The sequence below is a fragment of the Pseudoalteromonas gelatinilytica genome (genome assembly GCF_001641615.1).
Taxonomy (GTDB): Bacteria; Pseudomonadota; Gammaproteobacteria; order Enterobacterales; family Alteromonadaceae; genus Pseudoalteromonas; species Pseudoalteromonas gelatinilytica.
Genome location: NZ_LRRU01000020.1, coordinates 721,237 through 778,907, shown reverse-complemented (window position 1 = coordinate 778,907; position 57,671 = coordinate 721,237). Strand labels below are relative to the sequence as shown.

The window sequence follows — 57,671 nt, the reverse complement described above, 5'->3', positions numbered from 1 at the left end:
AGTTTTCAAGCTGGCGTGCTTTCATTAGGCTAAATGGTAAAAATAGTTGCTCGGTCTTATTAAATGCACCGTTGTTCAGATCATAATATTTGGTGGTGATATCCCAATCATCAATGACGCCAATAACTTCGTAGCTGGCATCATCGAGGTACACCATTTTGCCGACAGGGTTTTCACCTGCGAATAGCTTGTCGTTTAATTCTTTATTGATCACCACAACAGGGGCTGCATCGGCTTCTTGTTGCGCGCTCCAAACCCCACCATAAATAAATGATAGGTTAAACATATCGAAAAAATCAGGCGTGGTTAGGCGTGCTTGTCCAATAAATGGTTTAACTTTATCTGAGTCTAAATAAACCGAAAAACCCGTTCTAACCATAGTGACACGTTTGCCACCCGCATTCGCTTGATCAAGGTTAACGGCATCCTGATAAGTTAATTGCAGTGGCATGTTATCGACTGTCCACCACGTACGGCCTTCATCCATGGTTTGTAGCTGTACAGTATAAAGGTCGCTACTTTTTTCAGGAATAGGGTCTGCTGACATCATGTGATACACAGATAAGCTTGTCATGGTTACGCCAATACCAATGGCAATGGCCAGTACCATTAAAAAGCTCACAAGTGGCGTGCGCTTAAAGCTGCGCCAGCTTAAATCTAAATAATGAAGGAACATGGTTACACTCCAGCCGCTTTAAGATTTTGAGTGCCTTGGTACAAGGTGAAGTCAGCTAATTGGCCGTCAACAACTTGGATATTACGTGGTGCTCTGCGAGCAAGCTCTGGATCATGAGTAACCATGATGATGGTTGCGCCATCACGGTTGATTTGCTCAAGTAGCTCCATTACTTGACGCGCCATTAAGCTATCTAAATTACCGGTTGGCTCATCGGCAAGTAAAAAGCGCGGTTCACCTGCAAGAGCTCTGGCAATAGCCACACGTTGTTGTTGACCACCAGAAAGTTGTTGCGGTAAGTGTTTAGCGCGTGACGCTAAACCAACTTGCTCCAGGCATTGCTCGATTCGGCGTTTACGCTCGGCGGCTTTGATACCGCGATAACGCAGTGGTACTTCAATATTTTCATAGAGATTCAAATCTGGAATAAGGTTGAAGCCTTGGAAAATAAAACCAATTTTTTGATTACGTAAGTCAGCACGCTGGTTGTCGTTGAGCTTACCCACATCAATACCGTCTAGCATGTATTGGCCTTCGCTAAATGGTTCTAACATACCGGCGATGTTTAAAAATGTGGTTTTACCTGAGCCACTTGGGCCCGTTACGGCAATAAATTCACCTTCTTCTACTTGTAGATTAAAGTCACGAAGGGCATGTGTTTGTACCATATCTGTTTGATACACTTTGCTGATGTTGTTCATTGTAAGCATGTTGATTATTCCTTTTATTTGTTAGCGTAAAACCAGTGTGGTTGCTTTTTTAAAGCGATCGTAGTTCGAGATAATTAGCTTATCGCCAGGCTCTACGCCTTCAATTATCTCGACAGCATTAATACTGCTTGCACCGGTTTTTATATCGATTAAATAAGCCATGTCACCGTCAACCTTATAGGCATGGGTGCCACCTTGTTGTAAGAATGCGCCGCGTTTTACTTGTAATACATCGTCGCGATTCTCTAATAAAATACGTGCGGTTAAGCGTTGGTTTTGGCGGATGCCAGAAATCTCATTGTCAAAACGTACGCGGGTTGTCACCTCGCGGTTATTCACTTCAGGTGAAATGGCTGAAAGAGTGCCTGTGACATGACGAGCACCTAACGTAAGCTCAACTTGCATACCAAGACCTAGCTCATTGGCGTAGCTTTCTGGTACTTGCAGTTCTGCTTCAAAGTTACTTAAATCGACCAATGTCATTAATGGTTGGCTTTGTGTGACAGCTTCTTTTTGTTGCACTAATAAGTTACCTACAATGCCGCTTACACTGGCAGTGATAGTAAGTTCATTTACTTGTCTGAGTAAGTCGTCAACAATCAGTTGTTGACGAGCCAGATCACGCTCTGCGGCTTTTAGCTCAAATGCGAGGGTATCTTTGGCTAGATTAACTTCTTGCTCGGCGTGCTTATAAGAAAGCTTGGCACGGGCTAAGTCATCAACCGCTTTTTCTAGATCTATTTGGCTAATTAAATGTTTCTCGATAGAGATTTTAGCTCGGCGGTTTTCTCTATCTGCGGCATTGAGTTCAACTTGCGCTAAATCGAGCGCTTTAGTCAGGCTCAGTTTTTGTCTGCGCGCTTCAAGTTGCTTGCGTTGTAATTCACCTTCTAAACGTGCTAATACCGATTGCTGTTGCTTTAGCTCGTTGGTTAGCTCAGGACTGGTTACGGTTGCGATCACTTCATTTACCTCAACGCTGTCACCGGCTTTTACTTTTAAATCGACAAAACCACGTTCAGGGCTATAAACCTTCGGTGCATTAGCTGCAACGATTTTACCGCTCGCGGCCACATCTCTTATGAGCGTCTTTTGAGTCACTTCACTAATTTGTAAGCTCGCTGCATCAACCGAAATGCTGCCATCACTACTTGCGAATAATGCTTGAAAGCCAAGCGCACCAACAAGTATTACACCCGCTACTACTATAAGTGGTTTTTTTATGGTGTTTTTCTTCGCCACGGTAATATCTTGGGCACTGGTATCCTTAATCATTTTAACTCCTTACGATTCTCAAAACACACAATCATGAAGCCAACGGCAAGCATGGTAAGTGGAGAAGCCATAAACAAACTGATAGTGAACATTTTGAAATCCTTAATTTCGCTGATGTCTTATCAATACCAGTAGCGTGCCAACTTTTAAATTATTGATTTTTATTGGTATTTATTTTTGTTGCAGGTTTATTATCTGTCCGCGGACAGAAAAAGTGTCCGCAGCGGACACTTTTAAATTGCTGATTGTTGACGCAAGGGTAAACAGACTAAGACATTGCGACTAAGGTCGGCTGCTCAGATACATAGTTTGTAACTATGCTAAAGCCAAGAGTAAATAATGATGCAGCTGTACTGCACTAGAGCCCATTAAAAACTGCATTGATATTCATAGCGTGAATAATTATTCAATATTGCGCGCAGTTTACGTTAACGTAAAGGTGCGGGTTTTTAGATTGTTTTTTTACAAGTTGTTAAATTTGACACCAGTGTCATAAAAAAATAACGGGTAAAATACGACTAAATGTAAAAATTTAGCTTAGAATTTAAAAAGTGCTTTAAGTGAGAAATATTCATGAATATGAATATGTATTCAAAACTCTATTGACTCATGGGATATTTGGCGATAGTTTTGTTCGTCTGCTAGCACTGTCACAAAAGACTGAACCGCTAGTCGTTGTAGCAAGGGGAGGGGTCTATGTTATACGACTCAAAATTAGAAAAAGATAATTGTGGCTTTGGCTTAATAGCCCAGGTCAATGGTCAGGCGAGCCATCGCTTGATTCGAACAGCAATCACTGGCTTAGATCGCATGGAGCACCGTGGGGGTATTTCTGCCGATGGTAAAACCGGTGATGGTTGTGGTTTATTAATGCAAAAACCCGATAGTTTCTTTCGTGCTATTGCCAGCGAACATGATTGGCATCTAGGAAAGAACTACGCCGTAGGCATGGTATTTTTAAATGCCGATCCTGTACTTGCGCAAACAGCTAAAGATGTGTTGAGTGAAGAACTCGAAAAAGAAACCTTGAGCATTCAAGGCTGGCGCGTAGTACCGACTGATGCGTCATGTTTAGGGCCAATTGCAAAAAAACAACTACCAGGCTTTGAACAAATTTTTGTTAGCGCACCAGAAGGCTGGCGTCCAAAAGATTTAGAACGTCGCTTATATGTAGCGCGTCGTCGTGCTGAAAAGCGCCTCGAAAACGATGAACATTTTTATATTGCCAGCTTATCTGGTTTGGTCACTGTCTATAAAGGCTTAATGATGCCTGTAGACTTGCCTAACTTTTATTTAGATTTAGCTGACATTCGCATGACCAGTGCGATTTGTGTATTTCACCAACGTTTCTCTACTAATACACAACCTCGTTGGCCGCTTGCACAACCATTCCGCTATTTAGCGCATAATGGTGAAATCAATACGATTCAAGGTAACCGCCAGTGGGCCCGTGCCCGTGCGTACAAGTTTGCCTCACCACTTATTCCTGATTTGCAATCAGCTGCACCATTCGTTAACGAAAGCGGCTCAGACTCTTCAAGCTTAGATAATATGCTTGAGTTGTTCTTAGCCGGTGGCATGGATTTATTCCGTGCAATGCGTATGCTTGTGCCGCCAGCATGGCAAAAGAACCGTGCTATGGATGAAGACCTACGTGCATTCTATGACTTTAACTCAATGCATATGGAACCATGGGATGGCCCGGCTGGTATTGTTATGTCTGATGGCCGTTTTGCAGCCTGTAACCTTGACCGTAACGGTTTACGCCCAGCGCGTTATGTAATCACTCAAGATGGTTTTATTACCCTTGCCTCAGAAGTCGGTATTTGGGACTACGCACCTGATGAAGTGGTTGAGAAAGGCCGTGTGGGCCCGGGTGAACTGTTAGTTATTGATACTCACCAAGGTAAAATTTGGCATTCAGATGAAATTGACCAAGACCTTAAGTCACGTCATCCATATAAAGCATGGCTTGAAGCAAACGTTAAGCGTTTAACGCCATTTGAACAGCTTGCAGAAAAAGACGCAGGTAATCGTTCATTTGATGATGAAACATTGCTTAAGTATCAAAAAATGTTTGGCTACACCAACGAAGAACTTGATAGCGTTATTCGTGTAATGGGTGAAAATGGCCAAGAAGCAACAGGTTCAATGGGGGATGACACGCCATTTGCGGTACTGTCAGAAGGTCATCGTTCATTGTTTGATTACTTCAGACAAAAATTTGCGCAAGTAACCAATCCACCGATTGATCCGCTTCGTGAAAACCATGTTATGTCACTGGCAACCTGTATTGGTAGTGAGCAAAACGTATTCAACGAAACAACTGGTCACGCTAAGCGTTTACAGTTTGATACACCTATTTTGATGTATGCAGACATGAAACAGCTTTTAAGTGCTGATCAAGCGCATTATAGCTATTGTAAAATCGATATTACTTACACTGCAGAAGAAGGCCTTGAAAACGCCATCACGCGTATTTGTGATGAAGCGCAAGAAAAAGCGGCAGCGGGTTGCGTAATGCTCGTGTTAAGTGACCGTAACTTCAGTGAAACACAGTTACCTATTCCGGCAGCAATGGCGGTTGGTTCTATTCAAAAGCGTTTAGTTGATAATAACTTACGTTGTGAATCAAATATTATCATCGAATCGGGTAGTGTCCGTGATGCGCATCAGTTTGCGGTATTACTTGGTTTTGGCGCGACGGCTATTTATCCGTACCTTGCTTATGAATCTTTAGTTGCGATGAGTGACAAAAAGATTCTTAACAAGAGCTATTGTGAGGTCACACTTGCCTATCGTAACGCGATAAATAAAGGCTTGTATAAAATCATGTCGAAAATGGGTATCAGTACCGTTGCATCTTATCGCTGCTCAATGTTGTTTGAAGCAGTCGGTTTGTCTGACGCGATTGTAGAAACCTGTTTTAATGGCGTAGCAAGTCGTATTAAAGGAGCCTGTTTCACTGATTTTGATGATGACCAACGCAAGCTTCATAAATTGGCATTTAGTAAACGTAAATTATTAAGCCATGGCGGCTTATTAAAATATGTTCATGGCGGTGAATACCATGCTTATAACCCAGACGTTATTCAAACACTGCAAAAAGCTGTGCGTTCTGGAGAATATAGTGACTATGTAGCGTACGCTGATCTAGTTAATAATCGTCCGATCACTAACTTACGTGACATGCTTGCACTGAAAGTGCCTGATGCAGGCATCAGTATTGATGACGTAGAACCTGCAACTGAGCTATACAAACGTTTTGACTCAGCAGCAATGAGTATTGGTGCGTTATCGCCAGAAGCGCATGAAGCGTTAGCAATAGCGATGAACCGTTTAGGTGGTTGTTCAAACTCTGGCGAGGGTGGTGAAGACAAGCTTCGCTACGGCACAGAGAAAAACTCACGTATTAAACAGGTTGCTTCTGGCCGCTTTGGTGTAACACCGCATTACTTACGTAGCGCTGATGTGATTCAGATTAAAGTGGCGCAAGGTGCAAAACCAGGCGAGGGTGGTCAATTACCAGGTGAAAAAGTGACGCCGTATATTGCAAAATTGCGTTACTCAGTGCCAGGTGTGACTTTGATTTCTCCACCGCCGCATCACGATATTTATTCGATTGAAGATTTAGCCCAGCTAATTTTCGATTTAAAACAAGTAAACCCAGAAGCACTAATTTCGGTGAAACTAGTGTCTGAGCCGGGTGTCGGTACTATCGCAACGGGTGTTGCCAAAGCGTATGCCGATTTAATTACCATTGCAGGTTATGACGGTGGTACCGGTGCAAGCCCGCTTACTTCGGTGAAATATGCGGGTAGCCCATGGGAGCTTGGCCTTGCTGAAACTCAACAAGCGCTAGTAGAAAATGGCTTACGTCACCGTATTCGTTTACAAACCGATGGTGGTCTTAAAACGGGTCTAGACATCATTAAAGCTGCTATTTTAGGTGCTGAAAGCTTTGGCTTTGGTACTGGTCCTATGGTGGCACTTGGTTGTAAGTATCTGCGTATTTGTCACTTAAATAACTGTGCGACCGGTGTTGCAACGCAAGACGATACACTGCGTCAAAAGCATTATCATGGTTTGCCTGAAATGGCGATGAACTACTTCAAGTTTATTGCCCAAGAAGCACGCCAAATTATGGCAAGTTTAGGGGTGACTCGTTTAACTGATTTAATTGGTCGTTTGGACTTACTTGAAGCAATTGAAGGTAATACAGAGAAACAAAAGAAAGTGGATCTGTCGTCTGTGATTGCTGTGCCGAACAACCCAACAGGTGAAACACTGTATTGTAGTGCGCCAAATAGCTCACACTACTTAGGTCAGCTAAATGAAACCTTGCTTGAAAAAGCAAAACAAGCAATTGACGAAAAATCGGGCACCTCATTGGTAAGCCGTATTTGTAATACCGACCGCTCTGTGGGCGCGATGTTATCGGGTTATATTGCCTCTAAACATGGCAACCAAGGTATGGCTGCTGATCCTGTCTCTATTGAGCTTCATGGTACAGCGGGTCAATCATTTGGGGTATGGAATGCGGGTGGTCTTGAAATGACCCTCGTTGGTGATGCCAATGACTATGTTGGTAAAGGCATGGCTGGCGGTAAGCTGGTAATTCGCCCGCCGCTTGGTTCATCGTTCGAAAGCCACAAAGCAACGATTGCTGGCAATACCTGTCTATACGGGGCAACGGGTGGTAAGTTATTTGCTGCTGGCTCTGCAGGTGAACGTTTTGCTGTTCGTAACTCAGGCGTACAAGCAGTTGTAGAAGGTGTCGGTGATAACGGCTGTGAGTATATGACTGGCGGTGTAGTGTGCGTACTTGGCAAAGTGGGTATTAACTTTGGTGCGGGTATGACAGGTGGCTTTGCCTATATTCTTGATGAAGGCAAAGACTTTGAAAAACGCATTAACCCAGAGCTTGTTGAAATTGTTACGCTTGAGGGCTTAGCTTCTCATCAAGAGCATTTACGCGGTCTTATTGCTGAGCATTTAGAGCTGACTGGCTCAAACCGCGCTGAGCAGATTTTAGCTAACTTTGATTTATACATGCCGATGTTTAAATTGGTTAAGCCAAAATCTAGTGATGTAAAAAGTTTACTCGGACACCGAGCGCGCAGCAGCGCAGAGCTTCGTGTTCAGGCTCAGTAAGGGGGTAGTATGAGCGAAAATGTATACCAGTTTATCGATGTACAACGTGTTGATCCGCGTAAAAAACCAATTTCAGCACGTAAGCAATCTTTCGTAGAAATATATGAGCCGTTCTCTGAGACTCAAGTTAACTCACAGGCGGACCGTTGTTTAGATTGTGGTAACCCTTACTGTGAATGGAAATGCCCAGTACATAACTATATTCCACAATGGTTAAAGTTAATTCGTACTGGCCGTATTTTAGAAGCGGCAGAGCTTTCTCACCGTACCAACAGCTTACCCGAGGTGTGTGGCCGAGTTTGTCCACAAGATCGCTTATGTGAAGGCTCATGTACGCTAGAAGAAGAGTTTGGTGCTGTCACTATCGGTAATATCGAAAAGTACATCACAGATACGGCCTTTAAGATGGGCTGGAAACCAGATATGTCGTATGTGGTTTGGTCTGACAAAAAAGTGGCTATTATTGGTGCAGGCCCAGCTGGCTTGGGCTGTGCGGATATTTTAGTTCGTAATGGGGTAAAACCTGTGGTGTTTGACCGTCACCCAGAAATCGGCGGCCTTCTTACGTTTGGTATTCCATCATTCAAACTTGAAAAAGAAGTGATGCAAAAGCGTCGCGAAATCTTCACGGAAATGGGTGTCGAGTTTAAGCTAAACACTGAAGTTGGCGTTGACATTACCCTTGATGAAATTTTGGCTGAATATGATGCCGTATTCTTAGGGGTGGGTACCTATCAAAGTATGCGTGCAGGGCTTGAAAATGAAGATGCAGACGGTGTGTTTGATGCACTGCCATTCTTAATAGGTAACACCAACCGTGTTATGGGCTATGCAGAAGACAAGCAAGCTTATATCGATATGGCGAACGAAAAAGTCGTTGTATTAGGCGGTGGTGATACAGCAATGGACTGTGTAAGAACCTCTATTCGACAAGGTGCTACACAGGTTACCTGTGCGTATCGTCGTGACGAAGAAAACATGCCAGGCTCAAAACGGGAAGTTAAAAATGCCCGTGAAGAGGGCGTTGAGTTTACCTTCAACGTTCAGCCAAAAGGTATTGTGGTTGATGAGCAAGGTAAAGTTGCTGGCGTTAAAATGGTGAAAACACAACTCGGTGAGCCGGATGAAAATGGTCGTCGCCGTGCTGAAGAAGTAGCAGGCTCTGAGCATATTATTGAAGCAACCAAGGTGCTCATGGCATTTGGTTTTAAACCTCATAAAATGGATTGGTTAGAACCGTATGGTGTTGAAATCAATCATTGGGGCGGTATCAATGCACCAGAAAAAGGCGAGTTTACTCACCAAACAACTAATCCTAAAATCTTTGCTGGTGGCGATATTGTCCGCGGCTCAGACTTAGTGGTAACGGCTATTTTCGAAGGCCGAAATGCCGCTGAAGGGATTATGGACTATTTAGGCGTTTAATTACGAAGTTGCCGATTCATTTGTTTAAAAGCAAGCTGCCTAGCTTGCTTTTTTTTGCCTACTTTTTAGCTGTTTTGAAAATTTAATCAAGATTCAGAAAAATAATGAAAAAATAGCGCTTATTACCTACAATCTACGAATGAATTTTACTGCAGAATCGATAAAATTCATTATTTCGTATTAACTCCATATTTGCTCCACATTGTTGCGTTTTAATGTTCATTAGAGGCAGAAGCCCATCTGAATATTTGATGCTAACAACATGGATAAAAAGAAAATGTTTTGCGAACACACAAATACCGAGCAGTTAAATTTTTTTCAGCCAAGTTCAAAATCTGAAAATGATTTACTCGATGAGGTCATGAACAGTGAAGACCTGCACGATATTCTGACCATGGTTTTATTAGATGAAACCTTATCAGATGCGCTTAAAGCGATGGTGAAGCAACAATTAAAAACAATAAAAAAAATATAAAACGGAAATAAAAATGCCCCAGATATTAGTCGTCGAAGACGACTTAGATATTGCAGAGCAAGTACTGTTGTTCTTCAATGCATCTGGCTTTACCACTCACCACATCACTGATGGCAGTGCTGTGGTTTCGTGGGTTAAAGCAAATAAACCAGATGCGATAATTTTAGATGTAATGTTACCTAATTTAGATGGCGTGGAGTGCATGAAGCAGATCCGCGCTTTTTCTATGGTGCCAATTATCATGGTAACCGCAAAAGTTGAAGAGGCAGATAGATTAAAAGGGCTAGAACATGGCGCTGATGACTATGTCTGTAAACCTTTTAGCGGTGCAGAGCTGGTGATGCGCGTAAAAGCTATTTTAAGACGCTGTGCACCAGCGCCGGTTGTAAGCGATGCGATGAATTCACCTGCTGCGATTTGCTTAAACGAAGACGCTTTAGAAGTTGAAATAAAAGGTGTGTCTTTGGGTTTAACTAAAGTGGAATTTGACGTATTTAAGCTTTTGTACAAAGCCCCTAAGCGTGTTTTTTCTAGGCAGCAGATACTTGATCATATCCAACCTAATAATTTTGATATTACCGACCGCGTAATCGACAGCCATATCAAAAATATTCGCAAAAAACTGAAGAATTTACAGTTCTCTCCTAAGATAGTCGCTTCCGTTTATGGAGCAGGCTATCGCTATGATGAACGTCAAATCAATTGATTTGGCGTTCATCGCTTTTCTATTAGTTACACACTGTACGTTCACCTTTTCGAATCGAATGGGTGAACACATACACAGATAACTCTCTTGCTTGAATATCTTGCCAAATGCTTTTGCTTGGAACTGGGCATAGAGCGTAATGTAAATATTGGCTTAGTGCTTCACCTTCAAGGGCAATCGCAGAGGGTGTTTGTACGTATACTTGAATAGCATCAGTTGAGTACTTAATTTGATTTAAACGCCATTGACCTAATAAAAATTGCTTTGCAAAGAACTGAGAAATACGTTGCTTAGCAGCTTCAGAGAGGGGTGGGTACTCTATTGGTTTTTCGTAGCTTGCATAATAAAGCCCTGCACTTATCAATAAGATGGCAAACGCCACGTAAATAGGAAGTGGGGACTTCTTGGTTGTTTTAATTTGGCTTTGGCGGTGTTTACGCTCAACAGATTTAGCCCATTGAGCATGCTTTAATGACTCTGACATGGTTTCATTCCACAGTAGTTTATAGTGCTATTTAAGCAATAAAATGTGGTGGAAAAATGGAGAGGTTTATTTTCTGCTTAAAGGGAGTAAGATTCTGATACATAACCCCCCTGACTTTCCTGGTAATGCGTTGATATTCCCAGACATCAATTCAACAAAGCTCTGACAAATTGACAGCCCTAAACCTGAGCCTCCTGATGCGCGGCTTCGAGATTCTTCGACACGATATAAACGGTCAAAGAGTTTGCCAATATGTGCTTTGCCGACACCAGGAGAGGTATCATCGACTTGAATAAACAGCTCTTGCTTGTTTGCTCTTACTTTAAGGCGAACATGGCCTGGGCTGTCTGTATAAAGGCATGCATTAGTAAAAATATTGTTGAGAATTTGGTCGAGTTTTTGTTTATCTACCGTGATTGCAACATCATCTGCAATAACAATGTCAGCAAAAAATGTGAGCTGATGACTGCAAACATAACGACGCATGTCTTGCTCGTATTCAGCAAAAATCTGCGCGGCATTATATTGTTGAAGATTCAATGTCAGGGTTTTATTTTCAGCTTGAGACAACTGGTACACATCTGAAATTAAGTTATTTAGTTGCGCTATTTTGCCATTAATCTTGCTGTAGGCGAGATCGCGGTTTTCTTGAATATCAAGCTCAAGCGCTTCTATATGCAGCTTTAAAACGCTCAGTGGGGTGCGTAATTCATGGGAAATATCAGCAAGCATCTTGTCTTTTTCAATCAAGTTGTATTGATAAAGCTTTGCTTTAAATAATGCTTTTCGATGTTTAAAGTAATAGAGCACTAAGGCAAGGGTGCTAAACAACAAAACAATACCGGCAGTTAGCAACCAAATTTGTTTTTCTAGTCGTTGGTTATTCATTTGTGCCGTAGCGAGTTTATTTTTTTGAATCTCATCATCAATGCGTTGCTGTTGCTCAATAGCTGTTAGTTGCTTTTTGTTTTTTTCGACAGCTTGATTTAAATGCTCTTCAAACAAAGATTCGGCCAGTTTATTTTCAAGCTTTAGCTGCTCTGCTGCTAGTTTGTAATCACCGATAAGTTCGGCATAAATTGCGGTATAGCCATGCTGTTTTTGATTCAATAAGCGATTATCAATACCCACTAACAACTCTTTTGTGCGGCTTAAATAAAGACCAATGAGCTCAGGGTTTTTAAGTGCTAAATGCAGTTCAATTAAATTAAAGTAAGAATAGAGTTGGCTTAACGTTGATCCTGATTTAAGTGCCGCATTGAGACCAGACTCAGCACTGCTGAGCGCCATATGCTGGTTGTCTATCTTCAAATACAATTGCATCAATGTATGTTTAGCTGTAGCCATATTTTCATAAGCCTTTACGTCGGCTAAACGAGTATAGGCATTATTTAATAAAGGGAGCGCTTGCTCCAAATCACCACGCTTATACACCAGCTTGGCAAGTTGTAAGCTGGTATCGGCAATATTCATTTGGTTTTTGGTTTTAATATCAAACTCGAGTGCTTTTTTATAGAAGTACTCAGATTGAGAGAGGTCATCAAGTCTTTGAGCAAGATTTGCTAGGTTATAAAAATTAGTGGCAACCAGTTCATAATTATCGCTGTTTTCTAATAAACCTTGTGCTTTTACCTGATGATGCATTGATTGTTCAAGATCATTGAGTGTGTCATATAGCGAACCTAAATTGCTATGGCTTTGTGCTTGTAGGTTCTTGTCTTCAAGCTCGTTGGCAAGCGCTAAGGCTGCCATATAATGATTTTTTGCTTCTATTGTTTTTACTTGGCGACGATAATTGATCCCCAACTCTTTTTGAATATGGTATTGGTCCTTTTTACTCAGACTAGCTAGCTTCTGAAATGGCAGTAACAGTTCTATCGCCTCGTTATAATGACCTTGTTTACGCAAAAGAGGCGCTTGTGCCATGGCAACATCAGGGCCTGATGTCGTGTTATTTTTATCCTTGTATTGCTCAAGAATAGTGAGAGCTTCACTGAGCTTGCCTTGATTCTCAAGATCAGTGACTTGATTTAATAGAGAGCTTGGCAGTGAGGTTGCTACACACGAAAAAGACAGAAAATACGCAGCGATAAGTAAAGAGTATTTCATTTGCAGTTAGAATAAGCTTAATGTGCGCTTATACTAACCAGCAAATGTGTGCAAATTATGGAGCTATTACCAGCAACCAGTCAGGGTACTTTTCACTCTATTCGTGTGTTGCTTAACGAGTAAATAACTTATACCAACAAGCAATGTATGGCTGACCGCTAAAGCAATCAACCAAGACGATATATTCTGTGTTAATTGATTGACTGTTACTAGGCTAATAAGCATGAAAACTAACGATGAATTTAACACCGTTTGTAGTAACTGCTTAAAACGTAAATGCTTCCAACGACTCCAAACAATCAAAAATAATGCGCTAGTAGGGAGGGCAATTAAAAAGCATTCAAATAAAGTAACGATTATTTGCGCACCTTGATAAGGTGAATCTGTTGTTGCGCCCTGTGAATGGTTTGAGAAAAGCAAAATCAAGCCAAATACTAAAGCGGTAAACATATTTTTAATATTCATTAGTAAACTCTAACCCACTTAAACTCTCAAAGTATTAATTATCAATTTATGCATGTGCGCTAATAAGCTCTTTGGCATTCGCTCGTGCCATTTTACTGATGTTGTCACCAGCAAGTAGTCGAGCAATTTCATCAATACGGCCATCTTTAGACAGTTTACTCATTTGCGTGAATGTTTCGCCGTTTGCAATTTCTTTGGCTACAAAAAATTGTTGATGCCCAGAGCTTGCAACCTGTGGTAAGTGAGTCACACAAATAACTTGGGTCGATTTACCTAATTGGCGTAATAGCTTGCCGACTGCAGAAGCAGTAGGGCCTGATATACCTACGTCAACTTCATCGAAAATAAGAGTTGGGGTTGTAACCCGCTGAGCAATAATTACCTGAATAGCTAAACTAATACGCGATAATTCACCACCAGACGCCACTTTAGACAGTGCTTGCATTGGTTGCCCCGGGTTGGTTGAAACTAAAAATGAGACAGTATCAAAACCCATCGCACTTGGTGCTTTATCGCTAGTTTGTTGGATATCAATCGCAAACTTGCCGTTTTCCATTGATAAGTTCGCCATGCTATCGCTAATTAACTGATTGAGTGTATCTGCGTAACTATGGCGGCTTTCACTTAACTGTTTTGCTGCTTGTTTGTAGTGTTCAAGCGCATTGCTAATTTCGCTTTCAAGTGCCACAAGGCGGTCGCTGTTATAACTAATTGATGCTAATTCTTCGGCAATAGACTGATGAAATTCGACCAGTTCTTCGGGTTTTATGTGATGTTTACGGGCAAGGTCCATAGCACCTGTTAAACGAGTCTCAACTTCGTCTAATCGTGCCGGATCTAAGTCGGTCACATCAACGTAGCTGCGAATTTCACGGCTTGCTTCTTCAACTTGAACGGCCGCTTCACTTAATAACGATGCAATGCTTGAAAGGCTTTCATCATAGCTTGCCAATTCAGCAAATTGCTGAGCACTGTGTTGTAATAACGAACACGCGCTTTGCTCATCACTTTCGTATAAATGCTGTAGCTCTCGCTGACATGATTCTAAAATAGTCTGGCTGTGGCTTAATTTGTGGTGCTCAGCTTCAATCTCTTCAAATTCACCCGGTTGTAGCGCAAATTCATCAAGCTCGGCGACTTGATACTCAAGTAATTGCTTTTGAGCTGCTTGTTGCTGCTGTTGTTGTTCAAGCTGGTTAAACTCTTTAAGTAATGCTTGGTAGGCTTTATAGCGCTCTTTAACATCCGCTAATAGCTGATTGTGGCCTGCATAGGCATCGAGCAGGTGTAACTGATGTTCAGCTTTTAATAGATGCTGGTGAGCATGTTGGCCGTGAATTGAAATTAAATACTGACCTAACTCTTTCAACTGTGCAGCGGTGACGGAGCTGCCATTAATATAACTTTTGCTACGACCATTCTTGCAAATAACACGGCGCAGTAAACATTCACCTTCAGTGCTTGAAAGTAAATGTTGCTCTAAAAAGTGTTGGGCAAGAGGGAGCTGGCTAATATCGAATTGTGCACAAATTTCTGCGCGTTCAGTACCAGGGCGAACAGCACCTGCATCAGCACGTTCGCCTAAACATAATGACAGGGCATCAATAGCAATTGATTTACCCGCACCTGTTTCACCTGTAATGGCTGTCATACCATTGTGCCACTCAGTACTTAAATTACTCACAATGGCAAAGTTTTTAATTTCTAACCCGATTAACATACTGTTTATCCATCCAGTCAATTAACTGTTAATTTATACAGTGTTTTCGGGTTTTGCAAATTAAATTTTTATGCTTTGCTTAATTCTGACAGCTGATTTTCTTGGTATGAATCATTTGGCGCCGGTGTGCTCTGGGCTGGCGGCTGATCATCCTGTAAATCTGTGGGGGGCTGATATTTAATTACTTCGATCAGAGAAGGGAGGGCTTCTTGGTAAAACGCTTTATTGTATTCGATACCATTGTAAGGTAATTCAGCCATAAAATACTGAAGTCGGTCAGCAAGTTGGTCTATTTGTTCTGGGCCTTGTGCTTTACTCGCCTCCATCATGATTGTATTAATCAGTAGGTCACTAATGTATTCAAGGTATGTGAGGTTTTCTTCGTTATGGGCTTGTACAACAAAGTAATTACTGGTGATCATGCTTAGGCGCGAAATATTTTTCGGGCGAATAAGCTTCCCTTCACTAAAGTCGATTAGTTTGTCTTTGAAATCGTTATTAATTTCTTTTACTCGCTGATTAAAACGCTTTTTTTCAGCTTCAATCGCTTTGCGACGGTTGCTCTCAACCATCCAGTAACAACCTAGCAAGGTAATAAGTAATAATAGAGCAAGAAAAACGATATAGCTCATTTCGGCTTAGAATCCTTAAAATAATACAGCATTAAGTTTGAATATTTTGCGCTAATCAAGGTGCCTTGGCAATCAATTGAGATAAAAAAGCCGCTTAAAATAAGCGGCTGCCCCAGTTTAATTTTTTTCTTAATACATTGTAGTAAGAGTATTCTTTAGGGTGGATCAAGCGCAGACGCTTATCTGCCTTTTTTATCACCACTTCATCGCCAGGTAACACAGCTAAAACCACATGACTGTCACAACTCACTTGCAGGCTATCGGTATTTTCAAGGCTGAGCTTTAAACGTACTTCGTTGTCGGCATCAACCACAAGAGGGCGGCTTGATAATGTATGTGGGAACATAGGAACTAATGAAATCGCATTGAGCTCAGGTGTCAAAATCGGCCCGCCACCAGATAATGAATAAGCAGTTGAACCTGTTGGGGTTGAGACAATTAAACCGTCTGAACGCTGTGAAAATACAAAGTCGTTGTTAATAAAGGCCTCAAACTCAATCATGTGGGCAACTTTATCAGCATGAAGTACTGCTTCATTCACTGCCAAGTTTGCACTTTTCAGTTCGGCGTGACGATATACTTCAACTTCAAGCAAGAAGCGTTTTTCTTCGAGGAATTGACCACTTAAGACTTGTTCCAAGCTGGCTTCAAAACCTTCTGGGTTTAAATCGGTTAAAAACCCTAAATTACCACGGTTTACACCAATAACTGCCACATCAAAACGTGCCAAAACTCGTGCAGCACCAAGCATGTTACCATCACCGCCCACGACAATCGCTAAATCTGCTCGTTCACCTAAATCAACGAGTTTGACTAAGTTTTCTGCAGGAACCTCATCAAGCTGGCGGCCAGTTCGTTGTTCTACTAGCACTTCAAAACCTAATGCGCGCAAAAATGTGTGTAGACGACCAAGTGTAGCAGCCGCAGCACTGTGATTAGGTTTGCCAATTAAACCTATGGTTTTAAACGGTGAATCCATGTTATTTGCACTTAAACTTTCATATCGCTAGATTACATTAAAAATTAATGCTTTGAAAATAACTTGAAATAAACTTGCTGTGCCCAAATATCCACTGGCAAGAAGCAAGATGTATAAATTATGAAATTAAATCCGCGTGACCAACAAATTTTTTCAGCTGTAATGAGCCTTTACTGTAACGGTGAAGGACAGCCTGTTGCCTCTACCCGCATTGCCAAACAAAAAGGCATGGCGGTATGTTCGGCAACAGTACGTAACGCAATGGCACGGCTTGAAAAAGAAGGCTTACTTTATTCGCCGCATACTTCTGCTGGTCGCGTGCCTACCAATGCAGGGTTTGATTATTGGCTCAGCGAATTCTTTGCATTGTCAGAAATCGCAACATATTGGCAGCCACAGCAAGCACAATTGGTCGAGCTTGCCCACGGTTTGAGCCAGCGCTATAAAGTGTGCTGTTGTGTGGGATTACCGCAAGTTAGCTCTCAACTGGTTTTTCGTGTAGAGGTACTTGATTTCGATGGCAGTAATTGGCTTATATTGTTAATCGATAGAGCAGGGCAAAGCCATAATATTTGCATCAGTAAACCGGAAGATTCATCGGATGCAGTGCGTTACCAGTTTGCGACTTGGCTTAATACTGTCTTTAGCCAACAAACCTTGATGGAAGGTTTATACCGCATGCAGGCGATGGCAAACACAGCTCCGCATAACTGCCATGATTCACTAACGCAATGGACACGGCAATTAAGTCAAAAGCTTGGTTCCGATAACAGCATCGTGGTAGGTGAAAATTACCTATATCGTCAAGTTGATTGCCAAACCAGTTTGAATATAGGTGTATCGTTTTTAAATTTTGTAGAAGATAAACTCGCTTTCAAAAATGGTTTATCGGTTTTAAATACCGAGCAGTTACCATTTACTGATTGCAATGAGTTAATGGTGATCAGCGTTCCTTACTTTAATAACCATGAATATCAAAGTCGATTTTGTATAATTTGTCCAAAATCAGCGCAAATCGAAGCAATCATCCAAGAATTTGAGTTAATCGGGTCATCCGCCTCTTGAATCTTTTAATTCAATCCCCATAATTACCGCAGTTGTAAAGAATTGGAGCATGTAAGCTATGTCTGAGCAGACAAAATCACCAGAGCAAGAAGTTGAACTAAACGAAGAATTTGAACAAATGCAAGCTGAAGTAGAAGCAGCAGAAAAAGCAGCTGAGCAAGTGGAAGGCGAAGAAATAAGCCCAGAAGCTGAAATCGCATTACTATACAGCGAACTAGAAGCAGCTAAACAAACGATTAACGATCAAAAAGACAGTGTTGTTCGTGCTGCTGCAGATGTTGAGAACATGCGTCGTCGTGCCGCTCAAGATGTAGAAAAAGCACATAAGTTTGCACTTGAAAAGTTTGCTAACGAATTACTTCCAGTTATTGATAACCTAGAGCGTGCAATTGAGTTTTCTGATAAAGAAAATGAGCAGCTTAAGCCTGTGCTTGAAGGTATCGAAATGACTGTGAAAAGCTTTAATGATGCAGTAGCGAAGTTTGGTGTTGAAATTGTTAACCCACAAGGTGAGCAATTTAACCCTGAATTCCATCAAGCAATGTCAATTCAACCAAGCAATGATGTAGCGCCGAATACTGTTCTTGCAGTAATGCAGAAAGGTTATACATTAAACGGTCGTTTATTACGTCCTGCAATGGTTATGGTATCAAAAGAAGCTGAATAAGCTTTAAAGTGATATAAAAAAATGCCTGTTATTCACAGGCATTTTTTTTGTCTAGTTTTCGATGCCAAAGCTGCACCAGTAAGATAAGTATCAGTGCGCTGAACATCATCGCAGAAAATGGAATGGCACTTTGCGGGTGAACAAAAGCAAGGATAGGCCCAACCAAAGCACCGCTGCCGAATCTCAAGGTACCAATCACGGCTGTAGCAGTACCTGACTTTTCCTCAAATTGCATCAGTATCAACGAGTCTGCATTACTCGCTACAATACCTAAACTCATCATCAGCGGGGCGATAGCGGCTACGATAAAATACAGCGATAAATGTATCACACTGAACAACAGTAAGGCAGCGCCAGAAACAAAACCAATAGCAAGGCCAATAAACAAAAGTTTACGAGAGCCCAAACGTGGCACCAAGCGCGTATTCATAAAGTTACCAAACATCAGCGCTAATACATTAAAAGCGAATAACACACCGAACAATTGCTCATCTACTTTAAAAAAATCGAGATATACATAAGGTACCGATGTTAAAAAACAGAAGAATGCAAACGAGGCAAACATCGAGCTGGCAATATCAGCAAGGGCGCTGCGACGTGAAAATACGGTTTTATAACTATTAAAAAACAGTGCTAAACCACGTTGCTGGCTTTTGAAAATAGGGATATCGATTAAATGAATTTGCACTAACGCCAATATTGCAAAGCTATAGGCAGCTAATGCAATAAAAATAACCTGCCATGTTGAAATACCCATGATCAATGAGCCAAGGGTCGGTGCAATTAGCGGGGCAACCATCATAATCATCGAGACATAAGACATGCCTTTGGCGGTGTTTTCTCGATAAATGTGGCGAATAATACCCGGCACTACGACGGTTGCAGCAGCGCCAGTGAATGCTTGCACGGCCCTTAAAGACCAAAATAATTCGATGTTAGTACAGAACGCCAGTGCTAACGAACTAATCCCAAACAATGCTAAGCCCACTTTAGCGAGTAATCGCCTACCAAGCTCATCAGCAATGGGGCCAAAAAACAGCATACCAAGGGCATAACCTGCTAAATAAATGCTAAGCGAGATTTGCACATTTGGCATGGTTGTTTGCAAGTCGTTGGCAATCACCAACATCGCGGGTAAATATAAATCAATTGCCAAAGGCGTAATCGCGACAATACTTGCCAGCAAAGGCAATAAAATGCGTTTATTTAAAGTCTCAGGGGAAGGCATTGTTTACTCATTCATCAAATAGTAGGTCACTATTGTAGCAGTGTGAATCACTGTGGTGAACTTAGTTTGCCTGCTAAGTAAAAGAATTAACTAAATGATAACAACTGAGTGGGTGATTGTTCATTTTCATATAAAATTAAGCAATGCTTTGCTATATTAGCCTCAATTGCACTAAGTATTTGAAGGACTAGTATGAAAAAGTTAATGATGGCTGTGTTAGCAACCGCAGTTTTAGCGGGTTGTAAAACCTCTCCAACAGGGCGCACACAAATCGCACTCTATTCAGACTCGCAAATGAGCCAAATGGGTCAAGCAAGTTTTGCTGAAATGAAAAAAACTCAACCTGTTAATACTGATCCAGGTGTCAATGCTTATGTGAAGTGTATTGCTGATGATGTTATTGCCGTTTTACCTAACGAGTATGCAAAGCAATCGTGGGAAGTAGTCGTGTTTGAAGAAGATTCAGCAAACGCATTTGCATTACCAGGTGGCTATATTGGCGTTCATACAGGTTTATTAAAAGTTGCTGTAAATCAAGACCAATTGGCAACAGTACTAGGTCATGAAGTAGCACACGTTATTGCAGAGCATTCTAATGAGCGTGTATCGCAAAACGCACTTTTACAAACAGGCCTGCAAGTTGGTGGTGCAGCACTAGATATGGGGAATGTGCAATACCGCGGTGAGATCATGCAAGCTTTAGGTTTGGGGGCACAGTATGGTGTTGTCTTACCGTTTAGTCGCTCACATGAATCAGAAGCAGATATTGTTGGCTTAGATTTAATGGCAAAAGCAGGGTTTAACCCAGAGCAATCTGTATCGCTTTGGCAAAATATGAGTGCTGCGGGCAGTAGCGGTACTCCAGAATTTATGTCGACTCACCCTGCACCGGGTAACCGCATTAAAGAGCTTCAAAAGCACATGGCGGATGCATTAAAAGCCCAACAAGCCGCTAAAGCAAAAGGCAAAACCCCACAGTGTAAACTGTAATTAAATCTTCCCAGAGCTGCTTATGCAGCTCTTTTTGTTTCATTTTTCGTCGATTCCTATTATCATCAAATAACTATCTGATTTAATAATAAAAACAATTAAATGGAATTAATATGAAGTATTCTATCCCTACTTTTTTGCTATGTACTTTAGTGTCTTTAACCGCCTGTAAAAGCACCAAACAGCAGCAAACTCAAGCAACTGCCTTAAAGCCTACACCTCCTATAGCGTTAAATGCAGTGCATTTTGCCCTTGGAGTTGAAGCAGATAAAGTTCAACGTGATTGTGTCATGCTTGATAAGTTAGCTAATTCGATTACTGATTCAGCAAAAAATTATTTAGTAACATTAGTTGAACAACAAGAAAAATCCAAAGCAGAGTATGTCGTTGAAGCGAAATATATTGAAATTAACTCGCATAGATGGGTTTTTCCATCGGTGAGACCAAGCTCATCAGCAACTTTACATGTGCAACTTAAAAAAGGTGATGAGATTATAGCTAAAACAACGAAGGAAATTGGTTCAGGAGTTGCTTTTGGTGCCTGCGACCGTTTAGAGAAAATAGCTGTTGCAGGTGGTCGCTATGTGTCTAAATGGACTTCTAATCAATTTAATTAAAACTAAGCCTGTATTCTAGCTGACTATACAGGCTTTAATTTTTATAACTCGTAACTCGTAACTCGTAACTCGTTAGAACGTCCACTCAACGTGAAGCTGTGGTACTGACTCAGTTGTGTCTGTACCTAGTTTGTTGTGCCAATATTGCCACTCAATGCCAAGTAGCAGGGTATTTTCTTTCATGCTCATTGCATGACCTAAGTCCCAAGTAACGATTGGCTGCGCTAAAATCCATGCGTTAACATCTTCGCCAAACTCATTTTCACGTTCAGCAATGTATTCAACATGGCCTGTTACGTTGAACTTTTGAGAACCAATAGTGAATGGGTAGCCCCAAGCAACATCAATCATCCAGCTGTTTGTTTCAGTAGGTGCACCACCACGTGCTACGCCTTCACTGTCATCGATGTAAGCGGTAAATAAAGTAGATAAAAAGCTGAAGCCCGGTGCTTGCCAGCTAAGTTTTACACCTGGTAAATACTTAAGAACTTTTGAATCACCCGCAGCATTAAAACCTGCCGTTAAACCTACATCAGCAATTGCCCCGTATGAGAAATCACTGCCAGAAATTTTTGATAAGCTAAATGTTGAATACCACTCACCGTAAAAGTCTTTATCTTGATAGCCATCTTGACGGTCGTCATTGCTGTAATCAATAAAAAAGAAGTTGTCGCCATAGTCATAACCAGACGCATGCTGTAGTGATACAACTGTGGTATTTGACTTAGTTAATGAAAACGGATTTTTGTGTTCACCGTTATTAACGTGTAATTGCGTAGAGCTCCAATTAGCGGCATAGCTCGAAGTACTTACTGCACAAAGCGCAGCAACAGAAAGGATCTTTTTCAAGTTCATATCTCAATATTGATGGTGTAATGGGGGATATAAAGACAGGATTATAGCAGATACGCCCATATTTGGGCGTATCGAGAGAAAAAATTATTTAACTTATGCTTTATTTCGGCGTAAGCAAATTACTGCAACGGCAGTAAAGGCAAGAATAAAGCAGTAGTAAGAAGAGGTAGAAACTTCCCACGGACTAATTTTGAACGTTGCGCCGAGTAGAAGTGCTTGTGCGCCATACGGCAATGAGCCTTGCGTAACACAAGCAAAAATATCAAGTAAGCTTGCTGAACGCTTTCCTGTAATTTCACCATCATCCGCTAGTTTTTTAGCAATCGGGCCTGCAACTATAATAGACACAGTATTATTAGCGATACATAAGTTACTGGTCATAACCAGTGCTGCAATCCCTAATTGATCCGCAACTTTACGGTGCCATTTTGCAATGATTTTTGTAATTGCTTGAATTTTGTTAGCAATATAATCAAGACCACCATTAATACGGATAAACTCTGAAAGACCGCCAATAAACATCGATAGCAAGAAGATTTCCTGCATATCCGTAAAGCCTTTATAAACATCTTTTACAAAGCTTGCACCTTCATAGCTGCCAGTAAAGCCCATGAGTGCAGCAAAGATAATACCGCTAAACAGTACTACGAATACATTAAAGCCCATAACCGCGAGTATTAAGATAAATGCATAAGGTAATACTAATAAAATATCAAAGTCTTGCGTTTCAACAGCTTCTGCAGCAGGCGTTAAGAAGAATAACAAGCCGATAGTTAATGCCGCAGCGGGTAAGGCAATTTTTAAGTTCTCACGGAATTTATCTTTCATTTCACAGCCTTGCGTGCGAGTTGCCGCAATTGTTGTGTCAGAGATGATTGATAAATTATCACCAAACATGGCACCGGATACAATTGTGCCTGCCATTAGAGATGGATCAATGCCTGTTTTTTGGGCGACGGCATAAGCAATCGGGCCAATCGCACCTATAGTACCCATTGAAGTGCCCATCGCAGTCGACACAACAGCAGCAATTAAAAATAATCCAGGTAGTAACAGAGCAGGTGGAATAAGTGATAAACCGGCATTAACAACGGCATCAACACCACCGGTTGCACCAGCAACCGCAGAAAATGCACCGGCAAGCAGATAAATCAAACACATAGTGATGATGTTGCTATGGCCAGCACCTTTAATAAAGGTTTCAACACTGTGGTTGATGGTATTTTTATTTAAGATAAATGCCAACATAATGGCTGGCAAAATTGCCACAGGAGCAGGCAATTGATAGAAGGCGTAATCGACACCTTGAGACTGTAAGTATAAGCCAGCGCCTAAAAATAAGCCGACAAACACCAAAAGCGGCAGCAAAGAAAGTTTTGCTTTTGTTTTATTAAATGATGGCTGCATCATATTCCTCGTTAGATAACCAATAACACAGCCAAACACTTCTTTTAGCTGTATTTAGTCGCTGTCTTAAACAATGAAAGACAACAACAGCGCCCGCAAGCCAAAGACCAAATCGGCGCAAAGGAAGAAGTTTAAATGTATAGATGGCTAAATGCAAAGACTATCTGTTATTATTGTTGTTCTATTAATAAATCTAAAATTAGCTCTGTATTTTTTATAAGCTAACCTGACTATTACATGAGTTTTCGATAAAATCCAGCCAGCTAAGAAGAATAGATAAGGTAACTATATGAACCGCATAGGTGTATTTGGCGCAAACGGCCGCATGGGACTTGCACTTTTAGAAGCAGTCTCAAAAAAAGATGACGCAACATTAACGGGCGCGTACGTACGCGAAAACTCACCACTTTTAGATATAGCGGTTAATCAATTAAACAGCGCTGCTTCAGCAGATGTATCATTTAGCAAAGAAACAGACGTAAAAGATGCAGATGTATTGATAGATTTCACCTTACCTCAAGGCATGCGCAACCACTTAAAAACAGCGGTCGAAAAAAATATCGCGATGGTAATTGGTACTACGGGCCTTAACCAAGATGATCTTGATACCCTTAATGAAGCTGCGAAACACATTCCGATTGTTTTTGCCCGCAACTATAGCGTAGGTGTGAATTTACTGCTTAACTTAGTGCAGACTGCGGCTGTGAAGTTTGGCGATGACATGGATATCGAAATATTTGAAGCTCATCATCGTCATAAAATCGATGCGCCATCGGGAACTGCATTGGCAATTGGTGAAGCAATTGCTGAGGCAAAAGGCTGGCAGCATGATGAAGTCGCGCGTTTTGATAGAAGCAAAGACGAACACGCAAAATCGCAAAATGAAATCGGTTATTCGGTCATGAGAGGCGGAGATATTGTAGGTGAACACACCGCATATTTCGCAACTTCTGGCGAAAGGCTAGAATTAACTCATAAAGCAAGTTCAAGAATGACCTTCGCGTTAGGAGCTGTAAGAGCTGCAGGCTGGTTGAAAAACAAACCAGCTGGACTTTATGACATGCAAGATGTGCTTGACTTGAAGTAGTTTAGTCTCTTTTTTGGCAGTTTCAGTGAATTTTTCGTTAATAACGCTTATTTTTACTATTTTATTAATTAAGATTAGATCTGAAAGCTAAATTACTGTAGAATAGCGCCAATTTGCCAAAAATTCATAAATGCGTGTTTCCAATCGCTTTAAACGGGCAGTAGAGCAAATGACTTTACTCCCGTTTTTTACTGTTAGGAGGTTAACTTGACTAAATCCGCTCTGTTAGTCCTAGAAGACGGCACAGTGTTTCGCGGTACTGCAATCGGCGCTGACGGCATGTCAGTCGGTGAAGTAGTATTCAATACGTCTATGACTGGTTATCAAGAAATTTTGACTGACCCTTCATACGCGGAACAAATCGTAACTTTGACGTACCCACATATCGGTAATACGGGTACTAACAGCGAAGACGAAGAAGCGGGTCAAATCTGGGCTAAAGGCCTAGTGATCCGTGATTTGCCACTGCTAGCAAGTAATTTCCGTAACGAGCAATCGTTAAGTGATTACTTAAAAGAACGCAATATCTTAGGTATTGCAGACATCGACACTCGTAAATTAACACGTATCTTACGTGATAAAGGCGCTCAAAATGGTTGTATCATTGCAGGCGACGAGTTAGATGAGAATAAAGCGCTTGAAGCTGCGCAAGCCTTCCCAGGCTTAAAAGGCATGGATTTAGCAAAAGTTGTCTCAACCAAGGAAAATTTTGAGTGGCGTGATTCAAGCTGGACATTAGGTTCAGGTTTTAAAACGCTAGAAGCAGCAGACGAGAAGTTCCACGTTGTTGCTTATGACTTCGGTGTTAAACGTAATATCTTACGTATGTTAGTTGACCGCGGTTGTAAATTAACCGTTGTTCCTGCACAAACATCTGCAGAAGACGTATTGGCATTAAACCCAGACGGTATCTTCTTATCAAATGGCCCTGGCGACCCTGAGCCGTGTACCTACGCGATTGAAGCAATTAAAACTTTCCTAGAAACAGACACACCAATCTTTGGTATTTGTTTAGGTCACCAATTACTAGCGCTTGCCTCAGGTGCTAAAACGGTGAAAATGAAGTTTGGTCACCACGGTGGTAACCACCCAGTTAAAGATCTTGACCGCAATGTTGTAATGATCACAGCGCAAAACCACGGTTTCGCAGCTGACGAAGCAACATTACCAGCGAATTTACGTGCAACTCACGTATCATTATTCGATGGCACGCTACAAGGTATTCACCGCACAGATAAGCCTGCATTTAGCTTCCAAGGTCACCCAGAAGCAAGCCCAGGTCCACATGATGCGGCGCCATTATTTGACCACTTCATCGATTTGATGCAAGCACGTTCTAACTAATTTAACCGGAGTAACAATGCCAAAACGTACCGACATAAAAAGCATTCTTATCTTAGGCGCAGGCCCGATCGTTATCGGTCAAGCTTGTGAATTTGACTACTCTGGTGCACAAGCGTGTAAAGCACTACGAGAAGAAGGCTTTCGAGTAATTCTTGTAAACTCGAACCCTGCAACTATCATGACTGACCCTGAAATGGCGGATGCGACGTACATCGAGCCAATTCACTGGGAAGTGGTAGAGAAAATCATTGAAAAAGAAAAGCCTGATGCAGTACTGCCTACTATGGGTGGTCAAACAGCATTAAACTGTGCACTTGATTTAGATAAGCACGGCGTACTGGCTAAACATGGTGTTGAACTTATCGGTGCAACTGCTGATGCAATCGATAAAGCTGAAAACCGTGAGCGTTTTGACTTAGCAATGAAAAACATTGGCCTTGAGTGTCCGCGTGCAGAAATCGCTCACTCAATGGAAGAAGCGCACGATGTACTTAGCCGCATCGGTTTCCCATGTATCATTCGTCCATCATTCACGATGGGTGGTACCGGTGGTGGTGTTGCATACAACCAAGAAGAATTTGATGAAATTTGTGAGCGTGGTCTAGATTTATCACCAACAAATGAACTTCTAATCGACGAATCATTAATCGGTTGGAAAGAATACGAAATGGAAGTTGTGCGTGACAAAAACGACAACTGTATCATCGTATGTTCTATCGAAAACTTTGACCCTATGGGTGTTCATACTGGTGACTCAATCACGGTTGCTCCAGCGCAAACATTGACGGATAAAGAATACCAAATCATGCGTAATGCATCGATGGCGGTACTTCGTGAAATCGGTGTTGAAACAGGTGGTTCAAACGTACAATTTGGTGTGAACCCAGTAGATGGCCGTATGGTTATCATCGAGATGAATCCTCGTGTATCGCGTTCATCTGCTCTAGCATCAAAAGCAACGGGTTTCCCAATTGCGAAAATCGCTGCAAAACTAGCTGTAGGTTACACCCTTGATGAGCTACAAAACGACATCACTGGCGGTAAAACACCTGCGTCTTTCGAGCCGTCAATTGACTACGTTGTTACTAAGATCCCACGTTTTAACTTCGAAAAATTCGCAGGTTCAAACGACCGTCTTACAACACAGATGAAGTCTGTGGGTGAGGTTATGGCGATTGGTCGTAACCAACAAGAGTCACTACATAAAGCATTACGTGGTCTTGAAGTAGGCGCAACGGGCTTTAACCCAATTGTTGCTCTTGATGATCCGAAAGCAAAAGAAAAAATCATCCGTGAATTACGTGAGCCAGGTGCAGAGCGTATTTGGTACGTTGCTGATGCAATGCGTCACGGTATGAGCGTAGAGGACGTTTTCGAACTCACTAAGATTGACCCTTGGTACCTAGTGCAAATCGAAGACATCTTAAAAGACGAAGCAACAATCAGCGAAGTAGGTATGGCTGGTTTAAATGCTGAGTTCTTACGCAAGCTTAAGCGTAAAGGTTTCGCTGACGCGCGTATCGCTGAAATTGCCGGTGTTTCTGAAGCAGAAATTCGTAAAAAGCGTCACCAGTTAGATATCGTGCCTGTATACAAGCGCGTTGATACGTGTGCTGCAGAGTTTAGTTCAGATACAGCTTACATGTACTCAACTTATGATGAAGAGTGTGAAGCGAATCCATCTGACAAAGATAAAATCATGGTAATCGGTGGTGGCCCTAACCGTATCGGTCAAGGTATCGAATTCGATTACTGCTGTGTTCACGCAGCATTAGCTTTACGTGAAGACGGCTACGAAACAATCATGGTTAACTGTAACCCTGAAACTGTTTCGACTGACTACGACACATCAGATCGCTTATTCTTCGAGCCAATCACGCTAGAAGACGTATTAGAAATCGTACGTGTTGAAAAGCCTAAAGGTGTTATCGTTCAGTACGGTGGTCAAACGCCACTTAAACTTGCGCGTGCACTAGAAGCGAATGGCGTGCCAGTTATTGGTACTTCTCCAGATGCAATCGACCGTGCTGAAGACCGTGAGCGTTTCCAACAACTTGTTGAGCGTCTGAACCTTCTGCAACCAGAAAATGCAACAGTGACTTCTTTAGAAGAAGCGGTTGTTAAGTCTGCTGAAATTGGTTTCCCGCTGGTTGTACGTCCTTCGTACGTACTAGGTGGTCGTGCGATGGAAATCGTATACGATGAAGACGACTTACGTCGTTACATGACTGAAGCGGTATCTGCATCAAATGAAGCGCCAGTACTACTTGATCACTTCTTAGATAACGCAATCGAAGTTGACGTTGACGCTATCTGTGACGGTGAACAAGTAATCATCGGTGGTATTATGGAGCACATCGAGCAAGCAGGTGTTCACTCAGGTGACTCAGCATGTTCTTTACCAGCTCATTCATTAACAGCTGAAGTACAAGACGTAATGCGTAAGCAAGTGACAGATATGGCACTAGAGCTTGGCGTAATTGGTCTGATGAATACACAGTTTGCTGTGAAAGACGGTCAAGTTTACTTAATCGAAGTAAACCCACGTGCTGCACGTACAGTACCGTTTGTTTCTAAAGCAACAGGTATCGCACTTGCTAAAGTAGCGGCACGTTGTATGGCGGGTCAATCACTGGCAAGCCAAGGTATTACAAAAGAAGTAATTCCTCCTTACTACAGCGTTAAAGAAGTCGTACTTCCTTTTGCTAAGTTCCAAGGTGTTGACCCAATCCGTGGCCCAGAAATGCGCTCAACGGGTGAGGTAATGGGTGTTGGTGAAACTTTCGCCGAAGCATTCGCCAAAGCACAATTAGGTGCAAGCAACACTTTACCACGCGGTGGTCGCGCGTTACTATCGGTACGCAACAGTGACAAACCACGTATTGTTGAACTGGCTAAAACCATGACTGAATTAGGTTTTGAGCTAGATGCAACAGGTGGCACTGCAAAAGCACTTGAAGAAGCTGGCATTGCAGTACGTCGCGTAAACAAAGTATTCGAAGGTCGTCCTCATATTCTTGATAGAATTAAAAATGGTGAATACAGCTACATTGTAAACACTACTGAAGGTCGCCAAGCGATTGAAGATTCGAAGGTGTTACGTCGTGGTGCATTACAGCACAAGACTAACTATACAACGACGCTGAACGCGGCATTTGCTAACTGTACTGCTAACCAAGCAGACGACCGTAGCAAAGTGACGTCAGTTCAGGAACTACATCAGCGAATTAACTAAGGAAATGTGCCAGGGGCGAGCAATTCGCCCTTTGGATTAAGTGAGAATAATATGCAATCAATTCCGATGACGGTTCGTGGTGCAGCATTACTGCGCGAGGAACTTAACGAATTAAAAACAGTTACACGTCCAAAAATTATCGCTGATATCGCTGAAGCGCGTGAACACGGTGATTTGAAAGAAAACGCTGAATACCATGCTGCTCGTGAGCAACAAGGTTTCTGTGAAGGTCGTATTCAAGAAATTGAAGCGAAACTTTCAAATGTACAAATCATCGATGTGACGAAAATGCCAAAAACTGGCAAAGTTATTTTTGGTACAACAGTGACTATCGTTAACGTTGAAACCGACGCTGAGGTAACTTACCAAATCGTGGGTGATGATGAAGCAGATATCAAAAACAACCTGATCTCTGTTAACTCGCCAATCGCACGTGGCTTAATTGGTAAAGAGGTAGATGATGCCGTTACCATTAAAACACCAAACGGTGAAGTCGAGTACGAAATCATTGAAGTTGAGTATATTTAATAGCTTAACCAAGCATTGATAAAAACCGCAGTTTTATACTGCGGTTTTTTTATGCCTGTTTACAGAGGGAAGTTTATTCGCTAGGTTGGTCGCTTAGCAATCATAATGAAGGAGTAATAATGGCTAAAATTCAATATCCTAAGCCGCTTGCCAAAGGCGATAGTATAGCTATTTGTGCTTTTTCATCGGGTGTTGATAAAGCGTTTCATAGACGCTTAGACACAGTGCTTAGTGGCTTAACTGCTAAAGGTTTTACCGTTATTGAAGGTGCCTGCTTACGACAAGAGCATAATAGCGCTAAGCAACGAGCAGAAGAACTAATGCAGTATTTAACTGATGATTCAATTGCGGCAATTATGCCTCCTTGGGGAGGGGATCTCACCATGGAGATTTTACCTCTTCTTGATTTTAATGCGATAAGTAAAGCAAGACCTAAATGGTTAGTTGGTTTTTCAGATATCAGCACGTTTGCATGTGCATTAACCACTCGTTGTGGCTGGGCAACCTTGCATGCTGCTAATTTAATGCAAATTCACCCAAATGATCCTGATGCTTATTTAGCGGATATTTTCAACGCCATGGCACTTGAAGAAAAGCAGCAGCTGCATCAAGTCGCTGCGCCTTTTTATCAGCAAAAGCCTATTGATTATAAAGCCGAGCCTGATGCTCAATTTGATTTTACCGCACAGAGTCAGTGGCGCTGTATCAATTATAAAGATACACGCCAAATTGAAGTCTCTGGACGATTAATTGGTGGCTGTTTAGATACGCTAGGCTTGTTGTTACCCTCAAATTACTATGCGTTGCATGAGTTTAAAAAGCAGTATGCACCAGAGGGGTTAATTTTATACCTCGAAAATGCAGAGCTCAGTCCAATGGCCCTTGCACGTTGTTTGTTATCATTAAAGTTGAATGATGTTTTTACTGATGTGAATGCGGTGGTGTTTGGTCGCAGCCCTGCAATAAACAACAATTGCTACTTTGATGAATATCAAGCAATCGAACTTGCATTTAAAGGCAATTTGTTCCCGGTTATCGTTGATGCTGACATTGGTCATGTTGCCCCTAATTTAGCACTAATAAATGGAGCTGTTGCCACAATAACGGCGGATTTGTCTGATGGATTGGCGAGTAATGTGGTTGTGAAAACCGATTTAAAATAACAATTATGCAGGCAAAGCCTGCATAATTTCTAAGCGCTTAAACCACAGTAATTACCGCGTCTTTGTCTAAACGCGATTTTGGTAATGCAGCATTATAATCTTGCTCAGGCTCGTGATAACCAATAGCAAGCGCTACTTCACAAACATAACCATCTAACTCATCAGCGAATAGCTCACCGAGTAAGTCTTTATCGACACCTTCCATCGGTGTTGAATCTAAACCTAAACGAGCTACCGTGTGCATAGTATTGCCTAAGGCAATGTAGGTTTGAGCTTTAGTCCAAGCGGCGTTAACACCTTGCTCGTCAGTATTTAAATCAACGAAGGCGAATGCGCCAAATGCTTGCTCTTTGTTTTCTGCCTTAGCGCGGCCATTCTTAATATCCGCATCAATTACTTTTTCATAATCAGCACGTTGATAGCTTGGGTTATAAGCAAATAAAATAGTGTGCGAAGCCGCTTTTGCATGTACTTGGTTAAATTGAAATTTATTTGCAAAACTATCATGTAAACGTTGCTTCGCTTGCTCTGACTCAATGACCACAAACTTCCATGGTTGAGAATTAATAGACGATGGCGACAAGCGTAATGCTTCTAAAATTACAGCTAAGTCTGCTTGGCTAATGTGCTTTGAAGCGTCGTAACGTTTACTTGTGTAACGGCGTTGTAAGTCAGAAATGATTGGGTGTGTCATGGTTTGCTCCCGCATGTATAACAATTAGGTGCAGTTTACGCCTTGCATACTTTACGATAAAGCGCATAATCGAATAAACATTATCAAAAAATTTTAGTTAATATGCTGGTTGAAGATCTCAAATTAATCCTCAAGGTGGCTGAATTTCGCAGTATTACAACCGCGGCAGCAAAATTAGACATGCGAGCCGCTACCGCCAGTGCGGCAATTAAACGTGTTGAAGCAGCGCTGGGTGCAGAGTTATTTGTTCGAACTACTCGTCATTTACGTTTATCTGCGGCAGGGGAACGCTTTTTACCTCAGTGTCAGCAAGCGGTGCTCATGCTTGAGCAAGCGACACTCGCCTTAAAAGGTGAGCATGATGAAATTGAAGGAGAACTAAGAGTCGCATTATCTTCAGACTTAGGCCGCAATATTATTATTCCTTGGTTAGATGAGTTACTTGATGAGTATCCAAAACTGAGTATGCGCCCGCATATTAGCGATAGTAATGTCGACTTTTACCGAGACTCCGTTGATTTTGCGCTTAGGTATGGCTCGCCATCCGACTCAAATTTATATGGCTTTAAAATTTGTAATGTTCCGCGGCTGTTATGTGCAACTCCAGAGTATATTGCCGAACATGGCGCGCCGACACATCCCGATGAATTAAATCAGCATCAAGGCCTATTTTATCAACTGCAAGATATCATCAATAATGTCTGGGAATTTACCGATGGAGCCCAGCGCTTTAAGGTGAAAATGCAAGGCCGTCGAGCATCGAATGATGGTGATTTGGTCAGGCGTTGGTGTGTGGCTGGAAAAGGCCTAGCAGTTAAATCTTGCATTGATATCAGTGATGATTTGCTAAGTGGGCGGGTAGTGCCAGTAATGCAAAATTACCCTCACTTATGTGCAGAGCTTTGGTTAATTTGCCCAAGTCGACAATCCATTACACCTGCGGTTCGTTTAGTGCGTGATATATGCCGAGCAAAAACCAAGGTAATTCTCAATCAATTGATTGAAAAAGGCATTTTAGATAAGCGGGTACTCGATAACTAATTATTTTAGGTATAGAATAGCGAGGCTTATTCATATTTATGGCTAAGCAACATTCTCAGGGCGGGGTGAAATTCCCCACCGGCGGTATACTTTAAATTTAAGTGAGCCCGCGAGCGCTTTAACGTTGGTTAAAGGTCAGCAGATCTGGTGAGAGGCCAGAGCCGACGGTGATAGTCCGGATGAAAGAGAATATAGTTAATCTATAAAACAGTAATTGGCTGCCTGCGGGTGGTCTTTTTTGCTGTGCCTTTCAATGTCCTGAATCTTTTCATATTTAATTTAATAGGTATTAAAAATGATGATTCAGTCTTCTTTACTTAGCCAATTTGGCGAACCACTTGAACGCGTTGAACGTGCTATTGCTGCCTTGCAGCAAGGTGAAGGCGTACTTGTAGTAGATGACGAAAACCGTGAAAACGAAGGTGATTTTGTGTATTCAGCACAGCACCTGACAACAGAGCAAATGGCCATGATGATCCGTGAAGGCAGCGGTATTGTGTGTCTTTGCATGGGCGATGAGCGTGTTAAACAGCTTGATTTACCACAAATGGTTGAGCATAACACCAGTCAGAACAAAACAGCGTATACAGTGACCATTGAAGCTAAAACGGGCGTGACAACCGGCGTTTCAGCAGCTGATCGTGTAACCACCATTAAAGCGGCAACAGCTGACAATGCAAAGCCTGAAGATTTATCTCGCCCAGGACATGTGTTTGGACTGCGAGCACAAACGGGTGGGGTATTAGTGCGCCGTGGCCATACTGAGGCATCGGTTGATTTAATGCAGTTAGCGGGTTTAACACCGTTTGGTGTTATTTGCGAATTAACGAATCCAGACGGTTCAATGGCTCGCTTGCCTCAAGTAAGCAAGTTTGCCAATGAGCACAACATGCCTGTTGTATCGATTGAAGATTTAGTTGCCTACCTCCAAGCAACGCAAAAACAGGCTTGTTAAAAGCGTTAAGCTGTAAGTAAAAAATAAGGCCACTCTTGTGGCCTTTATTTATTGTAATTTCTCAATAGCTTGTTTAGCACTTTCACTGTCAGGATTAAGTTTTAGCGCATTTTTGTAACTTGCTAATGCTTTTTGTTTATCACCAGCTGCTAAATATGCTTCACCTAAACTGTCAAACGTATTTGCGGAATCTGGGTAAGATTGATTGTTGAGTTCAAACACTGTGATTGCGGCATTTAGCTCATCCATCTGCATTAATTCATAGCCAAAGTAGTTTAGCGACCTTTCTCTCGGCGTATTCCCCTCACTCACCATTTGCTGATAGGTATTCTTTAACCCTGCAATACCTTCACGTTTAAATGCGTTGTAAAGTTTACTATCTGCATGCTCTGTCGCTTTTTCGTAGGGTTTACCATAGTAAATTGCAAGTAAGCCATTAGTCATTGGAGTGAGTGGCGCACCACCGGTATTATTTAAAATAATAACCAGTAATTTGTCTTCGATGATTCTACTTATAAATGCATTAAAACCATTAATACCACCGCCATGTTGGATACGTGTCAGGGGTTTTCCGTAGGTACTTTCATCAAGGCTTGTTACTTCCCAACCAAGTGCATAATTTCTTTGTTCAGAAACGTGATACATCTGCTTTTTATATTCGTTGTTCAATAACTTATCCGTGTAGAGAGCGTGATCCCATTTTAATAAATCTCGTGCTGTTGAATACATAGACCCAGCAGCATACGGGATAGACATATCTAAATAATCAGTATTGCTATAGCCTGCTAGGCCATTGTCGTAACCTGATACGCGAAATTTAATGATTTTATTGTGAGAGTCATAGCCTGTATCCTTCATATCGAGTGGATCTAAAATATTCTTCTGTAATACGTCTTGATATTTTTGACCTGTTACCTTTTCGATTACCGCACCCAAAATAAAGTAGCCAGAATTGCTATAACGAAAGTCAGTGCCGGGTTCGAACATTAGATCATCACTACATAGTAAGCGAATAAATTCATCAACACTGTAGGGGTTTCGACTGTACTCATCACGAAACGATTTTGCTTGAGTATAATTACCAAGACCAGAGGTGTGATTAAGTATTTGGCGAAGGGTGATTTTAGTGGCTATATCTTGTCTGTAATCAGGGAGGTATGTTGCAAGGTGATCATCGAGTTTAAGTTTTCCATCTTGTGCCAATTGCAAAATTAACATGGCAGTAAATTGTTTGGTAATTGAACCAATTCTAAATTTACTTTTATTACTATGTTTTATATCCCATTCAAAGTTGGCATAGCCAACGCTTTGTTCAAACAGTACTTTTCCATCCTTTGCAACTAACACATTGCCATTAAACTGCTTAAAGTTATGAAAGCCATTAATAAAGTCAGCCATTTCTGCTTGCATGTTTTGGCTGTGTGCGAGGCTTGAAATTGCGAGTAGATAAAAAACTACAAGTAGTCTTAATTTCTTAAAGAATATGTTCATTGCTGTCCTTGTTATTTGTTAGTTACATTAGTCTATGTAAAACCTCATTGCGCATGGCTTGATTGATAAGGCTGACCATTCTGGTGTGGTTCAAATTACTGTAATGCACAACAGATACACTCTTATTTTGAAGTGCTTGCCAATAACCAGCGGGGCTTATTGGGTCAGCGTTACTGACATAGAGTGTGGTCCTATTAGCTGATTGTTTGTCTTTCAGTAGGGCGATTAAATCAAGCTGTGTTTCATCAATACCACTGTCTTTAATCACGTCTTTTACTACGATTTTCCCCTACACACAATAACTTAGCAATCAAGCAGTAATAATGCAATCGGATAATATTTGAACAAGGGTTGTAAGAGGATTGTACTACCACCTAGCGGTAAATCCTCGGTTATCTATGTGAACAAAACCACCGTGGTGGGAGGCGGGTTTATAGCGGCCAATACCGCCATTATAGCGGCTCTGTTTTTGGAATTTTTCAAACACTTTATAAAGCACGTCAACATCAGCAATCGTTAGTTTGCCATCACCGTTTAAATCGTCCATTCGGCCATCACCATCTTCGTCTATATATAAGTCAAAGGCATCGCCATATTGATGTCGGCTGTGTTTGCCATTACCAATTGATCGATTGTAGTGGGGTGTTCTATAGCCGCTAATAAAAGCAAACTTGCTAACTTTAATCCCTTCATTTTGTACAAACGTGAGCAGATCTTCGAGCATCAACAAGCCATCGTTGTTGACATAAAGATACTTTGGAAAGCCACTTACTTGTTTACATATCACGTTTTTAATTTGCACATGAGGAGTCAGTTGGCGAGTTAAGTCTTCCTGTGTTACTTCAATAAATCCATTTGGCGCACTGTACTGTGGGTAGTTTTTATAAGGTGCAGGGTAGAGGCCGATTTGGTAATTATTCAATTGCTTATTGTTGGCATTGAATGGTGTTTTCACTATAACGAGTAAGTGTTTGCGGGTAATATTGTTACTCAGTACTAGGTTATAAAACCCTGCATTTTCTGGGGCATAAACGGCAAGACTATTTGGCCCTAATCGCTCTGTCTCAACATCTGATACTGCAGCAGCTGTAAAATCAGCCGTGTTATCAAGTGTTAGCACTTGTTTCGCATCAAGTACAAGGCTGTGCAGCGAGTCAGTTAATTCAATGGCAGCAACAGAGTATGTAGTTAACACTAAGCACACACTTAAAATAATACGGCTGAAATACATAGTGACCTCTAAATTGTATTGTTTGCTAATGGCGTGGTGAGTGCTTTTAATAACGCGCCATCGCGATTATAAACGTCGGTATAAAATTGTAGGCCCTCGTCGTTACCCGCAACGGTCCAATACATTAAAAGTACGTCTAGCGGTTTTGATAAGCTGACTTTTTTAGTCTCTTTTGCTGCAATGGCGTCATCAATTTCACTACGGCTCCAATTATCTGACGTTTCTAAGATTTTCTCAGCCAAGGTGAATGGGTCATCAACTCTTACACAGCCGTGGCTAAATGCACGTTGGTCTTGCTGAAATAAACTTTTTGCAGGGGTATCGTGCAAATAGATTGAGTATTTATTAGGGAACATGAATTTTATTTGTCCCAGTGAATTATTCTCTGAAGGTTGTTGTACAAACCAATACGGAAAATTTTTACGGCTGGCATTCGCCCAATCAATACTCTCGCTATCCACGGGATTACGGCGGCTATCAACCACAACAAAGTCTTTCTCGTTTAAGTAGTTTGGATTTTCTTTCATTTTTTTGATGATGCCACCTGAAATGCTCCGAGGTACTGTCCAGGTTGGGTTCATCACGATATAGCTCATTTGCCCTTTAAATATTGGCGTTTTGGTGTAGTTTCTGCCTACAACTACATTGGTTTGCCATTTTAATTTATTGTCTTCAAATAAATACAGCAGGTAACCTGCGATATTAACCACTAAGAAGCGCTCTGTTAGGGTATTATCAACCCAACGAATGCGCTCTAGGTTCACTAAAATATCATTGACGTATTCGCTGTAATCTTTGTTGAGTAGTTTTAACGTTGCATTACCAATCACACCATCATCAGCAACTTGATGCGCATTTTGAAAGCGTTTAACTGCTGCCACCAGCTCATCATCATAATCCGTGACGTCACTTTCACTGCCTTCAAAATAGTTTAATCGCTTTAACTTTTGCCTTAAGAGCGGCACAGCTGGGTCTGATTGACCCGGTTTTAAAACATTGTTTTGCAATACGATGGCTGGTAATTCACCTGTGGCATCAAGCTCTCGGTAAAACACGAGGGCGTCTTTTAGGCGTTGATAATGTGGTAAAACAGGCTTGAGGTTTTCAAGTCCCTTATCAAGGCTTTTTGATTTTACATGTTTAAGTAATGAGGCGGCCGCGGCATCAGGGCTGACATCAAATTGTTCATAGTTCCATGTGGCTGCAAGTTGTTTTGGGTTAACTTTTCCGCGTATAAGGTGTTTTGCATAGGTCATGACAGCATCTGTCATCAGTACATCAAACTGGGCTTCGACGGCATCGGCTCCACGTTTATCTATCTCGCTGGCTAGTGCCATTAAAGTATCAAAGTGATAGTCATTAGGGGAGAGGCCTTCAAGTTCAGCTTGGGCAATTAAGTTGAGCGCTTGTTTAGCATATTTGCTGTCATCCCATACCCGTTCAAAGCCGTTTGCTTTGTAAGTGGCAATGGTCATTTCGGGGGAGTGGATTTGTTGTTTTTCAATACTGTGAGATTCACCAATCAGAATAGGCTCAAGCTGTTGTTGTAAGTACTGATTTTCGGCCAGCACAGGCATGCAAATGGATAAACAACTTACCAAAGCTGTGTAGCGAAGAATTTTCATAGCTATGTCCTTATAACGTATTTTTTTAATTTGCTTACATTGTTTCTTTTTTGCTCATTTAAGCTTAGCAAAGCAATGCAATTTATAGGAACATATTTTTTAAATAAAAACGCTTGGCAAATGAGTTTGCCAAGCGCTTGGTTGGGATTTTAAAGGGAGTTTAATGACTGGTTGTTTGTAATTTTGCTTCTGGCTCTGCTTTTTTACCTCTTAGCTTGCCAATTAAGCGTTTAAAATCTTCTAACGCGACGTACTGACAAGGGATTAAAATAAGCGTAATGACCGTTGCAAATAACACCCCGAATGCCAGTGATACAGCCATAGGGATAACAATTTTTGCTTGTAAGCTTGTTTCCATAATGATTGGTAATACACCAATAAAGGTTGTGACAGAGGTCAGTAAGATAGCTCTAAAACGACGACCACCGGCTTGCATTACCGCGTCTTTAATTGCAACACCTTCTGCGCGGGCCTTATTAACAAAGTCGACCATTACTAGCGAGTCATTTACCACAACACCTGCAACCGCGATAATACCAAATACTGACAGGCTGCTCATTGTCATACCTAAAATCATATGACCGAACATTGCACCAATTACACCAAATGGAATAACCGACATAATAATAAACGGCTGTGAGTATGAACGAAGTGGAATCGCTAACAGTGCAAAGATGATCAGCATTGATAGAGCAAAGTCACGCACTTGTTCTGCCACACTGTCCATTTCTTCTTGAATACGACCCGCTACATTACTTTCTACGCCTGGGTAGCTTTTCAGTAGGCTAGGTAAATACTCATCACGGATTTCTTTTGCAATGGCAAATGGTTCAGCTTGGTCTGTGTTAACGGCTGCCCACACATTTACCGTACGTTTAGCATTTTCACGACGAATACGGTTTACACCATCAACAATATTTACTTTAGCTACTTCAGCCAGCGGCACTTCAACTCCTGTTGGCGTAATGATACGTGCATCTGTGATGTCACTTACCGCGTTACGTGATTCACGAGGGTAGCGGATCATTACTTTAATTTCTTCACCGTCACGTAAAATACGTTGTGCTTCTAGGCCGTAGTAACTAAAGCTAACTTGTGATGCTACATCCGAGAGGGTTAAACCTAAGCTGTAAGCAAGCGGTTTAAGTTCAAGTTGTACTTCATCGGTTGCTGATTGGAGTGAGTCATTAACATCACCCACACCTTCCATGCTATTTAATTTCTCTTTTAATAGCGCAGCCACTTCTTTAAGTTTGTTGATGTCTTTACCTTCAAGGCGGAAGCTTACATCACCGTCATCGCGACCCCCATTCATGATACTGTCTTCAATATTCAGCGTTTTCACACCTGGTAATGGTGGCATTTGCTCGCGCCACATTGCACTTAACTGGAATGTATCAATAGGGCGTAAATCGGGTTCAACTAAAATTGCCATGATACGTGCGCTGGTTCTGCCGCGCAGACTAACCGATAAATCGCGGATCATCGGTTGACCATATTGCTCTTCAACTTGTTTATCGACATCTAGAATCAGTTTCTCAATTGTTTGCGCTGTTTCAAGAGTCGCTTGCTCTGATGACGATAAATTCATTTCAATTGAGATACGTGGGAAATCATGTGGAATTTTAGGGTTCGCAACAAACTTCACTAAACCACCCGCGAACATACCGCCACTGACAATCAGTACACAAATAAAACCAACAATAACGGTGTAGCGATAGTGAATACAGTGACCAATGAATGGAGTGTAATAATTATCGACAAAGTTTTTAAGTCCTTTATCCATTCCTAAGCGTAAGCGATGTAAAGGGTTTTTAGGATTCGCTGGTTTATTTTTCATTGCCGCCAAGTGAGCAGGCAAGATTAGTTTTGATTCAATCAATGAGAACACTAAACATAAGATGATCACACCGCCTATGGCTTTCGAAAACGCAGAGCCTGGGCCTGATGCCAGTGTTTGCGGTAAGAATGCGGCAATCGTGGTTAACACACCAAAGGTTGCAGGAATAGCAACACGTTTTACGCCGCGTACTACGTTATCAAGGCTGTGACCATGTTTTTCAATTTCAGAACTAGCTGACTCACCCACTACGATAGCGTCATCAACGACTATCCCGAGTACCAGAATAAATGCGAATAACGAGGCTAAGTTGATAGTGACATCTAAAAAGCCCATTGGCATCATTAAAAATGCACCTAAGAATGACACAGGTAAACCCATCATCACCCAAAATGCTAAACGAAGTGGTAAGAATAGCGCCAGTACCACCATGACTAAAATACCACCCCATACCATGTTGTCGATCATCATGTTAAGACGACCTTCAAGGTAGTAAGTTAAATCAACAATCGGAGACAGTTTTACGCCAGCCGGAAGCTGTGGTGCTTTTTCTGCTAGGTAGTTTTTTAATACCCCTGCAACTTTCGTGATGTCTTGATCTTTTGATGCATTAACTTCAAATGTTAGTGAGTTTTTACCATTGTACTTAGAATATTGCAGGCCTTCTTCAAAGCCATCATGCACAGTGGCCACATCGCCTAAGAACACTTGTGCGCCATCAGGTAAGTGTAATAATGGTAGATTTTCGAACTCTTTACCACGATACGCTTGGTTTTCAACACGCATCGAAATATAGCCATTTTCTGAGCGAATTTGACCAGCTGACATATTTGCAGAGAAGCTGCGAACGGCTGTAGCAATATCACGGAAGGTTAAACCATACTCACGTAGTTTATCTGGGCTAATTTCGATGCCAATTTCATAATTTAAACCACTATGAAATTCAACCAAGTTGATTTGAGGTAAGGCTTGTAATTCATCTTTTATGTCGTTACCAAGCTCTTTTAGTTGGTAATTTGTCATATCGCCATACAGGGCTAAGATCATTACCTCTTGCTCGTACTTATCACGACGTACAATAGGGCGTTCCATCTCAGCTGGGAAGGTATTGATTGAATCAACCTGCATCTTGATTTCATCGAGTACTTCTTGAGGGTCGTACTTTTCTTCGATTTCGATCCAAGCTTGTGAAAAACCACGGTTTGAATAGGTAATTAAGCGTTTAATGCCTTCGAGCCCTTCTAAAGACTCTTCGACCTTGATGGTGATCCCTTCTTCAACCTCTTGCGGCGCTGCACCCGGATAAACAGCTTGAATGCTGATCCAGTTGCTTTCAAATTGCGGGAACATTTGTTTACGGATAGACATTGCCGTTAACAAACCGCCCACTAAGATAAAAATCATAAGCAAATTTGCAGCAACCGGGTTGCGTGCAAACCAGGCAATAAGCCCTTTTTCTCTGTGCGTGGTCATGGCTTATTCCTCTTTTAACGCTAACTGCGTTGTTGGCGCATTAAGCTTTGCATTATCAAGCTTGACTGCCATGCCTTCAGTTGGGTATTCAAGTGCCGAGGTAATCAGTTGCTCACCATTAGCAAGGCCATTGTCGGCGATCACCATGCCATTTTGTTCTCGCACTATATTAAGTGTTTTAAACGAGAGTGTTTCACCGTCTTGTAACACGGCGACTTTGCTGTCTTTTACTAAGTGATGCGGTACCACAATCGCGTTGTCCAGCGCACGACCTTGAATGGTTGCATTTATGTATGAACCGAAACGTAGTGGTTGTTTTTGCTCATAAGGTGTTGCTACTTGCGCTACCAAATAATTCATGCGGCTGCGTTGGTCAACAACCCCTTCGCTACGTACAATAGTCGCTTGCCATGTAGTTTGTTTACCCGCAAATTCAGCGTTAATTGATACGCTGGCGCCAATACCTTGATTATTTAGGTATTGCAGATCTTTATCTGCTACAGGTAAACGAATTTCAGCCAGTGACGTCGAGCTTAGGCTACCAAAACTGTTACCTGGGTTTACCACACTGCCTAAACTAATTAAGCGCTCGTCGATAATCGCATCATAAGGCGCTTTAATGTAAGTGCGCTCAAGATTACGTTTAGCGCGTTTTACACTGGCTTGTGCAGCGCGGTAACTTGCAAGTTTTTCAGCAAGTTGTGGTTTACGTAGATATAGCTCAGATGGAATAACTTGGTTTGAGTCACCTTTGATGCGATCCCATTCGGCTTGTGCAACTGACACCTGAGCACGTTCAATCTCAAGTGCTGAGCTTGCTTGCGCTAGTCCCGCTTCTGCTTCAATGAGTGCAGCTTCGTAATCATTTGGATCAATTCGTGCTAGAATGTCGCCTTGCTTAACAAATCCACCTTGTACAAATTGTTCTGATAACGACACAACCTGACCGCTCACTTGCGCAACAAGCTCAGTTTGGTTTTTAGGTTTAACGATACCGTATGATTTTACATCGAGGGTAATGGCGTCAAAGCTTAACGGTTTAATTGATACAAGCGGTCGCAGATCTTGTTCTGGTTTTTCGACTGGCGGTTGCTTCATTGAGGCAAATGCGAATGCCATTCCAAGTCCGCCGACTAATACGGCGATAGGGAGAATGATTTGTTTTTTACTAGCCACGGGATAGTCCCTCACGGTTGACGGTAATTAAAAATAAATTTGTTAGGCTAAGCATACGCAATAAAGTGTTTACAAGGCGTTTGAAGATGTAACAAACCATTACACATATTACAAAGACGCTACAAAGGTTCTATAAGAGGTACTCAATGACAGATAAAATGGCATGTAGATTAGGCTGTGGCGCCTGTTGTATTGCACCCAGTATTAGCTCACCGATACCAGGAATGCCAAACGGGAAAGCGGCGGGAGAGCGCTGTATTCAACTCGACGATAATAACCTATGTAAATTATTTGGTGATGAATCAAGGCCTAAGGTGTGTAGTGACTTTTCTGCTACCATCGATGTATGTGGCACCACTAACGAACAAGCACTGTATTTAATTACTGAACTTGAACAGATGACTTAAAAAAGATTAAACCTTTAACACTTTTTAACGGTTGCTGGGATCAGTTGTGTTTTATGGCTAAAGTTTTCTTCATGTTATTTAAAAATAATAAAGAACGACTTGTCTGTTTTAGAATACAAGAAACAATACTTGCGAAATTAACTATGAAAATACATGTAATCATCTATCTGATGTTAGCAAGCTCATTTACTTATGCAATACCACTGCAAGTCAAACTTGATCACAGCTCAGAAACGCAATTGCATACTAATCAACAACTCGTTGATGCATTAAAATCAAATAATAAAGACCAGTTTTTAAAAGCGCTAGCTGCTGGGGCTGATCCAAATTATCAAATTAATCAATCGAGTAGTGTTTTAAGCTTAGCCACGATTAATCTCGACTCTAACTTTTTAAGTGAGCTACTTCAAATGGGTGGAAATCCCAATAGTTACAGAGTGTCTGCAAAACGAAATTTAATATTTGAAGTATTAGGGCCAGATAGAATAGAGCACCTAAGAACTTTACTTAGGTTTTCTCCAAAACTAGATGTTAAGGATGGTACAGGCTCAACACCAATAATATATGCTGCGATATTGAGTAACTACACTGCGATGAAATTACTAATTGAAAAAGGCGCTGACACGTCACTCAAAAATAATTTTGGCTATGATGCTTTAAAGATCTTAGAAGATAACTCCACTCGAGAATGTCATCAGTCTGAGTGCTCGCAACTAAATGAAGTGAAACAGATTATTATGAAATAATTAATCGTTCTCAACGAAAAATGCCAGTCAATTGACTGGCATTATTGTTTTTGCTTACCACGTGTAGGTAGCGCTAAGAGTATATTGCTCGCCGCGACCAGGGGTACCCGGGACTTCTTCGAATGATTCATCCCAAATGTTGTCAGCTGCAAAGGTTACAAACACATTATCAAGCTGGGCTGGGGTAAATTTTAGCGTTAACTGCGTGAAGAAGGCTTCATCATCAGAGCTACGTAGGCGGTTATTGTGTTGCTTACGCCATTCGTTATCGATACGCAGCTCAAGCACATCCATTGGTTGCCATACTGCACCCAGTGTTACACGGTGATCAGGGTAGTTAAGCGCATAAAAGCTCGCATCAATATCTGCCGTGCCATAGTCTTCTGACTTTTCTAAATAGGTGTAGCTGGCAATCAACTCAGTGCTTTCAAACGATTTATTCGCTAAAAACTCAACGCCCAAGGTGTCTATATCAACCGGGTTTGCAAAACGTGCTGAGGTTGCATCAAAGCGATATGTCCAATCCGTAAGGTTTTTATCTTTACGGTAGAAAATAGCTGAATCTAAACGCCATGAAGACTGTTCAATCAGTAAACCTAATTCAAGGTTATCGGTGGTTTCGCGCTCAAGGCTGTAGTTACTTCTGAATAATCCGCCCGTTTCGCTGCCGCCAATAGCGGTATAACCGGGAACTTGTGTTGCCTCGGCGTATGACGCATACCAAGTATGTTCACTGCCATTTTGATTAGCTACTTTAAGGCTGGCATCGGCAATAAATGAGGTATCTGAGCTATCACGGTTGGTATCATCAAATGCAGCACCAACACGTAAAGTAAGCTCTTTGTTTGCTGTAAGGGCTGATTTGTACTCAGGCAAGATACTTAGCTTAGTGTAATTACGTGATGTAAAATTGTTTTCAAGAGATGTTGATTCAATTTCATCAGCAATAAATTGCCCAGCATAATTAATTGCATAGCGGTCATTTAAACGGTGACGTCCAGAGAGTGCTAATGACTTAACTGTGGTTTCGTGAAACGCTTCAAAAATAGCTGGGTTTTCACGAGACAAAACATAATGGTCGTTATGTTTACGATAATAGCCAGTCACTTCAAAGGTATTGCTCTCACCATACATTTGTTTGTGATTGAGCATGAAAAGCTTGGTTTCAAGGTCTTCGGTTTCATTAAAATTAAATGGCGTGTATAGATTTGGCCAACCAAAAAACTTCTCTTGGCGCCCGAACATTAAATCGGTTTGCGAGGTAGAGCTTGCAATTTGAACGCGTGCTGAGGCACGTTCAAAGTCGTGGTCGCCATTATCAATTGAGCCATCGCTTTTTGAGTGCGAGTATTCACCCTCAAAACCTAATCGCCAATCAGGTTTACTATCCAGCTTTTGGCTATGGGCAGCATGAATGCTTTGTAAATTAAAGCCATTCGTACCTGTGCCAAGTGAAACGCTGCCAGTGCTTGTGATAGGGCGCCAGCCAAATGAAACCGTGCCAACCGAGCTATTCATACCATAAAGGGCATTATCAGCCCCTGTAAGCACTGAAGGGCCTGTTAGCATCTGTGGGGCAATAGGAATTTCAGCAAAGTAGTGACCAGATTGAGGGTCAAATAATGTACTGCTACCGACACGAAAGCCAGTATTTTCGAAGATACCACCACGAATAGTGACATCAGCTTGAGCTTCAGCCATATTGCGTGATTGCAAATCGACACGTGGGTCATATTCTAAGTTTGATACCGGCGCATCAAAAGTACCAACCGGTTCTTTATTTGCGGTTGCTGAAACTTCAACGGTGATTTGTTCAATATTGTTGGTGTCTTCTGCTAGTACTGAGCAAGTGACGAATAATGCGGGAAGTGTAAGCTGTACTGCGCGTACCATCTAAAACTCTCTTGATTTTGTTTAATCTGGGTAGTGGGCTAGTTAGGCGCACTGAAAATTGCGGGTATTGTATCTGAATCACTGAGTTATACCACTCCAACCAGATTTCAGCAGGCAATAAAAAACCGCGCTAAGGCGCGGTCTTTTAACTAAAACGGTGTTTAGTTTTGATTAATAGATTGCGGTGGGAAGTTACTTAGAATGTTAGCAACCGTTTCTTTGATAACTTCAGTGCGCTTTTCAGGTGATTGATTTTTTTGCAAACGACCTTCTTTAGCACCACGCCAAACTAATTGGTTAGAAGCACGGTCAACTACGTCTAGAATTAACGTACCCACTTCATATTCGCGAGTGGTGGTTTGCGTGTTATAACCCATACCCCAGTAATTCCAGCGTGCACCGTAACCTACGTTAAAGGTATCAACATCAATTTTTGTATCAACTGAGGCATGATAGTTAATCAGTACATCTGCTTGTGCTAAATCAACTAGCTTCATACCGCTTTTTTCAAGTTCAGCATTAACAGCTTCACGAACGCGTTTTTCCATTAAAGGACTAATTTGGTAGTTCGCTACGTTTTTAGTCAAGCTGGCATTAGGTACCCAAGAGAAGGTTTTATAATTACTAAAATCTGCTGATTTGTCGTAATCCCAATCAGGCGTTTTAGCGCAAGCCGCTAAAAATAATACAGCCGTCGCGATTAATAAGTTCTTCATATTGTTTGCTCCTTGGCAAAATTTCCACTACTTGATTGATAACATAACACAAATAATACTCAACTGAATGATTATTTAAAAAACTATGGCACATTTACAAAAAAGTACTGTAATAGTTTGTAATTAAGCAGTGTGTTCCACTTCTATCCAATCTCTTTCATCGACCCAGTTTTGTGCACCATCTTTAACAGTACGAATAGGGACGATGTAATCACAGCTAACTTGTGGTTTAACTGAGGCAAAAATCGGCACAAAGCCAAAGCTTAGCGCTGTTTCGATAATTGCTTTTTGGTTTTGTGGGTCGATATCGGCTGCTTCATCGATATAAATCGGAATACGATACAAGTTTTGTTCTTGGTCGCTTAATAAGTAACGAATAAACAGCATGCCACACAGTAGCTTAATGGTAATACGAGTACCGTTAGAGCCGGCTGAATCGATTTTTTCGAAGTGTTCAGTTTCGCCAGCACGGTTTACTACCTCAAAACGAATATCAAATAAATCGGTCAGAGTTAAACCGGCTTTTTCTGAGGCAAGCTTAATTAAATGATCTTTCGCTTCATTTACCGCAGACTCGCTATAAGGCTCTTGGCTTAATAGGTCTAGGGTATCGCCTTGCTCAAACTGATTTGAGGTACTGATAATTGTATCAATGCTATCAACCAGCATCTTGCGCGGAATAACATTAATTTTGAATGCTTGAAGGTTAGAGATACGGTGCTGACTAATTCCTTTATTAAAGCTATTCATTTCTCGGCGCAGGCGGTCTAAGTCTTCGCGCAAGCCTTTAATAGTAGCGGCTACTTCGGTTAACGCAACGCGGCCTTGACGCTCAACGGCATCGCGCTCGTTGTCGATGTTATGAAACGCGCTAATAAGCTTTTCGTATTTAGTAAACTCATCGTTTTCGTTATCAAATTTAGTAATACCCGCATTGTAAATATGTAGGTAGGTATTACGTACGTTGATATCAAAGTTACGTAACTCTTGGCAGTCTTTATTGAAGTGGTGAATAAGATCGCTCAAGTTATCAAAATCAATAGTGATTTCAATCATGTATGGAGTCACTTTACCTGAGTAAACATCAAGGGTGTGATCGATACGTTCAGATTTAACTTGGCGTAAACGATCAGCTTGGCGGGCAAGCAGATCTTTTTTCGACTTGATAATTGAACGACGGTCGCTGATTGAGCCACTGTTCTTTTGAATGTCTTGCAGGTAGTCGTCAACTTGTTCGCGCTCTGCATTTAATTGCTCTTTTAGCATGGTTTGTGCATCGACAGATTGCTGCATGATTTCAAATTGTTCAAAGCGTTTTAATGCTTCTTCTGAGGCCATTAGCTCATCATATAAGGCATCTTTTTCTTTTTGCTTTTCGGCGACATTAGCAGCAACTTCGCGTTGTTGTTTAAACTCTTTTAGTGAGTTTTCTAGGGCAGCGAGTTGCGCGGTTAATTGCTCTTTATTTTCGCCCGTTTGCATTTGCACTGGGCTTAGCTTTTTAAGTTTAATCGTCGCGCCAGGAAGAGTTAGTACACCGCCTTTCACATTTGCCGATAACTGCTCTAAGAACTCACCAAAGGCATCTTCGTCTGTGATCTCAACATCACCATTGCTGGTGGTGGCAAACGATAATATATCTGGGTTTAGAATACGCGAAATCTCTTCAACTTCTTTTAAAGATAAATCTTCACGCATACGGGTGAATAAATTGAACTCAAGGTTCTTCAGCTGTAATTTTAAGCTCTTAATTTGCTTTTGTGTTTCGCTAATACGGTAATCAAGCGTGTGCAAGCTTTGCCCTTGGGCACTGCTTAATGAATGAGATAGCGATTCATAATCTTGTTTAAGCTGTGTAAGGCTTACTTTTAGGGTGGCTTTATTAACTAATTCAAACTCAGATTTAAGCGCTCGATAATCTAAAAACCATTGTTCAATTTGAGTTTGTTTACGCTCAATATCACGGGATTGCTGAATATACAGCTGCTGCTTTTGTTCGAACTCGTGCTTTTCGTGTTCGATATCCTCAAGGGCAATATTTAGCTCAGAGAGTTGCTCTTGTTGATAGGTTTCAAAGTCAATCAGTGCTTGGTCAATTTTTGGCGCATAGGCAGCAAGTTTACCTTTTAAAACCGTTTGGTTTTCAAGCATAGATTCAAGAGCTGCGATTGGCTCTTGCATTGACTCAAGGGCTTTTAATTCACGTTTAGCGCGATTCACTTTATCAAATGAACGTCGCCATACTTCATAAAAATCAACCCGTGAGTTTGACATATGGCGCTCAAATACGCGTAACATAAAGCGTTTAACATCGCTGGCACCTAACTTATGCAAGTTAAGGATACGGCGGAATATTTCTTTGTAAATCGCGGAGTCTTGCACGTTATTGAGGGGGATCATTTTTAAGTTGATATCGCCATCAAATGGGGTTGCGCCGCCAGTGAGTAGGGCGTTTAGTTCTTGCGCTTTTAATTCAATTGGATTGAAACCTTGCTCTTTTAAGTGATTAAAAAGCTTGGTGAATTTTACAATAGTTTTGCCTTGAGTGTAGTGATCAAGGTTCAACTTACCTTGGTAGCAAAAAAACTGATGCGCGTAACCAGCAATTTTACCAAGGCCAGCAACACCAATCACCACAGGGCCATTAGGTAGGTCAGCTTCGAGTAAAATATAGGATTGATCTGATGAAAAGTAGAATTTTCGGGTTTCGTCTAAATCGTGGCCATCCCATTCTGTTAGACGTAAATCATTGATCAATGGAAATTGCAGGGCATTAATTACCGAGCTTTTACCGGTATTATTAGGTGCACAGATTGAACTACTTTTATCCAGCGGGATCACGCATTTTGCATAGCCAGCGGTATTTAAAAGCGCAAGTTTGCTGAGTCCGTATAGGCTTTGGCTTTGCATTATTCGTCATCTCCTAGGTAGGTTTCTTCGTTTACTTCCATTAATGCATCGATATAACGATAAATAGGTGCTTGCAGCATAAAGCCGTTTTCTACTTCGCGAGCAAGACCTAAACGCACCATACGTAGGTAAACGTCTTTGCGTAAATCTGAGCCTGAGAAGATTTCTAATTGATCAAACAGGTGCTTGTTGATTTGCACTAAGGTTTGCATCAGTTCAAGGTCGTTTACTTCGTCAAACAAGGCACGCATTGGATCTTTACCAGTATTGGCATAGTGCTCAATCAAGATGTAGATAGTCAGTGCGATGGCACGCGAAATTTTACCCATATTTGGGGTGCTTTCGTCGCTTCCAAAATAGTAAAAGCCACGGCTATCATGTTGTAGGTCGTGGCCAAGGGCGTTAAATAACGCGCGATAAGCATCAATGTGTTGATCAAGCTCTTGCCACATCAGCGTGTCTTGTTCGCTAATGTGGTAGCCTGATGTGAGCTTTTTATTAATAGCTTGCAGATGCGTTAAATCATCTAAATTAATATCTGTCATGGTTATTGCTCTGTTGCTTTTTTATCGTCAGCAATCGATGAGTTAAATGGGTAAAGAGAGAAGTGTTGCTGGGCAATTTTTATTTTTACTTTCTCTTGGCTTTGGCTGATTTCAAGGTCGCCATCGCTAATCAATTTTTGATACAAGAACAGCATTTCGTCAGCCTCAAGATCTGGGTAGCTTTCATCTAAGAAACTAAGCAGCGGCTGAGCTTTTTTGCTGGCTTTTTTAAAGCGTTTTCTAAATTGTGTTTTAACATCGTTGTAATCAGGAATATGCGGGCTTTGATAGGCGGGCACATCATCATGTTCAGGAAGCTGATATTCATCGTGCTCAAAGTCAACTAAGCCTGCCATATAGGCCACGATATGACGTTGCTGACCAAGTGAAAAACGTTGTGCGTCTGAAACAAAGTTAGGCTGTACTGCACTTAACATGTTATCGACGCCATTTTTACGCACTAAACCAAGCACTTTAGCCGCTTGGCGAGTAATTAGGTTGTTACGGCGTAACTCTTCCCGTAGCGGCATCAGCATATCGGCGCTTTTACGTAAACTTTCACGACCAACTAAATGCATTTCTAAAATACGGGTACGTAATTGTTCAAGCATGCGCTTGTCTTGATATGACTTACCTAGGCGATCAATTTGCTCTATTTGCGTGCTAATTTGCGCTTCGATGGTATTAAAGCAAGCGTGGAAGTCACCACGAATATCCACCATTTCAAGCATAGGCTCAATGTATTCATCGAATGCTTCAATTACTGCTTGATAGCGTTTTTGCAGTGATTGTACCGCGTTATCAGCTTTTGCTTGCTCAACAATATTTAAAATCGCGTTTTCATTGTGGGCAAACAATTTCATTATTTTGCGTACCCGATCATCCATAATACGGCTGAAGCGACGAAGCTCATCGTAATCTTCAATTTCACCCGCTTTAGCAAGGCGATTACCAAGGCGAGCTAAATCATCAACAAGCACACTAATTTCTTGGGCAAGACCTAGGTGTTCTTCTTGTAGTAAAAAAGTCGCAAAATCGGCGATTGCACGGTTAATTTCTAACTGCGATGATTTTGCCAGTGGAATGATAATATCTTGATTCAATAAACGATTTGTTTCTTTATAAATGCGTTCATTTGACCAGGAAGGTTGTTTTTGTTTTATCGCATTTTGTACGTCTTTTAAGCTGAAATCAGCCATCTTAAAACGTTTAAATAGCAGTTCTAACACCCCCCAATGTTCAGTAAGGGTATTTAATAACTTTTTAGCTGGGATCATAAAGCTCCAGTAAATTCAGACTTTGGTGTTAGCGATTAGTAGTAAATTATGTAATTGAGAATAGTTTTATGCTTTCTATGCTGCTAGAATCCGCGCCGAAACACTCGACTTACAATTTTTACATTTTTATAAAGGTTGTTCAAACACCATGGTAACCCCACTTATCCTAACCCTGATAGCGGTGGCATTTTTGCTTATCGTTATAGAGGATATTATCCATGTAAACAAGGCCAAAACGACGCTTTTTTTTGGCACTTTATGCTGGATTATCTTATTTATCTCTCCAATTCATGGGCAAAGCCCAGAAACCATACAACACCAACTGGATCACAACATTTTAGAGATCGCGACTTTGTGGCTATTTTTAATGGCTGCAATGACCTTTGTAGCGTATTTAAACTCTAAAGGCTTTATCCAGAATATTGTTCATAAAATTATGCCAAATCAAATCAGTGAACGAAAGCTGATGTTTCTGATTGGTGGCTTTGCATTTTTATTCTCATCAATATCAGACAACATAACCGCGACTTTAATCTCGCTTGCTGTGGTGATGTCGCTGAAATTAGATCCTAAAAAATTAATAAAATATGCAACCTTAATTGTATTTAGTGTTAACTCGGGTGGGGTATCGCTGATCACCGGTGATGTTACGACCTTGATGATTTTCTTAGATGAAAAAGTGACGATAGGACACCTGTTGTTGTTGATTGTCCCTGCGCTTTCAAGTGTGGCACTGTTAGCAGCGATGCTATCGGTGGGTATGTCGGGTAATGTAGTATTTGAAAAACAAACCGCGCGTCGAATTGAAAAAACAGATATAACCATTGCGGTTATCTTCTTCTCGACGATTATTGCCACGTTAACTTTAAGCGTACTTTACAGTGTACCACCGCTATTAACCTTTTTATTTGGTTTATCACTGATGTTTTTGGTTGCACAATTCTTAATGCGCAAAAAAGACGTTAACAAAAAAATCATCGATTATATACGTGAAATTGAATACGACACCTTATTGTTCTTCGTTGGTGTGTTATTGCTGGTTGGCGCATTAAAAGAAGTTGGCATGCTTGCTAAATTTACTCACTTATATGAGTTGATGGCACCGGAATATGCCAACTACTTGATGGGGCTATTATCAGCAGCGGTAGATAACGTACCTCTGACTGCAGCACTTTTAAAAGCTGATATTGTGATGAGCCCTCAGCAATGGCTGTCGTTTACTTACGCAACTGGGGTAGGTGGCTCAATGCTTATAATCGGCTCTGCGGCAGGTATTATTGCCATGAGTAAGGTTAAGGCACTGACCTTTATGAGCTATCTTAAAATGTCGGTTTATTTATTAATTGCTTATACCGTTGGTTATTACGGTTCGCACTTAGCGGGCAGTTTAATTTCATAAAACAACTTGACAGCTAGACGTCTAAACGTTAACTTTCGAAGCCTGCTTTTAACTGCAGGCTTTGTTATTTTAACCAGGTGTTAACTTAACATTCAGAAGAGGTGCGATACTTAGGTAATTAATGTGAGGTGACGAACGCCGATGACCATTAATGAGGGAAGTACTCGCCGAGAAAATTAACCGGACGTCACGGTTATTTTTCGGTTTATGGGGCTGAATCCTCAAAACTGTCACCAAACTAGGTGGAGAGCTTCTGGCATGGACTACTCTTTATTTTCAAAGCACCCCCTTGCCGAGTTCTTCTTGAATTACTGTGGATAGTTTTCCACAAAAGGAGACGACATGAATACCCAATTAGCCGCCAACACAAAATCAGATTACGTTGTTGCAAAATTTGGTGGCACCAGTGTAGCTAACTTTGATGCTATGAGCCGCTGTGCAGAAATCGTTTGTGCTGATAATCAAGTACGTATAGTTGCTGTGAGTGCCAGTGCGGGCGTGACAAACCATTTAGTTGCATTGTGTAAACGTGATTTGAGCGCGGCTGAGCGTGATGAACATATTACTGGCGTAGTCGCCATACAAGAAGCAATCTTGGCAGAGCTGTCGCTTGATGCTGATTTAGCACATGGCTTTAATGAAACGCTTAAGGCTTTTCAAAATCTAGCGTCAGAAGGCGCAAAGTCAGTAGCTGAGCAAGATGAGCTACTGAGCTTTGGTGAGCGTTTCTCATCGTATTTGTTTACTCAAGTGTTACGTGGCCAAGGTCTTGATGCGGTGCGTTTTGATGTTCGCAAAGTGCTAAAAACAGATAGCCAATTTGCTAAAGCTACCCCAAATGTTGCAGCAACCGCTGCGGCAGCTAAAGAGCATTTAGTACCGCTACTTGATGATCAGGTTGTGGTAACCCAAGGCTTTATTGGTAGCAATGAACACAATCAAACGACTACTTTAGGCCGTGGTGGTTCAGATTACAGTGCTGCATTACTCGCTGAAGCAATTAACGCAAAAAGCGTGCATATTTGGACCGATGTAGTCGGTATTTTCAGTACTGATCCGCGTTTATGCGCTAAAGCAAGCCCAATTGCACGCTTAAGCTTTGATGAAGCGGCAGAAATGGCAACGTTTGGTGCAAAAGTACTGCATCCTGCTACTATTTTACCGGCAAGCCGTAGCCACATTAGTGTGTTTGTTGGTTCAAGCCGTGAGCCGCAATTAGGTGGTACATGGATTGAAAAAGAAAAGTCTCAGCAACCAGGTATTCGTGCGGTAACACAGCGTAAAAACCAGATTCTATTAACGGTTAAAAGCCCAGAAATGCTCCTTGCGAGCGGTTTCTTAGCCCGTGTATTCACCATTTTAAGCGAATTTAATATTTCGGTTGATTTGGTTACTACTTCTGAGATCAGTGTTGCAATTACGTTGGATAACGCACCGAATGCATCACGTCCAGAGCTTGATCAAGCCTGTTTAGATAAGCTTTCTGAATTTTGTCATGTATCGGTTGAAAATAACTTAACGCTGGTGGCTTTAATTGGTTCTGAAATTCAATTACGTCAGCAAGAAATGAACTTAATGCAGGTATTAAGCGATTTTAATATTCGTTTAATTTGCCACGGTGCAAGTAAACATAACCTGTGCTTCTTAGTTGAACAAAGCGAGTCAGATTATGTAGTTCAGGCTATCCACAGCCGACTATTAGAAAGCCAAGTCGCGGCGTAAGTCACTAAAGTTAATAAAAGAGCACTGCCAGTCAGTGCTTTTTTGTGCCACAACACTTATATCAAAGCCTTCAATAGAGTTGCTACTCGCGCTGAAATCATGTTTGTTCAATTCTTCGAATATATTAGGAGCAAGTAGTTTCGCAATAGGCTGAGCACTTGCTTTGGCAAGCGCTTCTTTTAATGTCCAAATTCTAAAAAAGCACTGTGCCTGTTCATTGGATGTGTCAAAACGGCTAATGAAGTCAACTTCATCGTGATGATAAAAATGCTTGGCGAGTTTGATAAAAGGGCGAGGCTTACTGCTTTGTTCAATATCAAAACCAAATAGCTGCTGTTCTGGGTTAAGAGCTGCGCCAATTAAACCATTTGAATGTGATAAACAGGTCCACACAGGTTCTCTAACCGGGGTATGTAATTTTAGCTTGCTGTCTTTGTCATCAAACTGGCTCGATATTTCACTGAGCGCTAAATCATCATGAGGGTAAGCATGTTGATACAAATACTTTAACGTGAGGCGAGTCGCTAAGTACTCTTGCTTTGCATTAGGCACTTTGCGTTTTTCAAGCACACTTAACTCAAACTCACTAAGTAATTTATCAAGGGGTAAACTTGCAACATCAATACCTGTTGCATCCATAAGCATGATTTTTTTGGCCGTTGTTTGGCACTGCTGTTCAATGATAAGGGTGTTCGAAAAGTAGTGACTGCTCATGGTATAACGCTTACACGGGGCTTGAATTTAGTTTTGTTTATTTTTACAGCAAATGCACTTTTATAGGCACGAACAAACGCAAATAGTTTACGCAGTTGACTGTAATTATGGTTTAATGAGGAAAAATAATAACAGATTTGTAGATGTATGGCACAAGTTCGTGACGGCTTTCAAAGCCGATTAGGTTTCGTTTTAGCAGCTTCTGGCGCGGCGGTAGGTTTAGGTAATATTTGGGGCTTTCCAACACAAGCGGCAAACCATGGCGGCGGTGCATTTTTACTTGTTTATTTCATTGTTATTTTCTTATTAGCGCTTCCAGCTCTTTATACTGAGCTGTACTTAGGCCACCAAGCGCAAGCTAATCCGGTAAAAGCATTATCTAGTGCATGGCAAGACACAGCACCTAAAGTGGGCGCTGCAGCTGGCTATATTGGCCTCTTTGGTGCGATTGTGATGCTGAGCTTTTATTCGATAGTTGCAGGGTGGATGCTCGCTTATGCGCTCGAGCCAGTCGCAAGCTTCTTTGGTTTTACTGAGTTAAGTAACTTTTTGCACAGTGACTCCATGGCGCGCAATTTTGTGTTTACGCCACTGATGCTTATTCTTACTGCGAGTATTATTTTAAAAGGTGTTAAATCAGGTATCGAAACTTGGTCACGCCGCTTGATGCCATTATTGCTAGTGTTATTAGTGGCGTTAATTGCTTATATCGCGACCCTAGATGGTGCGATGGATGGTTTTGCAGCTTACTTAGTGCCAGATTTTAGTCAAATTCTTGATGCCAACTTAATTATTGCGGCAATGGGACAAGCGTTCTTTTCATTGTCGTTAGGTGTTGGTTGTATGATGGTTTACGGCTCATATTTAAAACCAGATGCCAACCTGCCGAAACTTACTGGAACCGTGGCACTGCTAGATACCGGTGTGGCTTTTTTAGCAGGTTTATTGATTATTCCGGCTATTTTTGTTGCTCAACATAACGGTGTAGAGGTATTTAGTGGCGGTAAATTGGTTGGTGAAGGGCAGTTAATCTTTGCGATTTTACCTGAACTGTTTAGCACGATGGGTCAAGTGGGTTTACTCGTTGGCTTATTATTCTTTGTATTAATGTCGATTGCCTCAGTGACATCAACTATTTCATCGACTGAAATTCCAGTAGCATTTTTGGTTGAGAATCACAGTGTAGAGCGCAAAAAAGCGACCTTATTTGTAACCCTAATCGTGTTTATTGCTTCATCACTGATTATCTTAAACTTTGACTGGTTATTTGGTTTAGTCATTATGGTACTTACACAGTACCAATTACCTTTGATGGGGCTGTTCTATTTCATTACTGTTGGCTGGTTATGGCAGCGTGGTAATAAATTGCATCAAGTATCGAGCGGCCCTCATTATTGGTTTGCCCAGTACATTCGCTTTATCTGCCCGTTATTAATGACGGCGGTATTCGTGAACGTGGCGTTGTTGAAATAGAAACTCGAGTTGCTAGTTACAAGTTTCTAGTTTCAAGGTGAAAGAAAAAAGTAAAAGGCGTGGGGTTTAAACCTCACGCCTTTTACTTTAAAGACTTGTATCTGAGTAACTTTAAATTTATGTAAAACCACAGCTGAGTAATTTATAACCTATTGACAAATTAAATGCGAAAATTTACGTTTAAGAAATCTTAATAATTAAGGGACTAATTATGAATATAAATAAGATTATGCTGGTTGCAATTTTTATATTTATTACATCGATTTCTTTTTCAGCTAAAAGTTTAGAAATATTTTTTTCTAACGAACTAAAACTCAATATTAACCCTCATAAAGTTGCCCATAATGGTAATTTAATAATTTTAAAATTTGATGATTTTGTGTTAACACATGAGATAGTTGATCCCAAAAATTTCATACCAACAGTTGATCTTACTGGCAATACTGAAACTTTTATGAGTTCACTTTTTGATATTAAAACTCGACAAGAGCTACCAATTTGGTTAGCTAAACTATCTGAGAGTACGTCTGCTTCATTCAACATTGAGTCAAAAAATACTTACATTGAAGATTTAGGTAAAATCAAACTTTACTCTAGTTATAATGATAATGAAGAGCATGGAGTTATATTGATTTTGAATGGTGGTGAGGTGCATTGGTTTTCAGTGATGGGAGAAAAAAACGATTTTAACAATATCGTCAAATTATTGAAGGAATAGACAAATGGAATTGAATAAAATAGAGCAAGAAAATCTAAAAGCTTTCTTAGCGTCAGTTTATGGTAATCAAGCTCGTAGTTGGGAAATGAATGATGAAGTCTTTAATCAAACCATATATATGCTTCAAGAGTCTAATAAATGCACTGATTTAATGGACTTTGTTCCAAGACCAATGCCTTTGGGAGCAAACCCAATTAGCTATATAAAAAAAACTGCACGTAATATTTTATTACGAAAGCTTAAGAACAGCAAAAATCAATATAAGGTATGTGTATCAACCTCAGCGGCCAAATTTAAGACGAAGTTAGTATTAGCTGGACTCGGCTTTTAGAAACTTAATAAAGCCAAGCCAGTTTAATTTTTTGATAACTGGCTTTAAATTTAATAATGTTTAATTCACTTCGTTAGTTAATGGTAAGCCTTGGCTTATTTCATTAGCACTTTGTAATGTAGTGCAGGCTATTTCGCTAAGTGCTTCTTGGGTGAAGAAGCCTTGGTGGCCTGTGACTAACACATTCGGAAAGCTAATAAGGCGTGAAAAAATATCGTCTTGCATGATTTCTTCACGGTGATCTTTAAAGAATAACTCTGACTCTTGCTCGTATACATCTAGGCCTAGGTGTCCAAGC

General features: G+C 41.2%; 48 protein-coding genes and 2 riboswitches (2 of these 50 only partly in view). Of the genes, 22 read left to right on the top strand and 26 right to left on the bottom strand.

The window, feature by feature from the left end; all coding sequences use genetic code 11:
• The 3 genes in view from NH153_RS16470 to NH153_RS16460 are tightly spaced (at most 21 nt apart) and all read right to left on the bottom strand, a layout consistent with a single transcriptional unit that may run on beyond the window.
• A protein-coding gene (locus tag NH153_RS16470) for an ABC transporter permease (protein WP_063705863.1) crosses the window boundary here: on the bottom strand, nucleotides 1–676 show its 5' portion. The gene continues 638 nt to the left of window position 1, outside the view; only the first 676 of its 1,314 coding nucleotides appear in the window; the start codon lies at nucleotides 674–676; its stop codon lies off the left edge, out of view.
• 2 nt (nucleotides 677–678) lie between these two features.
• Entirely contained in the window at nucleotides 679–1,386 is a 708-nt protein-coding gene (locus NH153_RS16465; protein WP_054551528.1) for an ABC transporter ATP-binding protein, read from the bottom strand.
• A gap of 21 nt (nucleotides 1,387–1,407) precedes the next feature.
• Entirely contained in the window at nucleotides 1,408–2,661 is a 1,254-nt protein-coding gene (locus NH153_RS16460) for an efflux RND transporter periplasmic adaptor subunit (RefSeq protein WP_063705861.1), read from the bottom strand.
• 696 nt (nucleotides 2,662–3,357) lie between these two features.
• On the opposite strand from NH153_RS16460, the gene gltB reads away from it, so the two are divergent.
• From gltB to NH153_RS16440, 4 genes are all read left to right on the top strand, one after another.
• Entirely contained in the window at nucleotides 3,358–7,815 is a 4,458-nt protein-coding gene (gltB, locus tag NH153_RS16455; protein WP_063705859.1) for a glutamate synthase large subunit, read from the top strand.
• Nucleotides 7,816–7,824: 9 nt separating this feature from the next.
• A complete protein-coding gene (locus tag NH153_RS16450) occupies nucleotides 7,825–9,240 on the top strand; it encodes a glutamate synthase small subunit GltD family protein (protein WP_063705857.1) in 1,416 nt (471 codons plus the stop codon).
• A 262-nt stretch (nucleotides 9,241–9,502) separates the two neighbouring features.
• Nucleotides 9,503–9,715, top strand: coding sequence for a hypothetical protein (locus NH153_RS16445; protein WP_229677558.1), 213 nt, complete (start codon nucleotides 9,503–9,505; stop codon nucleotides 9,713–9,715).
• A 13-nt stretch (nucleotides 9,716–9,728) separates the two neighbouring features.
• Nucleotides 9,729–10,421, top strand: a complete 693-nt coding sequence (locus tag NH153_RS16440; RefSeq protein ID WP_063705855.1) for a response regulator — start codon at nucleotides 9,729–9,731, stop codon at nucleotides 10,419–10,421.
• A gap of 22 nt (nucleotides 10,422–10,443) precedes the next feature.
• Here the strand turns inward: NH153_RS16440 and NH153_RS16435 are convergent, their stop codons facing one another.
• From NH153_RS16435 to nadK, 6 genes are all read right to left on the bottom strand, one after another.
• Nucleotides 10,444–10,905, bottom strand: coding sequence for a hypothetical protein (locus NH153_RS16435; protein WP_063705852.1), 462 nt, complete (start codon nucleotides 10,903–10,905; stop codon nucleotides 10,444–10,446).
• A gap of 66 nt (nucleotides 10,906–10,971) precedes the next feature.
• The gene (locus tag NH153_RS16430) at nucleotides 10,972–13,014 is read right to left on the bottom strand and encodes an ATP-binding protein (RefSeq protein ID WP_063705850.1); all 2,043 of its coding nucleotides are present in this window, start codon (nucleotides 13,012–13,014) and stop codon (nucleotides 10,972–10,974) included.
• Nucleotides 13,015–13,080: 66 nt separating this feature from the next.
• On the bottom strand, nucleotides 13,081–13,479 hold the full coding sequence (locus tag NH153_RS16425) for a hypothetical protein (RefSeq protein WP_063705848.1): 399 nt from the start codon (nucleotides 13,477–13,479) through the stop codon (nucleotides 13,081–13,083).
• A gap of 46 nt (nucleotides 13,480–13,525) precedes the next feature.
• Complete coding sequence (recN, locus tag NH153_RS16420; RefSeq protein ID WP_063705845.1) at nucleotides 13,526–15,199, bottom strand: DNA repair protein RecN; 1,674 nt, start codon at nucleotides 15,197–15,199, stop codon at nucleotides 13,526–13,528.
• A gap of 68 nt (nucleotides 15,200–15,267) precedes the next feature.
• On the bottom strand, nucleotides 15,268–15,831 hold the full coding sequence (locus NH153_RS16415; RefSeq protein WP_063705843.1) for a hypothetical protein: 564 nt from the start codon (nucleotides 15,829–15,831) through the stop codon (nucleotides 15,268–15,270).
• Between the two features lie 94 nt (nucleotides 15,832–15,925).
• Complete coding sequence (gene nadK, locus NH153_RS16410; RefSeq protein WP_063705841.1) at nucleotides 15,926–16,810, bottom strand: NAD(+) kinase; 885 nt, start codon at nucleotides 16,808–16,810, stop codon at nucleotides 15,926–15,928.
• A gap of 120 nt (nucleotides 16,811–16,930) precedes the next feature.
• Here nadK and NH153_RS16405 point away from each other — a divergent pair, with 120 nt between their 5' ends.
• Both NH153_RS16405 and grpE read left to right on the top strand, forming a co-directional pair.
• A complete protein-coding gene (locus tag NH153_RS16405) occupies nucleotides 16,931–17,875 on the top strand; it encodes a hypothetical protein (protein ID WP_063705839.1) in 945 nt (314 codons plus the stop codon).
• A 58-nt stretch (nucleotides 17,876–17,933) separates the two neighbouring features.
• Nucleotides 17,934–18,542, top strand: coding sequence for a nucleotide exchange factor GrpE (gene grpE, locus NH153_RS16400; RefSeq protein ID WP_063705836.1), 609 nt, complete (start codon nucleotides 17,934–17,936; stop codon nucleotides 18,540–18,542).
• Between the two features lie 28 nt (nucleotides 18,543–18,570).
• Here the strand turns inward: grpE and NH153_RS16395 are convergent, their stop codons facing one another.
• Nucleotides 18,571–19,770, bottom strand: coding sequence for a Bcr/CflA family efflux MFS transporter (locus NH153_RS16395; RefSeq protein WP_063705834.1), 1,200 nt, complete (start codon nucleotides 19,768–19,770; stop codon nucleotides 18,571–18,573).
• Nucleotides 19,771–19,962: 192 nt separating this feature from the next.
• Between NH153_RS16395 and NH153_RS16390 the strand changes: the two genes are divergently transcribed.
• Nucleotides 19,963–20,760 carry a M48 family metallopeptidase gene (locus tag NH153_RS16390; RefSeq protein WP_063705831.1) on the top strand — a complete coding sequence of 266 codons (798 nt, stop codon included), beginning with the start codon at nucleotides 19,963–19,965 and terminating at the stop codon, nucleotides 20,758–20,760.
• Nucleotides 20,761–20,873: 113 nt separating this feature from the next.
• On the top strand, nucleotides 20,874–21,377 hold the full coding sequence (locus NH153_RS16385) for a hypothetical protein (RefSeq protein ID WP_063705829.1): 504 nt from the start codon (nucleotides 20,874–20,876) through the stop codon (nucleotides 21,375–21,377).
• A 72-nt stretch (nucleotides 21,378–21,449) separates the two neighbouring features.
• On the opposite strand, the gene NH153_RS16380 is transcribed toward NH153_RS16385, so the two are convergent.
• Complete coding sequence (locus NH153_RS16380) at nucleotides 21,450–22,232, bottom strand: outer membrane protein OmpK (protein WP_063705827.1); 783 nt, start codon at nucleotides 22,230–22,232, stop codon at nucleotides 21,450–21,452.
• A gap of 93 nt (nucleotides 22,233–22,325) precedes the next feature.
• Entirely contained in the window at nucleotides 22,326–23,639 is a 1,314-nt protein-coding gene (locus NH153_RS16375) for a Na+/H+ antiporter NhaC family protein (RefSeq protein WP_063705825.1), read from the bottom strand.
• 289 nt (nucleotides 23,640–23,928) lie between these two features.
• Here NH153_RS16375 and dapB point away from each other — a divergent pair, with 289 nt between their 5' ends.
• The 5 genes from dapB (at nucleotide 23,929) to NH153_RS16350 (ending at nucleotide 30,996) form a co-directional block, all read left to right on the top strand.
• Entirely contained in the window at nucleotides 23,929–24,726 is a 798-nt protein-coding gene (dapB, locus tag NH153_RS16370) for a 4-hydroxy-tetrahydrodipicolinate reductase (RefSeq protein ID WP_063705823.1), read from the top strand.
• 207 nt (nucleotides 24,727–24,933) lie between these two features.
• Nucleotides 24,934–26,070 carry a glutamine-hydrolyzing carbamoyl-phosphate synthase small subunit gene (carA, locus tag NH153_RS16365; protein WP_063705821.1) on the top strand — a complete coding sequence of 379 codons (1,137 nt, stop codon included), beginning with the start codon at nucleotides 24,934–24,936 and terminating at the stop codon, nucleotides 26,068–26,070.
• Nucleotides 26,071–26,086: 16 nt separating this feature from the next.
• Nucleotides 26,087–29,305, top strand: coding sequence for a carbamoyl-phosphate synthase large subunit (gene carB / locus NH153_RS16360; protein WP_063705819.1), 3,219 nt, complete (start codon nucleotides 26,087–26,089; stop codon nucleotides 29,303–29,305).
• A 51-nt stretch (nucleotides 29,306–29,356) separates the two neighbouring features.
• Nucleotides 29,357–29,833, top strand: a complete 477-nt coding sequence (gene greA / locus NH153_RS16355; RefSeq protein WP_063705817.1) for a transcription elongation factor GreA — start codon at nucleotides 29,357–29,359, stop codon at nucleotides 29,831–29,833.
• Between the two features lie 119 nt (nucleotides 29,834–29,952).
• Complete coding sequence (locus NH153_RS16350) at nucleotides 29,953–30,996, top strand: S66 family peptidase (RefSeq protein ID WP_063705815.1); 1,044 nt, start codon at nucleotides 29,953–29,955, stop codon at nucleotides 30,994–30,996.
• Nucleotides 30,997–31,033: 37 nt separating this feature from the next.
• Here NH153_RS16350 and NH153_RS16345 read toward each other — a convergent pair whose 3' ends face one another.
• Entirely contained in the window at nucleotides 31,034–31,690 is a 657-nt protein-coding gene (locus NH153_RS16345; protein WP_063706191.1) for a nitroreductase family protein, read from the bottom strand.
• A gap of 102 nt (nucleotides 31,691–31,792) precedes the next feature.
• Here NH153_RS16345 and NH153_RS16340 point away from each other — a divergent pair, with 102 nt between their 5' ends.
• Both NH153_RS16340 and ribB read left to right on the top strand, forming a co-directional pair.
• Nucleotides 31,793–32,731: a LysR family transcriptional regulator gene (locus NH153_RS16340; protein WP_063705813.1), complete on the top strand. Its 939-nt coding sequence runs from the start codon at nucleotides 31,793–31,795 to the stop codon at nucleotides 32,729–32,731.
• A gap of 47 nt (nucleotides 32,732–32,778) precedes the next feature.
• Nucleotides 32,779–32,926: riboswitch (FMN riboswitch) on the top strand.
• Between the two features lie 106 nt (nucleotides 32,927–33,032).
• Nucleotides 33,033–33,686 carry a 3,4-dihydroxy-2-butanone-4-phosphate synthase gene (gene ribB, locus NH153_RS16335; RefSeq protein ID WP_105174345.1) on the top strand — a complete coding sequence of 218 codons (654 nt, stop codon included), beginning with the start codon at nucleotides 33,033–33,035 and terminating at the stop codon, nucleotides 33,684–33,686.
• Nucleotides 33,687–33,734: 48 nt separating this feature from the next.
• Here ribB and NH153_RS16330 read toward each other — a convergent pair whose 3' ends face one another.
• The 6 genes from NH153_RS16330 to NH153_RS16305 form a co-directional block, all read right to left on the bottom strand.
• Nucleotides 33,735–35,177: a serine hydrolase domain-containing protein gene (locus NH153_RS16330; protein ID WP_063705810.1), complete on the bottom strand. Its 1,443-nt coding sequence runs from the start codon at nucleotides 35,175–35,177 to the stop codon at nucleotides 33,735–33,737.
• Between the two features lie 22 nt (nucleotides 35,178–35,199).
• Nucleotides 35,200–35,445: a hypothetical protein gene (locus NH153_RS16325; protein WP_063705808.1), complete on the bottom strand. Its 246-nt coding sequence runs from the start codon at nucleotides 35,443–35,445 to the stop codon at nucleotides 35,200–35,202.
• A gap of 99 nt (nucleotides 35,446–35,544) precedes the next feature.
• A complete protein-coding gene (locus NH153_RS16320; protein WP_063705806.1) occupies nucleotides 35,545–36,408 on the bottom strand; it encodes a D-Ala-D-Ala carboxypeptidase family metallohydrolase in 864 nt (287 codons plus the stop codon).
• 8 nt (nucleotides 36,409–36,416) lie between these two features.
• Nucleotides 36,417–38,033 (bottom strand): L,D-transpeptidase family protein, encoded by a 1,617-nt coding sequence (locus NH153_RS16315; protein WP_063705803.1) that lies wholly within the window; start codon nucleotides 38,031–38,033, stop codon nucleotides 36,417–36,419.
• A gap of 160 nt (nucleotides 38,034–38,193) precedes the next feature.
• Entirely contained in the window at nucleotides 38,194–41,346 is a 3,153-nt protein-coding gene (locus NH153_RS16310) for an efflux RND transporter permease subunit (protein ID WP_063705801.1), read from the bottom strand.
• A 3-nt stretch (nucleotides 41,347–41,349) separates the two neighbouring features.
• Nucleotides 41,350–42,522 carry an efflux RND transporter periplasmic adaptor subunit gene (locus tag NH153_RS16305; RefSeq protein ID WP_063705798.1) on the bottom strand — a complete coding sequence of 391 codons (1,173 nt, stop codon included), beginning with the start codon at nucleotides 42,520–42,522 and terminating at the stop codon, nucleotides 41,350–41,352.
• Nucleotides 42,523–42,680: 158 nt separating this feature from the next.
• Here NH153_RS16305 and NH153_RS16300 point away from each other — a divergent pair, with 158 nt between their 5' ends.
• Both NH153_RS16300 and NH153_RS16295 read left to right on the top strand, forming a co-directional pair.
• Nucleotides 42,681–42,929: a YkgJ family cysteine cluster protein gene (locus NH153_RS16300; RefSeq protein WP_054562006.1), complete on the top strand. Its 249-nt coding sequence runs from the start codon at nucleotides 42,681–42,683 to the stop codon at nucleotides 42,927–42,929.
• 53 nt (nucleotides 42,930–42,982) lie between these two features.
• Complete coding sequence (locus NH153_RS16295; protein ID WP_138625178.1) at nucleotides 42,983–43,675, top strand: ankyrin repeat domain-containing protein; 693 nt, start codon at nucleotides 42,983–42,985, stop codon at nucleotides 43,673–43,675.
• A gap of 54 nt (nucleotides 43,676–43,729) precedes the next feature.
• Here the strand turns inward: NH153_RS16295 and NH153_RS16290 are convergent, their stop codons facing one another.
• The 5 genes from NH153_RS16290 to NH153_RS16270 all read right to left on the bottom strand — a co-directional run bounded on the left by NH153_RS16290 (nucleotide 43,730) and on the right by NH153_RS16270 (nucleotide 51,016).
• The gene (locus NH153_RS16290; RefSeq protein WP_063705794.1) at nucleotides 43,730–45,568 is read right to left on the bottom strand and encodes a TonB-dependent receptor; all 1,839 of its coding nucleotides are present in this window, start codon (nucleotides 45,566–45,568) and stop codon (nucleotides 43,730–43,732) included.
• A 161-nt stretch (nucleotides 45,569–45,729) separates the two neighbouring features.
• Nucleotides 45,730–46,284, bottom strand: coding sequence for a DUF4136 domain-containing protein (locus tag NH153_RS16285; protein WP_063705792.1), 555 nt, complete (start codon nucleotides 46,282–46,284; stop codon nucleotides 45,730–45,732).
• Between the two features lie 123 nt (nucleotides 46,285–46,407).
• Complete coding sequence (locus NH153_RS16280) at nucleotides 46,408–49,194, bottom strand: Mks condensin complex protein MksF (protein ID WP_063705790.1); 2,787 nt, start codon at nucleotides 49,192–49,194, stop codon at nucleotides 46,408–46,410.
• Nucleotides 49,194–49,739 carry a condensin complex protein MksE gene (locus tag NH153_RS16275; RefSeq protein WP_063705788.1) on the bottom strand — a complete coding sequence of 182 codons (546 nt, stop codon included), beginning with the start codon at nucleotides 49,737–49,739 and terminating at the stop codon, nucleotides 49,194–49,196. The genes NH153_RS16280 and NH153_RS16275 overlap by 1 nt, the downstream gene beginning before the upstream one ends.
• 2 nt (nucleotides 49,740–49,741) lie before the next feature.
• The gene (locus NH153_RS16270; RefSeq protein WP_063705786.1) at nucleotides 49,742–51,016 is read right to left on the bottom strand and encodes an MksB family condensin complex protein; all 1,275 of its coding nucleotides are present in this window, start codon (nucleotides 51,014–51,016) and stop codon (nucleotides 49,742–49,744) included.
• Between the two features lie 148 nt (nucleotides 51,017–51,164).
• On the opposite strand from NH153_RS16270, the gene nhaD reads away from it, so the two are divergent.
• The gene (gene nhaD, locus NH153_RS16265) at nucleotides 51,165–52,415 is read left to right on the top strand and encodes a sodium:proton antiporter NhaD (protein ID WP_063705784.1); all 1,251 of its coding nucleotides are present in this window, start codon (nucleotides 51,165–51,167) and stop codon (nucleotides 52,413–52,415) included.
• Nucleotides 52,416–52,503: 88 nt separating this feature from the next.
• A riboswitch (Lysine riboswitch) is annotated at nucleotides 52,504–52,676 on the top strand.
• An 81-nt stretch (nucleotides 52,677–52,757) separates the two neighbouring features.
• Complete coding sequence (gene lysC / locus NH153_RS16260) at nucleotides 52,758–54,137, top strand: lysine-sensitive aspartokinase 3 (protein ID WP_063705782.1); 1,380 nt, start codon at nucleotides 52,758–52,760, stop codon at nucleotides 54,135–54,137.
• Here the strand turns inward: lysC and NH153_RS16255 are convergent.
• Nucleotides 54,114–54,851 carry a 4'-phosphopantetheinyl transferase family protein gene (locus tag NH153_RS16255; RefSeq protein WP_063705780.1) on the bottom strand — a complete coding sequence of 246 codons (738 nt, stop codon included), beginning with the start codon at nucleotides 54,849–54,851 and terminating at the stop codon, nucleotides 54,114–54,116. The genes lysC and NH153_RS16255 overlap by 24 nt on opposite strands.
• Nucleotides 54,852–54,998: 147 nt before the next feature.
• Between NH153_RS16255 and NH153_RS16250 the strand changes: the two genes are divergently transcribed.
• The 3 genes from NH153_RS16250 to NH153_RS16240 all read left to right on the top strand — a co-directional run bounded on the left by NH153_RS16250 (nucleotide 54,999) and on the right by NH153_RS16240 (nucleotide 57,373).
• Nucleotides 54,999–56,324 carry a sodium-dependent transporter gene (locus NH153_RS16250; RefSeq protein ID WP_063705778.1) on the top strand — a complete coding sequence of 442 codons (1,326 nt, stop codon included), beginning with the start codon at nucleotides 54,999–55,001 and terminating at the stop codon, nucleotides 56,322–56,324.
• Nucleotides 56,325–56,535: 211 nt separating this feature from the next.
• Nucleotides 56,536–57,042 carry a hypothetical protein gene (locus NH153_RS16245; RefSeq protein ID WP_063705776.1) on the top strand — a complete coding sequence of 169 codons (507 nt, stop codon included), beginning with the start codon at nucleotides 56,536–56,538 and terminating at the stop codon, nucleotides 57,040–57,042.
• Between the two features lie 4 nt (nucleotides 57,043–57,046).
• Nucleotides 57,047–57,373 (top strand): hypothetical protein, encoded by a 327-nt coding sequence (locus tag NH153_RS16240; protein ID WP_063705774.1) that lies wholly within the window; start codon nucleotides 57,047–57,049, stop codon nucleotides 57,371–57,373.
• Between the two features lie 60 nt (nucleotides 57,374–57,433).
• Here the strand turns inward: NH153_RS16240 and NH153_RS16235 are convergent, their stop codons facing one another.
• On the bottom strand, nucleotides 57,434–57,671 hold the 3' portion of the coding sequence (locus NH153_RS16235) for a 2-hydroxyacid dehydrogenase (protein WP_063706187.1). Its footprint extends 746 nt past the window's final position; 238 of the gene's 984 nt are visible here — the last part of the coding sequence; the start codon falls outside the window, past its right edge; the stop codon is at nucleotides 57,434–57,436.

What these genes read in the sequence shown, in the direction of transcription:
- grpE (WP_063705836.1), top strand. Translation starts at nt 17,934, where the DNA reads ATGTCTGAGCAGACAAAATCACCAGAGCAAGAAGTTGAACTAAACGAA.
- NH153_RS16240 (WP_063705774.1), top strand. Translation starts at nt 57,047, where the DNA reads ATGGAATTGAATAAAATAGAGCAAGAAAATCTAAAAGCTTTCTTAGCG.
- NH153_RS16310 (WP_063705801.1), bottom strand. Translation starts at nt 41,346, where the DNA reads ATGACCACGCACAGAGAAAAAGGGCTTATTGCCTGGTTTGCACGCAAC.
- NH153_RS16445 (WP_229677558.1), top strand. Translation starts at nt 9,503, where the DNA reads ATGGATAAAAAGAAAATGTTTTGCGAACACACAAATACCGAGCAGTTA.
- NH153_RS16375 (WP_063705825.1), bottom strand. Translation starts at nt 23,639, where the DNA reads ATGCAGCCATCATTTAATAAAACAAAAGCAAAACTTTCTTTGCTGCCG.
- nadK (WP_063705841.1), bottom strand. Translation starts at nt 16,810, where the DNA reads ATGGATTCACCGTTTAAAACCATAGGTTTAATTGGCAAACCTAATCAC.
- NH153_RS16405 (WP_063705839.1), top strand. Translation starts at nt 16,931, where the DNA reads ATGAAATTAAATCCGCGTGACCAACAAATTTTTTCAGCTGTAATGAGC.
- nhaD (WP_063705784.1), top strand. Translation starts at nt 51,165, where the DNA reads ATGGTAACCCCACTTATCCTAACCCTGATAGCGGTGGCATTTTTGCTT.
- NH153_RS16300 (WP_054562006.1), top strand. Translation starts at nt 42,681, where the DNA reads ATGGCATGTAGATTAGGCTGTGGCGCCTGTTGTATTGCACCCAGTATT.
- NH153_RS16460 (WP_063705861.1), bottom strand. Translation starts at nt 2,661, where the DNA reads ATGATTAAGGATACCAGTGCCCAAGATATTACCGTGGCGAAGAAAAAC.
- NH153_RS16390 (WP_063705831.1), top strand. Translation starts at nt 19,963, where the DNA reads ATGAAAAAGTTAATGATGGCTGTGTTAGCAACCGCAGTTTTAGCGGGT.
- NH153_RS16415 (WP_063705843.1), bottom strand. Translation starts at nt 15,831, where the DNA reads ATGAGCTATATCGTTTTTCTTGCTCTATTATTACTTATTACCTTGCTA.
- NH153_RS16385 (WP_063705829.1), top strand. Translation starts at nt 20,874, where the DNA reads ATGAAGTATTCTATCCCTACTTTTTTGCTATGTACTTTAGTGTCTTTA.
- NH153_RS16295 (WP_138625178.1), top strand. Translation starts at nt 42,983, where the DNA reads ATGGCTAAAGTTTTCTTCATGTTATTTAAAAATAATAAAGAACGACTT.
- NH153_RS16280 (WP_063705790.1), bottom strand. Translation starts at nt 49,194, where the DNA reads ATGCAAAGCCAAAGCCTATACGGACTCAGCAAACTTGCGCTTTTAAAT.
- NH153_RS16330 (WP_063705810.1), bottom strand. Translation starts at nt 35,177, where the DNA reads ATGAACATATTCTTTAAGAAATTAAGACTACTTGTAGTTTTTTATCTA.
- carB (WP_063705819.1), top strand. Translation starts at nt 26,087, where the DNA reads ATGCCAAAACGTACCGACATAAAAAGCATTCTTATCTTAGGCGCAGGC.
- NH153_RS16465 (WP_054551528.1), bottom strand. Translation starts at nt 1,386, where the DNA reads ATGCTTACAATGAACAACATCAGCAAAGTGTATCAAACAGATATGGTA.
- NH153_RS16345 (WP_063706191.1), bottom strand. Translation starts at nt 31,690, where the DNA reads ATGACACACCCAATCATTTCTGACTTACAACGCCGTTACACAAGTAAA.
- NH153_RS16290 (WP_063705794.1), bottom strand. Translation starts at nt 45,568, where the DNA reads ATGGTACGCGCAGTACAGCTTACACTTCCCGCATTATTCGTCACTTGC.
- NH153_RS16450 (WP_063705857.1), top strand. Translation starts at nt 7,825, where the DNA reads ATGAGCGAAAATGTATACCAGTTTATCGATGTACAACGTGTTGATCCG.
- NH153_RS16440 (WP_063705855.1), top strand. Translation starts at nt 9,729, where the DNA reads ATGCCCCAGATATTAGTCGTCGAAGACGACTTAGATATTGCAGAGCAA.
- NH153_RS16270 (WP_063705786.1), bottom strand. Translation starts at nt 51,016, where the DNA reads ATGATCCCAGCTAAAAAGTTATTAAATACCCTTACTGAACATTGGGGG.
- dapB (WP_063705823.1), top strand. Translation starts at nt 23,929, where the DNA reads ATGAACCGCATAGGTGTATTTGGCGCAAACGGCCGCATGGGACTTGCA.
- NH153_RS16340 (WP_063705813.1), top strand. Translation starts at nt 31,793, where the DNA reads ATGCTGGTTGAAGATCTCAAATTAATCCTCAAGGTGGCTGAATTTCGC.
- gltB (WP_063705859.1), top strand. Translation starts at nt 3,358, where the DNA reads ATGTTATACGACTCAAAATTAGAAAAAGATAATTGTGGCTTTGGCTTA.
- NH153_RS16350 (WP_063705815.1), top strand. Translation starts at nt 29,953, where the DNA reads ATGGCTAAAATTCAATATCCTAAGCCGCTTGCCAAAGGCGATAGTATA.
- lysC (WP_063705782.1), top strand. Translation starts at nt 52,758, where the DNA reads ATGAATACCCAATTAGCCGCCAACACAAAATCAGATTACGTTGTTGCA.
- NH153_RS16320 (WP_063705806.1), bottom strand. Translation starts at nt 36,408, where the DNA reads ATGTATTTCAGCCGTATTATTTTAAGTGTGTGCTTAGTGTTAACTACA.
- NH153_RS16430 (WP_063705850.1), bottom strand. Translation starts at nt 13,014, where the DNA reads ATGAAATACTCTTTACTTATCGCTGCGTATTTTCTGTCTTTTTCGTGT.
- NH153_RS16275 (WP_063705788.1), bottom strand. Translation starts at nt 49,739, where the DNA reads ATGACAGATATTAATTTAGATGATTTAACGCATCTGCAAGCTATTAAT.
- NH153_RS16285 (WP_063705792.1), bottom strand. Translation starts at nt 46,284, where the DNA reads ATGAAGAACTTATTAATCGCGACGGCTGTATTATTTTTAGCGGCTTGC.
- NH153_RS16395 (WP_063705834.1), bottom strand. Translation starts at nt 19,770, where the DNA reads ATGCCTTCCCCTGAGACTTTAAATAAACGCATTTTATTGCCTTTGCTG.
- recN (WP_063705845.1), bottom strand. Translation starts at nt 15,199, where the DNA reads ATGTTAATCGGGTTAGAAATTAAAAACTTTGCCATTGTGAGTAATTTA.
- NH153_RS16425 (WP_063705848.1), bottom strand. Translation starts at nt 13,479, where the DNA reads ATGAATATTAAAAATATGTTTACCGCTTTAGTATTTGGCTTGATTTTG.
- NH153_RS16250 (WP_063705778.1), top strand. Translation starts at nt 54,999, where the DNA reads ATGGCACAAGTTCGTGACGGCTTTCAAAGCCGATTAGGTTTCGTTTTA.
- NH153_RS16255 (WP_063705780.1), bottom strand. Translation starts at nt 54,851, where the DNA reads ATGAGCAGTCACTACTTTTCGAACACCCTTATCATTGAACAGCAGTGC.
- NH153_RS16245 (WP_063705776.1), top strand. Translation starts at nt 56,536, where the DNA reads ATGAATATAAATAAGATTATGCTGGTTGCAATTTTTATATTTATTACA.
- NH153_RS16435 (WP_063705852.1), bottom strand. Translation starts at nt 10,905, where the DNA reads ATGTCAGAGTCATTAAAGCATGCTCAATGGGCTAAATCTGTTGAGCGT.
- NH153_RS16380 (WP_063705827.1), bottom strand. Translation starts at nt 22,232, where the DNA reads ATGAACTTGAAAAAGATCCTTTCTGTTGCTGCGCTTTGTGCAGTAAGT.
- greA (WP_063705817.1), top strand. Translation starts at nt 29,357, where the DNA reads ATGCAATCAATTCCGATGACGGTTCGTGGTGCAGCATTACTGCGCGAG.
- NH153_RS16315 (WP_063705803.1), bottom strand. Translation starts at nt 38,033, where the DNA reads ATGAAAATTCTTCGCTACACAGCTTTGGTAAGTTGTTTATCCATTTGC.